The sequence below is a fragment of the Streptomyces sp. DH12 genome, from assembly GCF_020873895.1.
In the GTDB taxonomy this organism is placed as follows: domain Bacteria; phylum Actinomycetota; class Actinomycetes; order Streptomycetales; family Streptomycetaceae; genus Streptomyces.
Window position 1 is genome coordinate 1 of the sequence record NZ_JAHWGT010000047.1, and the last position, 47,729, is coordinate 47,729.

At 74.8% G+C, this 47,729-nt stretch carries 42 protein-coding genes; 26 read left to right on the forward strand and 16 right to left on the reverse strand.

Annotation, left to right across the window (positions count from 1 at the left end; all coding sequences use genetic code 11):
* Together LPA54_RS29800 and LPA54_RS29805 are read left to right on the forward strand one after the other, a co-directional pair.
* The coding region (locus LPA54_RS29800; protein WP_306806554.1) for a transketolase C-terminal domain-containing protein at window positions 1-760 on the forward strand (760 nt) is incomplete at its 5' end.
* Between the two features lie 192 nt (window positions 761-952).
* Window positions 953-2,509, forward strand: a complete 1,557-nt coding sequence (locus tag LPA54_RS29805) for an amino acid permease (protein WP_228983599.1) — start codon at window positions 953-955, stop codon at window positions 2,507-2,509.
* A gap of 81 nt (window positions 2,510-2,590) precedes the next feature.
* On the opposite strand, the gene LPA54_RS29810 is transcribed toward LPA54_RS29805, so the two are convergent.
* Complete coding sequence (locus LPA54_RS29810) at window positions 2,591-2,968, reverse strand: NTP pyrophosphohydrolase (RefSeq protein WP_228983601.1); 378 nt, start codon at window positions 2,966-2,968, stop codon at window positions 2,591-2,593.
* A 69-nt stretch (window positions 2,969-3,037) separates the two neighbouring features.
* On the opposite strand from LPA54_RS29810, the gene recQ reads away from it, so the two are divergent.
* Window positions 3,038-4,885 carry a DNA helicase RecQ gene (gene recQ / locus LPA54_RS29815; RefSeq protein ID WP_228983603.1) on the forward strand — a complete coding sequence of 616 codons (1,848 nt, stop codon included), beginning with the start codon at window positions 3,038-3,040 and terminating at the stop codon, window positions 4,883-4,885.
* Between the two features lie 482 nt (window positions 4,886-5,367).
* On the opposite strand, the gene LPA54_RS29820 is transcribed toward recQ, so the two are convergent.
* The 3 genes from LPA54_RS29820 to LPA54_RS29830 form a co-directional block, all read right to left on the reverse strand.
* Entirely contained in the window at window positions 5,368-5,517 is a 150-nt protein-coding gene (locus LPA54_RS29820) for a hypothetical protein (RefSeq protein ID WP_228983616.1), read from the reverse strand.
* A gap of 223 nt (window positions 5,518-5,740) precedes the next feature.
* Window positions 5,741-7,870: a 3-hydroxyacyl-CoA dehydrogenase NAD-binding domain-containing protein gene (locus LPA54_RS29825; RefSeq protein ID WP_228983623.1), complete on the reverse strand. Its 2,130-nt coding sequence runs from the start codon at window positions 7,868-7,870 to the stop codon at window positions 5,741-5,743.
* On the reverse strand, window positions 7,867-9,093 hold the full coding sequence (locus LPA54_RS29830) for an acetyl-CoA C-acyltransferase (protein ID WP_228983625.1): 1,227 nt from the start codon (window positions 9,091-9,093) through the stop codon (window positions 7,867-7,869). Before LPA54_RS29830 ends, LPA54_RS29825 begins: the two co-directional genes overlap by 4 nt.
* Before the next feature lie 317 nt (window positions 9,094-9,410).
* On the opposite strand from LPA54_RS29830, the gene LPA54_RS29835 reads away from it, so the two are divergent.
* Entirely contained in the window at window positions 9,411-11,624 is a 2,214-nt protein-coding gene (locus LPA54_RS29835; RefSeq protein WP_228983627.1) for a catalase, read from the forward strand.
* A gap of 100 nt (window positions 11,625-11,724) precedes the next feature.
* On the opposite strand, the gene LPA54_RS29840 is transcribed toward LPA54_RS29835, so the two are convergent.
* The 3 genes from LPA54_RS29840 to LPA54_RS29850 form a co-directional block, all read right to left on the reverse strand.
* Window positions 11,725-13,023: a ribonuclease D gene (locus tag LPA54_RS29840; RefSeq protein WP_228983629.1), complete on the reverse strand. Its 1,299-nt coding sequence runs from the start codon at window positions 13,021-13,023 to the stop codon at window positions 11,725-11,727.
* A gap of 47 nt (window positions 13,024-13,070) precedes the next feature.
* Window positions 13,071-13,733 (reverse strand): response regulator transcription factor, encoded by a 663-nt coding sequence (locus LPA54_RS29845; protein WP_031131797.1) that lies wholly within the window; start codon window positions 13,731-13,733, stop codon window positions 13,071-13,073.
* Window positions 13,734-14,143: 410 nt separating this feature from the next.
* Complete coding sequence (locus tag LPA54_RS29850) at window positions 14,144-14,818, reverse strand: DUF3000 domain-containing protein (protein WP_228983631.1); 675 nt, start codon at window positions 14,816-14,818, stop codon at window positions 14,144-14,146.
* Between the two features lie 105 nt (window positions 14,819-14,923).
* On the opposite strand from LPA54_RS29850, the gene hemE reads away from it, so the two are divergent.
* A complete protein-coding gene (gene hemE, locus LPA54_RS29855; protein WP_228983633.1) occupies window positions 14,924-15,988 on the forward strand; it encodes a uroporphyrinogen decarboxylase in 1,065 nt (354 codons plus the stop codon).
* Between the two features lie 226 nt (window positions 15,989-16,214).
* Here the strand turns inward: hemE and LPA54_RS29860 are convergent, their stop codons facing one another.
* Window positions 16,215-16,625 carry a RidA family protein gene (locus LPA54_RS29860; RefSeq protein ID WP_228983635.1) on the reverse strand — a complete coding sequence of 137 codons (411 nt, stop codon included), beginning with the start codon at window positions 16,623-16,625 and terminating at the stop codon, window positions 16,215-16,217.
* 148 nt (window positions 16,626-16,773) lie between these two features.
* Entirely contained in the window at window positions 16,774-16,992 is a 219-nt protein-coding gene (locus tag LPA54_RS29865; RefSeq protein ID WP_228983637.1) for a hypothetical protein, read from the reverse strand.
* Window positions 16,993-17,081: 89 nt separating this feature from the next.
* Here LPA54_RS29865 and LPA54_RS29870 point away from each other — a divergent pair, with 89 nt between their 5' ends.
* The 3 genes from LPA54_RS29870 to LPA54_RS29880 all read left to right on the forward strand — a co-directional run bounded on the left by LPA54_RS29870 (window position 17,082) and on the right by LPA54_RS29880 (window position 20,169).
* The gene (locus tag LPA54_RS29870) at window positions 17,082-17,801 is read left to right on the forward strand and encodes a peptidyl-tRNA hydrolase (protein ID WP_228983640.1); all 720 of its coding nucleotides are present in this window, start codon (window positions 17,082-17,084) and stop codon (window positions 17,799-17,801) included.
* 101 nt (window positions 17,802-17,902) lie between these two features.
* Window positions 17,903-18,664: a DUF4142 domain-containing protein gene (locus LPA54_RS29875; protein WP_228983692.1), complete on the forward strand. Its 762-nt coding sequence runs from the start codon at window positions 17,903-17,905 to the stop codon at window positions 18,662-18,664.
* Window positions 18,665-18,807: 143 nt separating this feature from the next.
* On the forward strand, window positions 18,808-20,169 hold the full coding sequence (locus tag LPA54_RS29880) for a DUF692 domain-containing protein (RefSeq protein ID WP_228983642.1): 1,362 nt from the start codon (window positions 18,808-18,810) through the stop codon (window positions 20,167-20,169).
* 304 nt (window positions 20,170-20,473) lie between these two features.
* Here LPA54_RS29880 and hemQ read toward each other — a convergent pair whose 3' ends face one another.
* Together hemQ and hemG are read right to left on the reverse strand one after the other, a co-directional pair.
* Window positions 20,474-21,187 (reverse strand): hydrogen peroxide-dependent heme synthase, encoded by a 714-nt coding sequence (gene hemQ / locus LPA54_RS29885; protein ID WP_058942559.1) that lies wholly within the window; start codon window positions 21,185-21,187, stop codon window positions 20,474-20,476.
* A 10-nt stretch (window positions 21,188-21,197) separates the two neighbouring features.
* A complete protein-coding gene (gene hemG / locus LPA54_RS29890) occupies window positions 21,198-22,643 on the reverse strand; it encodes a protoporphyrinogen oxidase (RefSeq protein ID WP_228983645.1) in 1,446 nt (481 codons plus the stop codon).
* 135 nt (window positions 22,644-22,778) lie between these two features.
* Between hemG and LPA54_RS42515 the strand changes: the two genes are divergently transcribed.
* Together LPA54_RS42515 and LPA54_RS29900 are read left to right on the forward strand one after the other, a co-directional pair.
* Window positions 22,779-24,020, forward strand: coding sequence for a DUF4349 domain-containing protein (locus tag LPA54_RS42515; protein ID WP_267487789.1), 1,242 nt, complete (start codon window positions 22,779-22,781; stop codon window positions 24,018-24,020).
* 28 nt (window positions 24,021-24,048) lie between these two features.
* Entirely contained in the window at window positions 24,049-25,437 is a 1,389-nt protein-coding gene (locus tag LPA54_RS29900; RefSeq protein ID WP_228983647.1) for an FAD-dependent oxidoreductase, read from the forward strand.
* A 95-nt stretch (window positions 25,438-25,532) separates the two neighbouring features.
* Here LPA54_RS29900 and LPA54_RS29905 read toward each other — a convergent pair whose 3' ends face one another.
* The 4 genes from LPA54_RS29905 to zapE form a co-directional block, all read right to left on the reverse strand.
* Complete coding sequence (locus LPA54_RS29905; protein ID WP_228983648.1) at window positions 25,533-26,456, reverse strand: polysaccharide deacetylase family protein; 924 nt, start codon at window positions 26,454-26,456, stop codon at window positions 25,533-25,535.
* Window positions 26,457-26,624: 168 nt separating this feature from the next.
* Window positions 26,625-27,992, reverse strand: coding sequence for an alkaline phosphatase PhoX (locus LPA54_RS29910; RefSeq protein ID WP_228983649.1), 1,368 nt, complete (start codon window positions 27,990-27,992; stop codon window positions 26,625-26,627).
* A gap of 252 nt (window positions 27,993-28,244) precedes the next feature.
* Window positions 28,245-28,673 (reverse strand): OsmC family protein, encoded by a 429-nt coding sequence (locus tag LPA54_RS29915; protein ID WP_228983651.1) that lies wholly within the window; start codon window positions 28,671-28,673, stop codon window positions 28,245-28,247.
* A 59-nt stretch (window positions 28,674-28,732) separates the two neighbouring features.
* On the reverse strand, window positions 28,733-29,803 hold the full coding sequence (gene zapE / locus LPA54_RS29920) for a cell division protein ZapE (RefSeq protein ID WP_228983653.1): 1,071 nt from the start codon (window positions 29,801-29,803) through the stop codon (window positions 28,733-28,735).
* A gap of 36 nt (window positions 29,804-29,839) precedes the next feature.
* On the opposite strand from zapE, the gene LPA54_RS29925 reads away from it, so the two are divergent.
* The 4 genes from LPA54_RS29925 (at window position 29,840) to msrB (ending at window position 33,228) form a co-directional block, all read left to right on the forward strand.
* Window positions 29,840-30,688, forward strand: coding sequence for a pyrimidine reductase family protein (locus LPA54_RS29925; protein ID WP_228983655.1), 849 nt, complete (start codon window positions 29,840-29,842; stop codon window positions 30,686-30,688).
* A 112-nt stretch (window positions 30,689-30,800) separates the two neighbouring features.
* Window positions 30,801-31,271, forward strand: a complete 471-nt coding sequence (locus LPA54_RS29930) for an indole-3-glycerol phosphate synthase (protein ID WP_228983657.1) — start codon at window positions 30,801-30,803, stop codon at window positions 31,269-31,271.
* Window positions 31,272-31,313: 42 nt separating this feature from the next.
* Entirely contained in the window at window positions 31,314-32,708 is a 1,395-nt protein-coding gene (gene murC, locus LPA54_RS29935) for a UDP-N-acetylmuramate--L-alanine ligase (protein ID WP_228983658.1), read from the forward strand.
* A gap of 112 nt (window positions 32,709-32,820) precedes the next feature.
* Window positions 32,821-33,228: a peptide-methionine (R)-S-oxide reductase MsrB gene (gene msrB, locus LPA54_RS29940; protein ID WP_228983660.1), complete on the forward strand. Its 408-nt coding sequence runs from the start codon at window positions 32,821-32,823 to the stop codon at window positions 33,226-33,228.
* A 58-nt stretch (window positions 33,229-33,286) separates the two neighbouring features.
* Here msrB and LPA54_RS42730 read toward each other — a convergent pair whose 3' ends face one another.
* A complete protein-coding gene (locus tag LPA54_RS42730; protein WP_228983662.1) occupies window positions 33,287-34,279 on the reverse strand; it encodes an NUDIX hydrolase in 993 nt (330 codons plus the stop codon).
* Window positions 34,280-34,727: 448 nt separating this feature from the next.
* Between LPA54_RS42730 and LPA54_RS29950 the strand changes: the two genes are divergently transcribed.
* The 12 genes from LPA54_RS29950 to LPA54_RS30005 all read left to right on the forward strand — a co-directional run.
* The gene (locus LPA54_RS29950; RefSeq protein ID WP_228983663.1) at window positions 34,728-34,880 is read left to right on the forward strand and encodes a hypothetical protein; all 153 of its coding nucleotides are present in this window, start codon (window positions 34,728-34,730) and stop codon (window positions 34,878-34,880) included.
* A 23-nt stretch (window positions 34,881-34,903) separates the two neighbouring features.
* A complete protein-coding gene (locus tag LPA54_RS29955; protein WP_228983665.1) occupies window positions 34,904-35,611 on the forward strand; it encodes a hypothetical protein in 708 nt (235 codons plus the stop codon).
* Window positions 35,612-35,877: 266 nt separating this feature from the next.
* On the forward strand, window positions 35,878-37,119 hold the full coding sequence (locus LPA54_RS29960; protein WP_228983666.1) for an AMP-binding protein: 1,242 nt from the start codon (window positions 35,878-35,880) through the stop codon (window positions 37,117-37,119).
* Between the two features lie 70 nt (window positions 37,120-37,189).
* Window positions 37,190-38,215: a histidinol-phosphate transaminase gene (locus tag LPA54_RS29965; protein WP_228983668.1), complete on the forward strand. Its 1,026-nt coding sequence runs from the start codon at window positions 37,190-37,192 to the stop codon at window positions 38,213-38,215.
* Window positions 38,212-40,257 carry an alpha/beta fold hydrolase gene (locus LPA54_RS42950; RefSeq protein ID WP_228983669.1) on the forward strand — a complete coding sequence of 682 codons (2,046 nt, stop codon included), beginning with the start codon at window positions 38,212-38,214 and terminating at the stop codon, window positions 40,255-40,257. The genes LPA54_RS29965 and LPA54_RS42950 overlap by 4 nt, the downstream gene beginning before the upstream one ends.
* Window positions 40,232-41,482, forward strand: a complete 1,251-nt coding sequence (locus LPA54_RS29975; RefSeq protein ID WP_228983675.1) for a hypothetical protein — start codon at window positions 40,232-40,234, stop codon at window positions 41,480-41,482. Before LPA54_RS42950 ends, LPA54_RS29975 begins: the two co-directional genes overlap by 26 nt.
* A 32-nt stretch (window positions 41,483-41,514) precedes the next feature.
* Window positions 41,515-42,390: a TauD/TfdA family dioxygenase gene (locus LPA54_RS29980; protein ID WP_228983677.1), complete on the forward strand. Its 876-nt coding sequence runs from the start codon at window positions 41,515-41,517 to the stop codon at window positions 42,388-42,390.
* A 37-nt stretch (window positions 42,391-42,427) separates the two neighbouring features.
* Complete coding sequence (locus LPA54_RS29985; RefSeq protein ID WP_228983679.1) at window positions 42,428-42,709, forward strand: hypothetical protein; 282 nt, start codon at window positions 42,428-42,430, stop codon at window positions 42,707-42,709.
* Between the two features lie 200 nt (window positions 42,710-42,909).
* Window positions 42,910-43,968, forward strand: coding sequence for an aspartate carbamoyltransferase (pyrB, locus tag LPA54_RS29990; protein ID WP_228983681.1), 1,059 nt, complete (start codon window positions 42,910-42,912; stop codon window positions 43,966-43,968).
* Window positions 43,969-44,099: 131 nt separating this feature from the next.
* A complete protein-coding gene (locus LPA54_RS29995; RefSeq protein WP_228983682.1) occupies window positions 44,100-45,404 on the forward strand; it encodes an MFS transporter in 1,305 nt (434 codons plus the stop codon).
* Window positions 45,370-47,400 (forward strand): inositol monophosphatase family protein, encoded by a 2,031-nt coding sequence (locus LPA54_RS30000; protein ID WP_228983684.1) that lies wholly within the window; start codon window positions 45,370-45,372, stop codon window positions 47,398-47,400. The genes LPA54_RS29995 and LPA54_RS30000 overlap by 35 nt, the downstream gene beginning before the upstream one ends.
* 46 nt (window positions 47,401-47,446) lie before the next feature.
* Window positions 47,447-47,729: adenylyl-sulfate kinase (locus LPA54_RS30005; RefSeq protein ID WP_228983686.1), on the forward strand; the 283-nt coding region annotated here is incomplete at its 3' end.

Genomic DNA, 47,729 nt, shown 5'->3' on the forward strand with positions numbered 1-47,729 from the left:
GGTCCTCATGGACGTCGCCCTGCACGACTGCGGCGTGACGTTCGTCCTGGACCGCGCCGGCGTCACCGGCACCGACGGCGCCTCCCACAACGGCATGTGGGACATGTCCATCCTCCAGGTCGTCCCCAACCTCCGCATCGCCGCCCCCCGCGACGCCGACCAGGTCCGCGCCCAGCTGCGCGAGGCCGTCGCCGTCACCGACGCCCCCACCGTCGTCCGGTACTCCAAGGGCGCCGTCGGCCCCGCCGTCGAGGCCGTCGGCCGCGTCGGCGGCATGGACGTGCTGCGCGAGCCGGGCACCGACCGCCCGGACGTCCTGCTGGTCTCCGTCGGCGCGCTCGCCCCGATGTGCCTGGAGATCGCCGACCTCCTCGACAAGCAGGGCATCTCCACGACGGTCGTCGACCCGCGCTGGGTCAAGCCCGTCGACGAGGCCCTGGCGCCGCTCGCCGACCGGCACCGCGTCGTCGTCACCGTCGAGGACAACGGCCGTGTGGGCGGTGTCGGCAGCGCCGTCGCCCAGGCGCTGCGCGACGCGGGCGTCGACGTGCCGCTGCGCGACTTCGGCATCCCGCCGCGGTTCCTCGACCACGCCACCCGCAAGGAGGTCCTCGCCGAGATCGGCCTGACCGCCCCGGACGTCGCCCGCCAGGTGACGGGCCTCGTCTCCAAGCTGGACGGCCGCTACGAGGCCCCGGCGGAGGGCCCCGAGGCCGTCGAGACCGCCGAGGAGGCCGCCGCGGAGCCCGTCCGCGACTGACCCCGCGCCGCCGCCCGGCCGGCCCGCGCCCGTCCGGCCGGGCCCGCGCCGGGCCGCGGGACGCCGCCGTGGGCCGTGTTGGGCCGTGTGGGCCGGTGGGAGCACCCTGTTCGGGTGGTCCCACCGGCCCATTCGCGTGAAAGGCGCCCGCACGGCCGCGCCCCGCCCGCCCCGCCTCCGGATCATGACCGCGTGACGACACAGACGGACCCGGCCCCGCGCCGGAACAGCGGCCTGCTCCGCACCAAGACGGTCGAGCAGTCCATCCAGGACACCGAGGAGCCCGAGCACGGGCTGCGCAGATCCCTCTCCGCACTGGACCTCACGGTCTTCGGCGTCGGCGTGATCATCGGCACGGGCATCTTCGTCCTGACGGGCAAGGTCGCCAAGGAGACCGCCGGCCCCGCGACGGCCCTGGCCTTCGTCGTGGCCGGCGTGGTCTGCGCGCTGGCGGCCCTCTGCTACGCCGAGTTCGCCTCGACGGTGCCGGTCGCGGGCTCCGCCTACACCTTCGCCTACGCGTCGCTCGGCGAGCTGCCCGCCTGGATCATCGGCTGGGACCTGGTCCTGGAGTTCGCGCTGGGCACCGCCGTCGTCGCCGTCGGCTGGTCCGGGTACGTCCGCTCGCTCCTCGACAACGTCGGCTGGCACCTGCCGCAGGCCCTCTCCGGGACGGACGAGGTCCACGGCTTCGGCTTCGACCTGCTCGCCTTCCTGCTGGTGCTCGCGCTGACCGGCGTCCTCGTGCTCGGCATGAAGCTCTCCGCACGGCTCACCGCGCTCGTGGTCGTCATCAAGGTCACCGTCGTCCTCGTCGTCATCGTGGCCGGCGCCTTCTTCGTCAAGGCGGCGAACTACCGGCCGTTCATCCCCGATGCCGAGCCGCAGACCGGGGGCAGCGGCCTCGACGCGCCGCTCCTGCAGGTCCTCTTCGGTTACGAGCCGACGAACTTCGGCGTGATGGGCATCTTCACCGCCGCGTCGATCGTCTTCTTCGCCTTCATCGGCTTCGACGTGGTCGCCACGGCCGCCGAGGAGACCCGCCTGCCCCAGCGGGACATGCCGCGCGGCATCCTCGGCTCCCTCCTCATCTGCACCGCCCTGTACGTCGCCGTGTCGATCGTGGTCACCGGCATGCAGCACTACAGCCGGCTCTCGGTGGACGCGCCCCTCGCGGACGCCTTCAAGGCCACCGGGCACCCCTGGTACGCCGGGTTCATCAGCTTCGGCGCCGCCGTGGGCCTCATCACCGTGTGCATGATCCTGCTGCTCGGGCAGACCCGGGTGTTCTTCGCGATGAGCCGCGACGGCCTGCTCCCGCGCTTCTTCTCCCGGACCCACCCCGTGTACCAGACGCCCTACCGCGCGACGGTGCTGCTCGGCGTGGTCATCGCCGTCATCGCCGGGCTGACCAGCATCGAGGAACTGGCGACGCTGGTGAACATCGGCACGCTCTTCGCGTTCGTCGTCGTCGCCCTGGGCGTGGTGATCCTCCGCCGCACCCGGCCCGACCTGCCGCGCGCCTTCCGCACGCCGCTCGTGCCGTGGCTCCCGGCGGCCTCGGTCGCCGCCTCCCTGTGGCTGATGCTGAACCTGCCCGCCGAGACCTGGGTCCGCTTCGCCGTCTGGATGGCGCTGGGTGTCGCCGTCTACTTCCTGTACGGCCGCTCGCACAGCCGCATGACCGGCGGCCCCGGGCCCGGCCGCGCCCGCACCGGAACCGGCACCGGCGGGCCCGGCCGCGGCTGACCGGTACCGGTGCCTGGGCCGAGGACCGGCGCCGACGGCACGGCGCGGGCCGGGGCACCGGGCCGGCGGGTCCGGCCGCGGCTACAGCGGCCGGACCGTGCGCGGGCCGGCGCAGCGGGCGCCGTACGCGGTGACGCGGTGGCGGAGCTCCCGGTCGGCGGTGACGACGACGCACGGGCGGCCCGCCGCAGCGCGGGCCAGCTCCGCGATGGCGGCGTCGCCGTCCGCCGGGGCCGCCACGACCCGTACGCCCTCGACCGGCTCGACGCCGCGCGCCCGCCCCTCCACGACCAGCACGATGTCGACCGGCCCCGTCAGCAGGCCGGGCACGCCCCCGGCCGCGTACCCGGCGAGGTGGTCGCGCAGCCGTTCGGCGGCGGCCCGGCGGTCGCGCCACCAGCCGTCCGGTACGGAGCCGACGACGTTCGCCGCGTCGACGATCAGGAGGGGGGAGGTCATGGCCCCACGTTATCCACAGGCGGCGGCCGGAGGTCCCCGGGCCCCGCGCGGCGCTCGTAGTATTGCCGAATGACTTCCCCGCACGCATCCGACGCGGACGAGGCCCTGCGGGTCCTCGGCCGGGTCTTCGGCTACGACTCGTTCCGCGGAGAGCAGCGGGAGATCATCGACCACGTCGTGGGCGGTGGGGACGCGCTCGTCCTCATGCCGACCGGCGGCGGCAAGTCCCTCTGCTACCAGATCCCCGCGCTGGTCCGCCCCGGCGTCGGCGTCGTCGTCTCCCCGCTCATCGCGCTCATGCAGGACCAGGTCGACGCCCTGCGCGCGGTCGGCGTCCGGGCCGGTTTCCTCAACTCGACACAGGACCTCGACGAGCGGCGGCTGGTCGAGGCGGAGTTCGCCGCCGGTGAGCTGGACCTGCTCTACCTGGCGCCCGAGCGGCTGCGCGTCGAGTCGACGCTGCGGCTGCTGGAGCGCGGCAAGATCGCCCTGTTCGCCATCGACGAGGCGCACTGCGTCGCCCAGTGGGGCCACGACTTCCGCCCCGACTACCTCCAGCTGTCGCAGCTCCACGAGCGCTGGCCGGACGTGCCGCGCATCGCCCTGACGGCGACCGCGACCCGCGCGACGCACGCGGAGATCGCCTCCCGGCTGAAGCTCCAGGACGCCCGCCACTTCGTCGCGAGCTTCGACCGGCCCAACATCCAGTACCGGATCGCCCCGAAGAACGAGCCGCGCAAGCAGCTCCTCGCCCTCCTGCGCGGCGAGCACCAGGGCGACGCCGGCATCGTGTACTGCCTGTCCCGCGCCTCGGTGGAGAAGACCGCCGCGTACCTCGTCGAGCACGGCATCGACGCCGTCCCGTACCACGCGGGGCTCGACGCCCGCACCCGCGCCGAGAACCAGTCCCGGTTCCTCCGGGAGGACGGGCTGGTCGTCGTCGCCACGATCGCCTTCGGCATGGGCATCGACAAGCCGGACGTCCGGTTCGTCGCCCACCTCGACCTGCCGAAGTCCGTCGAGGGCTACTACCAGGAGACGGGCCGCGCCGGCCGCGACGGCCTGCCCTCCACGGCCTGGCTGGCCTACGGGCTCAACGACGTCGTCCAGCAGCGCCGCATGATCGACACCAGCGAGGGCGACGAGGAGCACCGCCGCCGTCTCGCCGCCCACCTCGACGCCATGCTCGCCCTCTGCGAGACCGTGGAGTGCCGCCGGGTCCAGCTGCTCGCCTACTTCGGGCAGGAGAGCGGCCCCTGCGGCAACTGCGACACGTGCCTGACGCCGCCCAGTACCTGGGACGGCACGGTCGCGGCGCAGAAGGCCCTGTCGACGGTCGTCCGGCTCAAGCGCGAGCGCAACCAGAGCTTCGGGGTCGGCCAGATCGTCGACATCCTCCTCGGCCGGAAGACCGACAAGGTCATCCGCTTCGACCACGACGCGCTGAGCGTCTTCGGCATCGGCACGGAGCTGACGGAGGCGCAGTGGCGCGGCGTCATCCGCCAGCTCCTCGCGCAGCGGCTGCTGGCGGTGCACGGCGAGTACAACACCCTCGTCCTGACCGACGAGTCCGCCGAGGTGCTCGCCGGCCGCCGCAAGGTCCTGCTGCGCAGCGAGCCGGAGAAGCCCGCGCGCGCCGCGGGCCGGGGCGGTGCGGCGGGCAAGCGGAAGGCGGCGCCCGTCGACCTGCCGGAGGAGGCACTGCTCGTCTTCGAGCGCCTGCGCGCCTGGCGCGCGGCCACCGCCAAGGAGCAGGGCGTCCCGGCGTACGTCGTCTTCCACGACGCGACGCTGCGGGAGATCGCCGCGGCGCCGCCCGCGTCCCTCGCCGAACTCGGCGCGGTCAGCGGCGTCGGCGAGAACAAGCTCGCCAAGTACGGCGAGCAGATCATCGAAGCGCTGGCCGCGACCGACTGAACCCCGCCGGCCGCCCCGGTCAGGTCCGCGGCGTGACCGGCGGCCACCGCCCAACGGGCCCCGGCTCGGGCCCCGAGCGCTGCGGCCGCCGGCCCGGTGGCGGATCCCCGGCCGCCGCGTTCGCCCGGCCGGCCACAGGGCCGCCTCGCCGTCCCGTCGTCGGCCGGCCGTGGGTTTCCCGCTGCGGCCCTGCCTGCGGCCCTGCCTGCGGCGCGCCCGCGCCCCGACGCCGGGGTGCGGCGGAAAGGGCCCTCGCGGTGGCCGTTGGGGATGGAGTCTCGCCGCCCCGCTCACCTCGGTCACCAGCCCTGCTCGCCTGGACTCGCCGGGCGGCGCCACTCGGGAGGGGCCGCCCGGCGAAGGCCGGAAGGGTGCCGCCAACGAACTGACGGGACCTCACGAGAAACCGAGGTTCGCGTGTGAGCCAGGCGTGCAGGTCGACACGGGATCGATCTGGTTCGCACAACTCCACGCGGCGACGGTCAGGATCGGCCAGGCGGCGGCCAGTTCCTCCGGAACTCTTCTTCCGCTTGGCGTTCGACTTCCTTCTCGCAGGGCTTGCACAGGTTGTAGTAGCGGCTCTTCACCGGAGTCCCGCACTTGTTGCAGGCGCCTTCATTGCGTTCTGCCATCTTCGGATGGTCGCATGCCTGCGCAGCTCCTTGGAAGGAGCCGTTGCGAGGCCGCGGTTACCTGGGACGCATGCTCACGCATCTCCGAACCGCGTCACTGGGTCCTGTCTTTCACGGCAGGCCGGATCAGGACGGGATCCGGCGGTCACCCCGCCCGGGCCGCGACGGCGGACGGGCCGCGCGGGAGGTCTCCCGTGCGGCCCGTCCGGTGGTGCGGTGTGCGTTACGCGGGGACGCTGGCGACGCCCTGCGGCAGGAACGGCTTGCCGTTCACGCGCTCCGACACGCCCTCGCGGTCCAGGTACGGCGTGATGCCGCCCAGGTGGAAGGGCCAGCCGGCGCCGGTGATCAGGCAGAGGTCGATGTCCTGCGCCTCGGCGACGACGCCCTCCTCCAGCATCAGCCCGATCTCCTGCGCGACCGCGTCGAGCACCCGGTCGCGGACCTGCTCCTCGGTGAGGACGGTGTCGCCCTGCTTCAGCAGCGCGGCGACCTCCGGGTCCAGCTCCGGCTTGCCCGAGTCGTAGACGTAGAAGCCGCGCTTGCCGGCCTCGACGACCGCCTTCAGGTTCGGGGACACGGTGAACCGGTCCGGGAAGGAGCGGTTGAGCGTCTCCGAGACGTGCAGGCCGATCGCGGGGCCGACCAGCTCCAGCAGGACCAGCGGCGACATCGGCAGGCCGAGCGGCTCGACGGCCTTCTCGGCCGTGGCGACCGGGGTGCCCTCGTCGATGACGTTCTGGATCTCGCCCATGAAGCGGGTGAGGATGCGGTTGACGACGAACGCCGGGGCGTCCTTCACCAGCACCGCGGTCTTCTTCAGCTTCTTCGCCACGGCGAACGCGGTGGCGAGGGAGGCGTCGTCCGTCTGCTCGCCGCGGACGATCTCCAGCAGCGGCAGGATCGCGACGGGGTTGAAGAAGTGGAAGCCCACGACACGCTCCGGGTGGCGGAGCTTCGAGGCCATCTCCGACACCGACAGCGACGAGGTGTTGGTCGCGAGGACCGCGTGCGCGGGGGCGACGGCCTCCACCTCGGCGAACACCTTCTGCTTGACCGACATCTCCTCGAAGACGGCCTCGATGATGAAGTCCGCGTCGGCGAAGCCCTCGGCCTTGTCCAGGACGCCGGTGACGAGCGCCTTGAGGCGGTTGGCCTTGTCCTGGTGGATGCGGCCCTTGCCGAGCAGCTTGTCGATCTCGGCGTGGACGTAGCCCACGCCCTTGTCGACGCGCTCCTGGTCGATGTCGGTGAGGACGACCGGGACCTCCAGGCGGCGCAGGAAGAGCAGCGCCAGCTGCGAGGCCATGAGACCGGCGCCCACCACGCCGACCTTGGTGACCGGGCGGGCCAGGCTCTTGTCCGGGGCGCCGACCGGGCGCTTGGCGCGCTTCTGCACCAGGTTGAAGGCGTAGATGCCGGAGCGCAGCTCGCCACCCATGATCAGGTCGGCGAGGGCGGCGTCCTCGGCGTCGAAGCCCTTCTGGAGGTCCCCGTCCTTCGCCGCGGCGATGATGTCGAGGGCCCGGTAGGCGGCCGGGGCCGCGCCGTGCACCTTGGAGTCCGCGATGGACCGGCCGCGGGCCACGGCGGTGTCCCAGCCCTCGCCGCGGTCGACGTCCGGGCGCTCGACCGCGATCTCGCCCTTGAGGACGGACGCGGTCCACAGCAGGGACTGCTCCAGGAAGTCCGCGCCCTCGAAAAGGGCGTCGGCGATGCCGAGCTCGTAGACCTGCTTGCCCTTGAGCTGGCGGTTCTGGTTGAGCGAGTTCTCGATGATCACCGAGACCGCGCGGTCCGCGCCGATCAGGTTCGGCAGGATGGCGCAGCCGCCCCAGCCGGGGACCAGGCCGAGGAAGACCTCGGGCAGCGAGAACGCCGGCAGGGCGGCGGAGACGGTGCGGTAGGTGCAGTGCAGACCGGCCTCGACACCGCCGCCCATCGCCGCGCCGTTGTAGTACGCGAAGGTGGGGACGGCGAGCGCGGACAGGCGCTTGAAGACCTCGTGGCCGCCCTTGCCGATGGCGAGCGCGTCCTCGTGGCGCTTCAGCAGCTCCACGCCCTTGAGGTCGGCGCCGACCGCGAAGATGAACGGCTTGCCGGTGAGGCCGACGCCGACGATCTCGCCGTCGGCGGCCTCCTTCTCGACCTGGTCGAGCGCGGCGTCGAGGTTCGCCAGCGACTGCGGGCCGAAGGTGGTCGGCTTGGTGTGGTCGAAGCCGTTGTCCAGCGTGATCAGCGCGAACCGGCCCGCGCCGAGGGGCAGGTCGAAGTGGCGTACGTGCGCCCGGGTGACGACCTCGTCCGGGAACAGCTCGGCCGCACCCTTCAAAAGCTCAGCGGTGGTGCTCACTTGCTGCCTCCGGCGTCCTTGTGGTTCGGGTTCTCCCAGATGACCGTGGCGCCCATGCCGAAGCCGACGCACATGGTGGTGAGGCCGTAGCGGACCTCCGGCTGCTCCTCGAACTGCCGGGCCAGCTGGGTCATGAGGCGCACACCGGAGGAGGCCAGGGGGTGGCCGTAGGCGATGGCGCCGCCGTACTGGTTGACGCGCGCGTCGTCGTCGGCGATGCCGTAGTGGTCGAGGAAGGCGAGGACCTGGACGGCGAACGCCTCGTTGATCTCGAACAGGCCGATGTCGCCGATGGACAGGCCGGCCTTGGCGAGGGCCTTCTCGGTCGCCGGGATCGGGCCGTAGCCCATGACCTCCGGCTCGACGCCCGCGAAGGCGTACGACACGAGGCGCATCTTGACGGGGAGGCCGTTCTCGCGGGCGAACTCCTCGGAGGCGACGATGGACGCGGTGGCGCCGTCGTTCAGGCCCGCCGCGTTGCCCGCGGTGACCCGGCCGTGGACGCGGAACGGCGTCTTCAGGTTGGCCAGGCTCTCCAGCGTGGTGCCCGGGCGCATCGGCTCGTCGGCGGTGACCAGGCCCCAGCCCGTCTCGCCCGCCTCGGCGTTGGTGCGGCGCACCGAGATCGGCACCAGGTCCTGCTGGATCTTGCCGTTGGCGTACGCCTTGGCGGCCTTCTCCTGGGAGCGCACGGCGTACTCGTCGGCGCGCAGCTTGGTGATGTGCGGGTACCGGTCGTGCAGGTTCTCCGCGGTCATGCCCATGAAGAGGGCCGACTCGTCGACCAGCTTCTCCGACACGAAGCGCGGGTTCGGGTCGGCGCCCTCGCCCATCGGGTGGCGGCCCATGTGCTCGACACCGCCCGCGATGGCGACGTCGTACGCGCCGAAGGCGATGGAGCCGGCGGCCGTGGTCACCGCGGTCAGGGCGCCGGCGCACATGCGGTCGATGGCGTAGCCGGGTACCGACTGCGGCAGACCGGCGAGGATGCCGGCCATGCGGCCGATGGTGAGGCCCTGGTCGCCGATCTGCGTGGTGGCGGCCACGGCGACCTCGTCGACCTTCGCGGGGTCCAGGCCGGGGTTGCGGCGCAGCAGCTCCCGGATGGCCTTCACGACGAGATCGTCGGCGCGGGTCTCGTGGTAGATGCCCTTCGGGCCCGCCTTGCCGAACGGGGTGCGGACGCCGTCGACGAAGACGACGTCCCTGACGGTACGAGGCACGATGGCTCTCCTCCAGGGTGCGGGGTGGCACTGCTGCGGCGACGCGCCTAAGCGCGCGCTTGCTGCCCCCATGCTACTTACGGGTAACCAGGCTGCACAGCCCCCCGGCCCGGAGCGTCGAAGGTCACACCGGGTGGCGTAGGGGCCGGTGCGACCCGGCGTGGCGCGAAAGGTCCGTTCGAAAGCGCCGTCCCGGGGCAGGCGGGCGACCACCGCGCCCCCGCGTGTGCCGATGGACGGACGTACGCCTACCCAGCGTTACCCCCGGGGCCGCGGCGGTCAAGGCTCATGCGATCCCGACGCACCCAGGAGGCCCCGTGCACCACCCGCCCGTCCCCGGCGCGCCCACCCCCGAGCCCGCGAAGGTGGACGAACCGACCGAACCGCGTGAGCCCCTGCCGCCCAAGCCCGACCAGAGCGGTCCGCAGACCGTCAGCCCCACCGGGCAGCCGACCGGCGCGGACCCGGCCCGGATGGCGCAGAGCGGCCCGTACCTGACCACGGCGCAGGGCGCGCGGCTGTACGACACCGACCACTCGCTGAAGGCGGGGGCGCGCGGTCCCGTGCTCCTCCAGGACCACCACCTGCGCGAGAAGATCACCCACTTCGACCACGAGCGCATCCCGGAGCGGGTGGTCCACGCCCGCGGCGCCGCCGCCCACGGCGTCTTCCAGGGGTACGGCACGGCCTCCGGCGTCTGCCGGGCCGCGTTCCTCGGCAAGGGCGTGGAGACGCCCGTCTTCGTCCGCTTCTCCACGGTCCTCGGTTCGCGCGGTTCGGCGGACACCGTCCGCGACACCCGCGGCTTCGCCACGAAGTTCTACACCAGCGAGGGCACCTTCGACCTGGTCGGCAACAACATCCCGGTCTTCTTCATCCAGGACGCGATCAAGTTCCCCGACGTCATCCACGCCGGCAAGCCGCACCCCGACCGGGAGATCCCGCAGGCGCAGAGCGCCCACGACACCTTCTGGGACTTCGTCACCCTGCACACCGAGGCCACGCACCACACCCTGTGGAACATGTCCGACCGGGGGATCCCGCGCTCCTACCGGATGATGGAGGGCTTCGGCGTCCACACCTTCCGCCTGGTCGACGCGGAGGGCCGCACCACGCTGGCCAAGTTCCACTGGAAGCCGAAGCTGGGCGTCCACTCGCTGGTCTGGGAGGAGGCCCAGATCATCAACGGCGTCGACCCCGACTTCCACCGCCGCGACCTGGCCGACGCCATCGAGGCCGGCGCGTACCCGCAGTGGGAGCTGGGCGTCCAGACCTTCCCCGACACCCCGGACCAGACGTTCGAGGGCATCGACCTGCTCGACCCCACCAACATCGTCCCCGAGGAACTGGCGCCTGTGCAGCCGATCGGCCTGCTCACCCTCAACGCCAACCCCTCGAACTACTTCGCCGAGACCGAGCAGGTCGCCTTCCACCCCGGCCACCTCGTCCCGGGCATCGACATCACCGACGACCCGCTGCTCGCCGGGCGGCTCTTCTCGTACCTCGACACGCAGATCAGCCGGCTCGGCGGGCCGAACTTCGGCCAGCTCCCGATCAACCGCCCGCACGCCCCGGTCAACGACATGCTCCGCGACGGCATGCACCAGACGGCGGTCCACCGCGGCGTCGCCCCGTACCGCCCGAACTCGCTCGACGGCGGCTGCCCCTTCCTGGCCGGGGCGGACACCGGCGCGTACGTGGAGACGCCCGTCGAGGTCCCGGCGGCCCGCAAGGTCCGTGAGGCGCCCGAGTCGTTCGCCGACCACTTCAGCCAGCCGCGCCGCTTCTGGCTCAGCATGACCCCCGCCGAGCGCGAGCACATCATCGGCGCCTACACCTTCGAGCTGGGCAAGTGCCACGAGCAGGCGATCAAGGAGCGCGGCCTGCGGGTCCTCGCCGGCATCGACGCCGAGCTGTGCCGGCGGGTCGCCCAGGGCCTCGGCCTCCCGGCGCCCGAGCCGACCGTGGCGCCGACCGACGTCGAACCGAGCCCCGCCCTGTCTCAGCTGGGCCGGACCTGGCCGGTCGAGGGCCGCGTCGTCGGCATCGTCACGGGGCCCGACGGCGACCTGGACGGGGTGCGGGCGGTACGCCGGGCCGCGCTGGAGGCGGGTCTCGTCCCGCTGGTCGTCGCCCCGGCGGGCGGCGTGCTCGACGCGGACGGCGACGAGCCGGTGACCGTCCAGCGGACGTTCGCCACGGCCCGCTCCACGGAGTTCGACGCGCTGCTCCTGGCGGGCGTGCCGGGGCCGGGGGCCGACGCCTACGGCGCCCGCGACGCCAAGGCCGGCGGTGCCCCGGCGGGCGCGACGGCCAGTGACCCGCGGGTGCTGCTGATGGCCGCCGAGGCGTTCCGGCACGCGAAGCCCCTCGCCGCCTGGGCGGGCGGCGACGCGGTCCTGCGGGCGGCCGGGGTGCCGGCGGACGCGCCCGGCGTGCTCGTGGCGGAGGACGGCGAGCGCGCGCTGGGCGACGTCCTGGGCCTGCTCGCCCGGCACCGCGTCTGGGAGCGCTTCCCCGCGGAGGTCTGACCGCCCACCCGGGCCGGGACGGGGCGCACCCCGTCCCGGCCCCGGGCGGCCGATGGCGGGGTGCGTGCCGTCCCGGCCCCGGAAGGACGGCGGCGCGGGCTCAGGCCTGCGTGACGCGCAGGGCCTTCACCAGGACGGGGGTGACCTGCTCCACCTGCCAGGGGCGGGCGCCGTACTGGTCGAGGACCTCGGCCACCGTCTCCGGCGTCGGGTCCTGCGGGGGCTCCCAGCAGACGCGGCGCACCGTGTCCGGGGTGATCAGGTTCTCCTGCGGCAGGTTGAGCGACTCGGCCAGCGCCGAGATCGCCGTGCGTGCCGCGGACAGGCGGGCCGCGGCCACCGGGTCCTTGTCCGCCCAGGCGCGCGGCGGCGGCGGGCCGGTGACGGCCTGGCCGGGCTGGGGCAGCTGCGCCTCGGGCAGCGCCCTGGCCCGGTCGACGGCGGCCTGCCACTGCTCCAGCTGCCGGCGCCCCGTGCGCGAGCCGAAGCCCGGCAGGGCGGTCAGCGTCTGCACGTTCACCGGGAGGGCGAGCGCGGCCTCGACGATCGCGGCGTCGCTGAGGACCTTGCCGGGCGACACGTCGCGGCGCTGCGCGATCCGGTCACGGGCGGTCCACAGCTCCCGGACCACCGCCATCTGCCGGCGGCGGCGCACCTTGTGCATGCCGGAGGTGCGGCGCCAGGGGTCCTTGCGGGGCGGCGGGGGAGGGGCGGAGGCGATGGCGTCGAACTCCTGGCGGGCCCATTCGAGCTTCCCCTGCCGGTCGAGCTCCTTCTCCAGCGCGTCGCGCAGGTCGACGAGGAGTTCGACGTCGAGCGCGGCGTACCGCAGCCAGGGCTCGGGCAGGGGGCGGGTCGACCAGTCCACGGCCGAGTGGCCCTTCTCCAGGACGTACCCGAGGACGGACTCGACCATCGCGCCGAGGCCGACCCGGGGGAAGCCCGCGAGGCGGCCGGCCAGCTCCGTGTCGAACAGCTCGGTGGGGACCATGCCTATGTCCCGCAGGCACGGCAGGTCCTGGGTGGCCGCGTGGAGGATCCACTCCGTGTCGGCGAGCGCGTCGCCGAGGGCGGACAGGTCGGGGCAGCCCACCGGGTCGACGAGCGCGGTGCCGGCTCCCTCACGGCGCAGCTGCACCAGGTAGGCGCGCTGTCCGTAGCGGTAGCCGGAGGCCCGCTCGGCGTCGACGGCGACCGGTCCGGTACCGGCGGCGAAGGCTTCGATCACCCGCGCCAGTGCCTCGGCGTCGGCGACCACCGGGGGGACCCCCTCGCGGGGCTCCAGCAGGGGGATCGGGTCCGGGCCGGGGCCTCCGTCGGCTGCGACGCCGTCGTCCGGAGGGCCGCCCCCGGGGGTTCGCAGTGGTGTGTCTGCTGCGGTGTCTTGGGCGTCGGTCACCTGTCAAGGGTATCCGTGAACGGCGGGCGGGGGAGGGGGTGGCGGGTTCAGTGGATGATGCCGGTGCGCAGCGCGACCGCGACCATGCCGGCCCGGTCGCCGGTGCCCAGCTTGCGGGCGATGCGGGCGAGGTGGCTCTTCACCGTGAGCGCGGACAGGCCCATGGAGACGCCGATGGCCTTGTTCGACTGGCCCTCCGCCACCAGTCTCAGGACCTCGACCTCGCGGCCGGAGAGCTCGCGGTAGCCGCCCGGGTGGCTCGGGGCACCCGGGGGGCGGCGGTGGAGGCGGGCGGCCGCGGCGCCGATGGGGGCGGCGCCGGGGCGGGTGGGGTGGCCGATGTTGGTGCGGGTGCCGGTGACGACGTATCCCTTGACGCCGCCGGCGAGGGCGTTGCGGACGGCGCCGATGTCGTCGGCGGCGGACAGGGCCAGGCCGTTGGGCCAGCCGGCGGCACGGGTCTCGGACAGGAGGGTGAGTCCGGAACCGTCGGGCAGGTGGACGTCGGCGACGCAGATGTCGCGCGGGTTTCCGATACGGGGGCGGGCCTCCGCGATGGACGACGCCTCGATCACGTCACGCACTCCGAGGGCCCACAGGTGGCGGGTCACGGTGGAGCGGACGCGCGGGTCGGCCACGACGACCATGGCCGTCGGCTTGTTCGGGCGGTAGGCGACCAGGCTTGCGGGCTGCTCGAGGAGAACGGACACCAGGCCTCCTGGGAAGGTGCGGACACTGCCGGCCCGGGGGTGGCCGGGGCGAGCCGTGTGGATAGGGTCACAGACCTCTTCGGCAGCAATCGCGTCCGCCTTTAGAGGAAGATCACGATTTGGTGAGTAACAATTGGGGCAATTCGGACGGGTGATCGATCATCCTACGAATGAGCCGCCCCCCGTACCCCCGCCGTCCCCCACTCCCCAGCAGACGCCCGATTCCCCTTCCCGCCGAGGGGTGCCGCCGCGTGGTCGGGTCATCGACGGGTTGACGTGACGTGACGTGGCGGCCCCAGCTCCGCGCGGCGACCACATGCTCGGGACCGACCGCAGTCGAAGCCGCCCGCGACCAGACCCGGCCCGGCCCGAACCCGGGCCGTCCCACGCCGCGGCCGGCGGTCGCGGGCCTACGGGTGGTGCGGGCCGCGGCGCTGGGGGAGGGAGACCACCCCGGCCGTGCCCTCCGCCGGGCCGCCCGGCCCCGACGGCGGCAGCCCCGCCACCTGGCACAGCAGGTCGCCCCACGCCGCGAGGTGCGCCGCCGTGTCCGGCACCCCGCTCCGGCCCTCCTGCGGCGTCCAGGACGCCCGGATCTCGATCTGCGTCGCCGGGCGGCGCTCCGCCAGCCCGCCGAAGTAGTGCGAACCGGCCCGCGTGACCGTCCCGCTCGCCTCCGCGTACGACAGGCCGCGCGCCTGGAGCGCCCCCGTCAGCCACGACCAGCACACCTCCGGCAGCAGCGGGTCCGCCGCCATCTCCGGCTCCAGCTCGGCCCGTACCAGCGTCACCAGGCGGAACGCCCCGTGCCACGCCTCGTGCCCCGCCGGGTCGTGCAGCAGCACCAGCCGGCCGTCCGCGAGGTCCTGGCCGTCCAGGACCGCCGTCGCCTCCAGTGCGTAGGCGTACGGCGCGAGCCGCCGGGGCGGCGGCGACGGCTCCACCTCCAGCTCCGGGCGGAGCCGCGCCACCCGGAGCGCGTCGACCGCGAGCCGGAAAACGGGCGGCACCGCGTCACCGTCCCCGCCGCCCGTGCCCTCGGTGCCGTCGGAGTGATCGGAGAACTGTTCCTGAGCCGCAGCCATGCGGGGAAGAGTAGGCGGAACGGGGCCCGCGCGCAGGGAGGGACACCCGCACCCGCGCGGGCCGCCGGGCACGGCCGCGCGCCCGCCCGTGCGAAGATTCTGGGCGTGAGTGCCAACACCCGCCCCTCGGGCCCCCCGACGCAGACGTACGACTCCGCCTTCCTCCGGGCGTGCCGGCGCGAGCCGGTGCCGCACACGCCGGTCTGGTTCATGCGCCAGGCGGGGCGCTCGCTCCCCGAGTACCTCAAGGTGCGCGAGGGCATCCCCATGCTGGAGTCCTGCATGCGGCCCGAGCTGGTCACGGAGATCACGCTCCAGCCCGTGCGCCGCCACCGGGTGGACGCGGCGATCTTCTTCAGCGACATCGTCGTACCGCTCAAGGCGATCGGCGTCGACCTCGACATCAAGCCCGGGGTAGGCCCCGTCGTCGCCGAGCCGATCCGCCGCCGCGCGGACCTGGAGCGGCTGCGCGCGCTCACCCCGGACGACGTCGCCTACGTCACCGAGGCGATCGGCATGCTCACCGGCGAGCTCGGCGCCACCCCGCTGATCGGCTTCGCGGGCGCGCCTTTCACCCTCGCGAGCTACCTCGTCGAGGGCGGGCCCTCCCGCAACCACGAGAACACCAAGGCCCTCATGTACGGCGACCCGGAGCTGTGGGCCGACCTGCTCGACCGGCTCGCCGACATCACCGCCGCCTTCCTCAAGGTCCAGATCGAGGCCGGCGCCTCCGCCGTGCAGCTCTTCGACTCCTGGGTCGGCGCCCTCTCCCCGGCCGACTACCGCCGCGCGGTCATGCCCGCCTCGGCGAAGGTCTTCGACGCGGTCGCCGGGTACGGCGTGCCCCGCATCCACTTCGGCGTCGGCACCGGCGAGCTGCTGGGCCTCATGGGCGAGGCGGGCGCCGACGTGGTCGGCGTCGACTGGCGCGTCCCGATGGACGAGGCCGCCCGCCGCGTCGGCCCCGGCAAGGCGCTCCAGGGCAACCTCGACCCGGCCGTCCTCTTCGCCCCGCGCGAGGCCGTCGAGGAGCAGGCCGACCGGGTGCTCCGGGCGGCGTCCGACCTGGAGGGCCACGTCTTCAACCTCGGCCACGGCGTCCTGCCCACGACCGACCCCGACGCGCTGACGCGGCTCGTGGAGTACGTCCACACCCACACCGCGCGGTAGCCGTCCGGCCGGGCTCCCGGCGCCGGTCTTCCGGGCCGGGGGCCCTGGGGGGCTCTCGTCGATCGGGTGATCCGTCGCCCTGAGCGTGCTCAGCAGGGGGATTCGACCGACGGCCTCTCGGCTCCGTCACCGCCACCGCTGCCGCGCTCCTCGTCCGGCTCCGACCGTGACCGGAGCCGAAACCCGGGCGGAGCGATGGGTCCCTCGGCAGGGACGGCCCGTCGGCTCAGGAATCAAGCACGGCGGCGACGGCTTCGATCTCCACGAGCTGGCCGTCATAGCCGAGCACGGTGACACCCAGCAATGTGCTGGGCACGTCGTGGTCACCGAACGCGTCCCGGACGACCTCCCACGCCGTCACCAGGTCCTCCCGCCGGTGAGAGGCGACGAGGACACGGGTGCTGATGACGTCGCGCAGTGACGCGCCCGAGTCCGTCAGAGCGGTCCGCATGTTCTCCACGGCTTTGGCCGCCTGCCCCGCGAAGTCCCCGATCGCCGCAGTGGAGCCGTCCTCATTCAGAGGGCATGCCCCGGCCAGGAAGACCAGCCGCGACTCGGCCGGGGCCGTGGCCGCGTAGGCGTACTCCGCGACATCGGACAGGGAGGCGGAGCGGATCAATGTGACGGCACGCGGCACGGGCTTCCTTTCGCAGCGGTTCCGGGACACCCACGACCTTCTCAAAGGCCGACTCCGCGTTCGACGCATTTTCCTGGCCCGTCGACTCCCGTGACGGGGCACTGCCGCCAGCCGCCCAACGGGTCTTTCATGATCGAAGAGGCACCCCCTAGCCCGAGCAGGCGGTGCGCTGGGCCTCCTGCCACTCGCAGACGGGGCACAGCGTGGCGCCCCTGGTCGACTCGGGGTACTCGGTCGGCTCGCCGCAGAGCACGCAGTCGGCGAACGGCGGCCCGCCCTGGGTGCCCGCCGACGACGCGCCCGGTGTGCCCGACGCGTCGGGCGTTCCGCAGTACGCGCCCTCGTGGCCGTCTCGGATCTCGTCCATGGGTACGACTGTAGTCCTGCCGCCTCCCGTCGGAGCGGGTCGCCGGAGGCGCCCCCGAAAGGCCCGCGGCCGGCTGGCAGACTGGGGCCGTGACCAGCAACGACACCGAGACGCCCGGGAGCGAAGCCCGGGACGCCGCACCCCAGTTCGTCCTGCCCCTGGTGGTGCGGGTGGAGAAGACCGACCCGCCGGCCCGTACCGACGCGCTGGAGACGGCCGCGCGGGCCGTGCCGGTGCTGCTGACGGACGAGCGCGCCACCGGCGACGGCCCGTGGGCGCGGGCGGTCAGCGACTGGCAGGACGCCCGCATCCGCAAGGTGGTCCGGCGGGCCAGGGGCGCGGAGTGGCGCCGCGCCGAGCGGCTGCCCGGCATCACGGTCACCGGGGAGGCGGCCGAGGTGCGGGTCTTCCCGCCCGTCCCCCTCGACGGCTGGCCGAAGGACCTGGCCCGCCTCCAGGTCTCCGGTACCGAACTCGACGACCCCGCAGGACCGCCCGCGCCCCCTCCCGCGCCGGGCGCCGGGCCGGGGCGTGCCGCGCTGTGGCTCAACCCGGGGCTGCGCATGTCGACCGGCAAGGAGATGGCGCAGGTCGGGCACGGCGCGCAGCTCCTGTGGTGGGCCATGGACGATGCGACCCGCGCCGCCTGGCGGGAGGCCGGCTTCCCGCTCGCCGTCCGTACGGCGCCGCCCGCGCGGTGGGCCGCCCTGGTGGACAGCGGCCGTCCCGTCGTCCGCGACGCGGGGTTCACGGAGATCGCGCCGGGCTCGGTGACCGTGGTCTGCGACTTCCCGCTCGGCGCGGTCTGACGGTGCGCGCCCCGTCCGGGGCGTGACGTTGAACGCCCCGCCCGTCCCGTACGTACCTCCCAGCGCCGTGAGGCAGGTCGAACGGGTCGGGAGGCACAGTGCTGCGGCACATCAACGGAACGGCACTCATCGTCGCGGCGCTCGTCGCCACGGTCGCGGCGCTCGCGTTCCCCGTCTGGTCGTACGCCGACCGGTCGGGCACCGGGCAGGCCAACCTGAACGCGTCGTCCGTGGCCACCCAGTGGGGGCCGCTGTCGGCCACGGACCGGGACTTCCTCGTGAAGGTGCGGCTCGCCGGGCTGTGGGAGCTGCCCGCCGGGCAGCAGGCCGTCGAGCGGGCGCCGACGCAGGCCGTCAGGGACGCGGGCGACCACCTCGTGGTCGGCCACACCGACCTCGACGAGCGCGCCCGCGACGTCGCGGCGAAGCTCGGCGTGGAGCTGCCGAACCAGCCCACCGAGGAGCAGCAGGGCTGGCTGCGGGAGCTGTCCGCGGCGAGCGGCGTCGAGTACGAGATCAAGTTCGCCAACCTGCTGCGCAACGCGCACGGCAAGGTCTTCGGCCTGGTCGCGCAGGTGCGGCACACCACCCGCAACAGTCTCATCCGCCAGCTCGCCTCGGACGCCAACCAGACCGTCCTGGACCACATCACGATGCTGGAGGCGACCGGCAGGGTCGACTTCGACGCGATCGCCAACGAGGCCGCGGGCCAGGCCACCGCCAGTCCCACCGGCCCGCCCCCGCCCAACGGCAACCTGCCGCCCGCTCCGGTCCCCGCCGTGCCCGCGCCCGGCCAGTCGTTCACGTCCGTGCCGTCGGCCCGACCGGGCCCGCCGACCTCGATCGAGACCTCCCGCCCGTGAGACCGGGGCCGGTCCGGACCGCCGGCCCCGCCCCCGGGGAGCGCCCGCCGAAGCTCAAATGAAGCTCTGAAAGCGGCGGGGCGCGGTTGGCGGCCCCCGCGGCGGGGCCAAGACCCCTCCAGCGGCACGGAGAGGGGGAGAGGATGACGGGGCTCGGCATCGGCATCGGGTGGCGCCCGGAGATCGCGGACGCGGTGGAGCGGCTGCCCGGGGTGGAGTGGGTGGAGGCCGTCGCGGAGAACCTCTGCGCCGGCCACCTCCCCGCCTCCCTGGTACGGCTGCGGGAGCGGGGCGTCACGGTCGTCCCGCACGGCGTGTCGCTCGGGCTGGGCGGCGCCGCGCGGCCCGATCCGGGACGGTTGGCGCGGCTCGCGGAGACGGCCACCGCGCTGGGCGCGCCGCTGGTGACCGAGCACGTCGCGTTCGTGCGGGCCGGTGGGCCGCTGACCGCGTCGCCGACGCTGGAGGCCGGCCACCTGCTGCCGGTGCCGCGGACCCGGGAGGCGCTGGACGTGCTCTGCGAGAACGTCCGCATCGCCCAGGACGCGCTGCCCGTGCCGCTCGCGCTGGAGAACGTGGCGGCGCTCTTCTCCTGGCCCGGCGACGAACTGACCGAGGGCCGGTTCCTCGCGGAGCTGGTCGACCGCACCGGCGTCCGCCTCCTCGTCGACGTGGCGAACCTGCACACGAACGCGGTCAACCGGGGCGACGACCCGTACGAGGCGCTCGCCGCGCTGCCGACCGGCTCCCTGGCGTACGCGCACGTGGCGGGAGGTGTGGAGCGCGACGGCGTCTGGCACGACACGCACGCGCACCCCGTACCGCCGGCGGTCCTGGACCTGCTGGCGGAGCTGGCCTCGCGGGGGGCGCCGCCCGGGGTGCTGCTGGAGCGCGACGACGACTTCCCGCCGCAGGACGAACTGGCGGCGGAGCTGGCCGCGATCCGCACCACGGTGGCCGCGGCGGGTGCGGGCTCGGCGGCCGGTGGCGCGGCGCCGGGAGAGCGCCCGGGGCCGGGAGAGCGCCCGGGGCCGGGGGAGCGCCCGGGGCCGGGGGAGCGCCAGGGGATGCGGCGGGCGGCTGCGGCAGGCGTACGGGACGGGGCCAGGGAGAGGCTGGGGCTCGCCCAGGCGGCGCTGCTGTCGGCGCTCGTGGCGGGTACGCCGGCACCGGAGGGGTTCGACGGGGCGCGGCTGCGGGTGCAGGCGAGGGCCCTGGTGCGCAAGCGGGCGGGGGTGGTGGCGAAGGTCGCGCCGGAGCTGCCCGGACTGCTCGGCGACGGCTACCGGGAGGCGTTCACGGCGTACGCGGGCTCCCGCCCCGTGCCGGGCGGCTACCGGCAGGACGCCCTGGCCTTCGCCCGGTACCTGCTCGACGCGGGCCTGCCCGGGGACGCGGCCGGGCGGCGCCGGCTGTACCGGTGGTGGGCGGAGCGGTCGGCCCCGCGCCCGCCGGGCCGGGCGGCGCGGCTGGTGCACGCGGCGCGCGCGGCCCTCGTGCGCTGACTCCGCAGCGCCACAGCCTTCACAACGCCACAGCGCCACTAAGGCACGCGGGAAGCGGGTGGTGGCGGTCGCGCGGCCGGTGGGGAAGCGCTCGGCGGGACTTCGGCGCGCGGTGGCGGGGTGGGCCGTGCGGAGCCCGTGAGAGAGGGGGGACGCCGGTGCGGCGCGCAGGGAACTGCGCGCCGCACCGGGAGCCGGACCCGGTGTCGCTGGAGCGGCGGACGGTTCGCGCCCGCCGTCTGATCTTCCGGGTCGAGGGGCGGCGGCCGGCTGGATGCCCGGCCGCCACCGTGCTGTCGGGCCGTCAGGCCAGGCCCGCCACCAGGTCCGCGACCGCCTTGCGGCGACCGGTGTAGAACGGGACCTCCTCGCGGACGTGCATCCGCGCCTCGCTGGCCCGCAGGTGGCGCATGAGGTCGACGATGCGGTACAGCTCGTCCGCCTCGAACGCCAGGATCCACTCGTAGTCGCCGAGGGAGAACGAGGCGACCGTGTTGGCACGGACGTCGGGGAAGCCGCGGGCCATCTTGCCGTGGTCGGCGAGCATGCGGCGCCGGTCCTCGTCGGGCAGCAGGTACCAGTCGTACGAGCGCACGAACGGGTAGACGCTGACGTAGTCGCGGGGCGTCTCGTCGGCGAGGAACGCCGGGATGTGCGACTTGTTGAACTCGGCCGGGCGGTGCAGCGCCATGTTCGACCACACGGGCTCCAGCGCGCGGCCGAGGCGGGTGCGGCGGAAGAGGTTGTACGCCTCCTGGAGTTCGTCCGAGGTCTCCGCGTGCCACCAGATCATCAGGTCGGCGTCGGCGCGCAGTCCGGAGAGGTCGTAGGTGCCGCGGACGGTGACGTCCTTGGCCGCGAGCTGGTCGAACAGGTCCTGGACCTCGTCGGCGTAGCCGCTCCGGTCCTCGGGCAGAGCCTCGCGCAGTCGGAAGACGGACCACAGGGTGTAGCGGATGACCTCGTTGAGGTCCTTCGCCTTCTTACCGGCGTTCGGGATCTTTTCGGGCGCACTCATACGGCTATTCTCACTCGTCACTCTCGGTGCTCCGCGCCAGGGTCGGCGTGGCGAGGATCTCGTCCGCGGCCCGCCACGCGTCCGCGACGACCGCGGGGACGCCCACGCCGTCGTACGCCGCCCCGCACACCCGCAGCGCCGGGAGCGCGGCGACCGCGGCGCGGATCCGGGCGACCCGGTCCAGGTGGCCGACGGGGTACTGCGGCAGGCCGCCGACCCAGCGGGTGACCTCGGCGGCCACCGGCCGGGCGGTGAGCCCGACGGCGTCCCCCAGGTCCCGCAGGGACGCCGCGACCAGGTCGGCGTCGTCCCGCTCCAGGTGTTCCTCCTCGCCGTACCGGCCGACGGAGGTGCGCAGGACGAAGAGGTCGCCGGCCCCCTCGTCGACCCACTTCCACTTGTGCCCGGAGAACGTGGACGCCTTGATCGTGCGGCCGTCGACCGGCGGCACGAGGAAGCCGGAGCCCTCGGGCAGCCCGGCGACGTCCGCACGCCGGAAGGCGAGGGTGACCAGCGCCATCGAGGCGTACTCGATCGCGCCCAGCTCCGCGGCGGCGGCCGGGGACAGCGCGGCGAGGAGCCGGGAGGCGGCCGGGGCGGGCGTCGCGAGGACCACCGCGTCGGCGTGGAGCAGCTCCCTGCCCGTACGGACCTCCCACGCGTCGGCTCCGCCGTCCCGGCCGGCGCGGCGGACCAGGGCGTCGACGGGGGCGGCGGTGCGGATCTCGCCGCCGAGGGCGGTGACCGCGTCGGCGACGGCGAGCGGCAGCCGTCCCACGCCGCCCTCGACGCCCATGAAGACCGGGCCTGCGGGCGCCTGGGCCGCCGCGCCCTGCACGGCGTGCACGGCGTCGGTCAGGGTGGCGTGGCGGCGGGCGGCCTCGAAGAGCTTCGGTACGGCGGCCCGCATCGAGAGCCGGTACGAGTCGCCCGCGTACACCCCGCCGAGGAGGGGTTCGACGAGCCGGTCGACGATCTCGCGGCCCATCCGCTCCGCGACGAACGCGCCGATGGCGACGTCGTCGCCGAGCTCGGCGGGCGGCAGCGCCCGGTCGCCCTCCAGCGCGCGCAGTCCCGTCGCGGACAGCAGGTCACCGAGGCCCCGGGCGTCGCCGGGGACGCCCATCACGTGCCCCTGGGGCATCGGGTGCAGCGCGCCCCGGCTCCAGACGGAGGCCCGGGTCGTGGCGGGCGGCTGGAGGTGGCCGCCGAGGCCGACGGCGCGGGCCAGTTCCACCCCTTCGGGACGCCGGGCGAGGATCGACTCGGCCCCCAGGTCGACGGGGGCGCCCTCGATCCGCCCGGCGTGGAGCTTGCCGCCGAGCCGACCGCCGGCCTCCAGCAGCGTCACGCGCCGCCCGGCGAGCAGGAGGCGGTGGGCGGCGGCGAGTCCGGCGATGCCGCCGCCGACGACGACGACGCGTCCGTGGGATGTGTCCACGTTGTCCACGTTCATGGGTCCACCCTCTCAAACGCCGTGACGCGGCCCGACCGTGACCCTTTCGGAACCCGGGAAGGGCAACCGCGCGGCCCGGCCCGCACGTCGAACCGGCAGCACGGCTCACGTCGCGACACACCTGGGGGATCATCCATGCCGAACCGAACCCGACCCCGCCACGCCTGCGCGGCCGTCCTGATCGGCGCCGCGCTGGCCCTCGCCGGGTGCTCCGCCGGCGAGGACGGCGGTACGTCCGCGAGCGCCGACCGGGCGGCCGCGCCCGAGGCGGCCCGGGGCGACGCGGGCACCGGGCCCGGGTCGGCCCCCGGCGGCGCCGGCGGCGCGAAGGCGGCCAGGGCGGCCGCGGGGCAGCAGCACGTCATCAGGACCGCGGAGCTGTCGGTCGAGGTGGCGGACGCGGACCGGGCCCTGGCCCGCGCCCGGGACGCCGCGGCGAAGGCGGGCGGGCACGTCGCGGACGAGTCGACGCAGCGCCGGCAGGGCCCCGACGGGGCCGACGGGCTGAGGTCGAGGATCGTGCTGCGCGTCCCGCAGGCGGCGTACGAGCAGGTGCTGGGCGAGCTGAGCGGCACCGGCCGGCTGCTGTCCCGCAAGGCGGAGGCGAAGGACGTCACCGACCAGGTGGTGGACGTGGGGAGCCGCGTCGCCACGCAGCGGGCCAGCGTCGAGCGGGTCCGCGAGCTGATGGACCAGGCCACGCGGTTGAGCGACGTGGTGACGCTGGAGCAGGAGTTGAGCACCCGCCAGGCGGCGTTGGAGTCGCTCCTCGCCCAGCAGGCGGCCCTCGAGGACCGTACGGCGCTGGCCACGATCACTCTGGAGCTCTCGGAGCGGCAGGCCGCCGAGAAGCCGGCGGAGAAGGACGACCCGGGTCCGCTGGACGCCCTGGAGGGCGGTTGGGGCGCGCTGGCCGCGACGGCGAAGTGGGTGGTGATCGTCCTGGCGGCGCTGGCCCCGTGGCTGGCGGTCGCGGCCCTGCTGTACGCCCTGTGGCGGGTGTCCGGCCGTCCGTGGCGGGCCCGCGGGGCGGCCCGGCGACCCGCCCCCGCTGTGTGGCCCGCCCCGGGGCACGGGCCCCGGCCGGCGTACGCCCCCGCGCAGGCCCCGGTGCCGGCCCAGGGCCCGACGCCGGCCGCCGCTCCCGCTCCGGCGTCCGGCGCGGACAGGGCGGACCGCACGGACCGCACTGACCGCACGGCCTCCGGCCCGGCCGCGGCCCCCGGTGCGGGCCCGGCCCCCGGCACCGGCACCGGCCCGTCCGGCCGCCCCGCCGCGGGTACGGACGCCGCCGCGGGTACGGACCCCGCCGCGGGTATGGACCCCGCCACCGGTACGGACGCCGGTCGGCCGGGAGCGGGCCGCGGCGGGGACTGAACGGCCCCGAACCCGTAGCGTGTTCCGCATGGGACCCATGGGACGACGGCAGCGGTTGGTGGTGGTCGGGGGCGACGCGGCGGGGATGTCCGCAGCTTCGCAGGCCCGGCGGTCGAAGGGGGTCGACGACCTGGAGATCGTCGCGTTCGAGCGCGGCGGCTTCTCGTCGTACTCGGCCTGCGGCATCCCGTACTGGGTCGGCGGCGACGTGGACGGGCCGGACCGGCTCGTCGCCCGCACCCCGCAGGAGCACCGCGCCCGCGACATCGACCTGCGGATGCGGACCGAGGTCGTCGGACTCGACCTCGACGGGCGGTGCGTACGGGCCCGGGACCTCGGCTCCGGGGAGGAGTACTGGACCGCCTACGACCGGCTGGTGCTCGCCACCGGCGCGCGACCGGTGCGCCCGCCGCTGCCGGGCATCGACGCGCCGGGCGTGCACGGCGTGCAGACCCTCGGCGACGGCCAGGCCCTGCTGGACACCCTGGCCGCGACGCCCGGGCGGCGCGCGGTCGTGGTGGGCGCCGGGTACATCGGCGTGGAGATGGCCGAGGCGCTGCTCAAGCGGGGCTACGAGGTGACCGTCCTCAACCGGGGCGAGCAGCCCATGGCGACCCTGGACCCGGACATGGGCCGGCTGGTGCACGAGGCCATGCGGGGCATGGGCATCGACGTCGTCGCCGGCGCCGAGGTCACCGCCGTCCGCACCGGGCCGGACGGGCGGGTGCGGGCGGTGGAGGTCGGGGACGCCGCGTACCCGGCCGACGTCGTCGTGCTCGGCATCGGCGTCGAGCCGGAGACGTCCCTGGCCCGCGCGGCGGGACTGCCGCTCGGCGCGTACGGCGGGCTGCTGACCGACCTGTCGATGCGGGTGCGCGGCCGCGAGGACGTGTGGGCGGGCGGCGACTGCGTGGAGGTGCTGGACCTGGTCTCCGGCCGGGAGCGGCACATCCCGCTCGGCACGCACGCCAACAAGCAGGGCCAGGTGATCGGGTCGAACGTGGGCGGCGGCTACGGCACCTTCCCCGGCGTGGTCGGCACGGCGGTGAGCAAGGTCTGCTCCCTGGAGATCGCCCGCACGGGCCTGCGCGAACGCGACGCCGACGAGGTGGGGCTGCGGTACGTGGCGGTGACGGTCGAGTCCACGAGCCGCGCGGGCTACTACCCGGACGCGGCGCCGATGACGGTGAAGATGCTGGCCGAACTGCGCACGGGACGGCTGCTGGGCACCCAGATCGTCGGCCGGGAGGGCGCGGGCAAGCGCGTGGACATCGCGGCGGTCGCGCTCACGGCGGGGATGACCGTGGAACAGGTCGCGGCTCTCGACCTGGGGTACGCGCCGCCGTTCTCCCCCGTGTGGGACCCCGTCCAGGTCGCCGCCCGCAAGGCCGTCGCCGCGGTCCGGGAGGCCGGCTGAGGCCGCCGGCGTCCGCGGTCGCCCGGGGGTGACCCGTGCGCGGGAGGCCGGCCCGCGCGGGGAGGCCCGTACGCGGGTCGGCCCCGTGCGGGAGGTCAGCGGGTGGCCTCGCCCGCCACCAGTTCCGAGACCTTCACGAAGCGGTAGCCCTTCGCGCGGAGTTCGGGGACGATCCGCCGGATCGCCGCCTCCGTGACCGGGGCCGCGCTGCGGGTGCAGTGGAGCACCACGACCGAGCCCGGACGTACGCCGGCCAGCACCTGGTCGGCCACCGCGTCCGCGTCGGAGGCGAACGCGTCGCCGCCCACCACGTCCCACTGGACGGCGGTGACCTTCGTCGGCGCCAGCGCCCGCAGCGCGGCCTCGTCGTGGCAGCCGCCCGGGAAGCGGAAGTACGGCACGACGTTGCGGGCGCCCGCCGCGCGGAACGCCGCGAACGCCTTCCGCACGTCCGCCGCCATCTCCTCGGCCGGCAGCCGGGGCAGGCCGTAGCAGGGGGAGCGGAAGGCGTGGTGGCTGTAGGAGTGGTTGGCGATCTCGAAGCGCGGGTCGGTGCCGATCGACCGCGCCTGGTCCGGGTACTCCTCCGCCCAGCGGCCCGTCATGAAGACCGTGGCGTCCACCCCCAGGCGGCGCAGGGTGGCGATGAGGGCCGGGTTGTCGAACCGCTCGCCGCGCGCCGCACGCGGGCCCTGGTCGGCGGTCATGTCGGCGTCGAAGGTGAGGGCGACGGTCCGGTCCGCGGCCCGGCCGCCGGCCCCCGAGCCGCCGCGCCCGGCGCCCGCGCCGCCCGCGCCGTCGGTCCGGCGCTCGAACACCGGGGTCAGGCCGCCGGGTCCCGGCGCCAGGGTGGGCGGTGTGCGGGGAGCCGGGGCGGTCGCCGGGCGCGGGGGCGCGGAGGGGGAGGAGCCGCCGGCCGCGGCCGGCCGGTCGGCCGGGCCGGCCGCGGGCGGCGTCCCGCAGCCGGCCGCCAGGGCGCACAGCACCGCCAGTACGGACGTGTGCCGCGTGCGCCGCACCACCGGAGTACGCCGATCACGCCGCAGACGCGCAATACGCCGAGCAGAAAATGTCACTATCGGAAAGTAACCGATCTTTTGCGCGACACCGGACACGTGCCCCTCTGTGTCGGCGTGCGGCGCCACCGGGCGGCGGAACGATTCGGCACCCGGCGGTCGGCGAACGGCTCAGCGCCAGGGGCCGGTCACGGCGAAGGTCGTGCCGGGCGCGTAGCAGTTCACGTACATCGTCCGGCCGTCCGGCGAGAAGGTGACGCCGGCGAACTCCCCGTACGCCGGGTCGTCGGCCGTGCCGGTGTTCTGGGCGTTGCGGGCCATCGCGTAGAGCTCGCCCCGCCGCGTCAGCCCGTACACGTGCTGGGCCCCGTCGCCGTCCTCGCAGACCATCAGGCCGCCGCCCGGCGCGAGGCAGATGTTGTCGGGCGACTCGCCCGGCAGCTCCGCGCCGGTGCCCGGCCCGAAGGCCACGACGAGCGTGAGGCGCCCGAGGTCCGGGTCGTACCGCCACACCTGGCCGTGGTGGTCGGCCGCCGAACCCTGCGCGGCGCGCGCGAAGCTGGAGACGAAGTAGACCGACCGACCGCCCCAGTAGCACCCCTCCAGCTTCTGGGCGTGCGTGATGCCGCGCGGCCCGAAGTCCTGCAGCCGGATGGGCGTCCGCCGGGCCTGGGAGTCGGGCACGGGCACCCACTCCACGCCGTCGAAGCGGGTGCCCGGCTCGCGCACCGCGGACAGGTCCGGCACGTCCGGCACGCGCATGGCCTGGAGGGTCCCGCCCGCGCGCAGCGAACCGGGGCCGCCCAGCGGCCGGTGCGGCAGGAACCGGTAGAAGAGCCCGAACGGCCGGTCGAAGGCGTCCTCCGTCTCGTAGACGGCGCCGTCGCGCGGGTCGACGGCGACCGCCTCGTGCGCGAAGCGCCCCATCGCGGTGAGGGGGACCGCCCCGGAGCGGCGCGGGTCGGCGGGGTCGACCTCGAAGACGAAGCCGTGGTCCTTGCCGTACCCGCCGGTGCCGGCCCGGGCCTCGGTCTCCTCGCAGGTGAGCCAGGTGCGCCAGGGCGTCGGGCCGCCGGCGCAGTTGACGGCCGTGCCGGCGAGGGCGACGCGCTCGCCCGCGACGGAGCCGCGCCGGTCGAGGGTGAGGGCCGTGCAGCCGCCCCGGGCCGCCGGGTCGTACGTCAACCCGGCGACGGCCGGGACGCCGAGGGCGGCCGACGCGCCGTTCTCGTGGTTGCGGACCAGGTGGACGCGGCCCTGGCGGCCCGCGAAGGCGCCCATGCCGTCGTGCCGGCCGGGGACCGCGCCCTCCCCGGAGCGCAGCGGCCGGCCCTCCACGGAGAGCACCCGGTAGCGGAAGCCGCGCGGGAGGTCGAGGAGCCCGGCGGGGTCGCGGACCAGCGGCCCGTACCCGTGGTGCCCGGTGTGGGCGGTGGCGGCGGCCGTGCCGGCGAAGAGTTCGGCGAGCGCGCCGCTGAAGGCGATGCCGGCGAGCGCGGTACCGGTGCGGGCGAGGAGGTGACGTCGTGTTGCGGACATGGCGACTCCCTGCTGGCGGACAGGAACACGGACGTGACGGATCCGCACACGTGTATCACGCAGTGTGGTGGGAGGTGAACCGTGTGGACGGTGTGGCTTCGTCACGGGGCCGCCGGGCCGGACCCGCCACGGGAACCGCCGCCGCGGGGCGGCCCCGTCCGTCCCCGGCCGCCGCGCCGGGGTCCGACCGTAGTACGGCTGCGGCCACCACCCCGCCGGGGTGGTGGCCGCAGCCGTACTACGGTCGTCGCCTCAGCCGGCGAGCGCCGCCGACAGGGTGATCGTCGTGCCCGCGAGCGCCTGGCTGACGGGGCAGCCCGCCTTGGCGTCCTCCGCGGCCTTGGTGAACGCGGCCTCGTCCATGCCGGGCACCTCGCCCTCGACGGTGAGGTGCACGCCCGTGATGCCCTTGCCGGGCTGGAACGTGACGTCGGCCTTCGTGGTCAGCCGGGTCGGCGGCGTGCCGGCCTTGGTGAGGGCGCCGGACAGAGCCATGGAGAAGCAGCTGGAGTGCGCGGCGGCGATGAGCTCCTCGGGGCTCGTCATGCCGTTCGGCTCCTCGGAGCGCGCCGGCCAGGAGACCGGGTAGGAGCCGATGCCGGAGGAGTCGAGGGTCACGGTGCCCGTGCCCTCGGCGAGGTCGCCCTCCCAGACGGTGTGCGCGTGACGCGTGGTGGCCATGCCGGGTTCCCTTCCGGCGCCGTACGGCACCAGGACGGTGGAGGCTTACGGCCCCCAACCTACTGCGTGGTCAGCCCCTTGGCGTCCCTGGCCAACGCGGTGAGCCGCGAGATCGCCCGGAAGTACTTCTTCCGGTACCCGCCGTTCAACATCTCGTCGCTGAACAGCCGGTCGAAGGGCAGGCCGGACGCGAGGACCGGTATCTCCCGGTCGTACAGCCGGTCCGCGAGGACCACCAGGCGCAGGGCGGTCGACTGGTCGGGCACGGCCGTCACCCCGGTGAGGCAGACCGCCGCCACGTCCTCCGTGAGCGCCCCGTACCGGCTGGGGTGGACCCGCGCCAGGTGCTCCAGCAGCGCGGGGAAGCGGTCCAGGGAGGCGCCGGGCGTCGTGCGCGCGACCCGGGTGACCTCCTCGTCCGCGTACGGCGCAGGCGCCTCGGGCAGCCCGCGGTGGCGGTAGTCCTCGCCGTCGATGCGCAGCGGGCGGAAGTGCGCCGACAGCCCCTGGATCTCACGGAGGAAGTCGGCGGAGGCGAACCGGCCCTCGCCGAGCTTGCCGGGCAGGGTGTTGGAGGTGGCGGCGAGCGCCACGCCCGCCTCGACGAGCCTGCCGAGCAGCGTCGAGACCAGCACCGTGTCACCCGGGTCGTCCAGCTCGAACTCGTCGATGCACAGGAGCCGGTGGCCGCTGAGCGTGCGCACCGTCTGCTGGAAGCCGAGCGCGCCGACGAGGTTCGTCAGCTCCACGAACGTGCCGAACGCCTTCAGGGCGGGCTCGGCGGGGGTGGCGTGCCACAGCGAGGCCAGCAGGTGCGTCTTCCCGACGCCGTACCCGCCGTCGAGGTACACGCCGCGCGGGCCGGCGGGCGCGGCCGGCCTGCGGGAGAACCAGCGGCGCCGGCCCGTGCCGGTCGCGTGCGCCCCGCCGAGCCCCTCGGCGAAGGCGGCGAGCACCTCGACCGCCTGGGTCTGGCTCGGCTGGTTCGGGTCCGGGATGTAGGTGTCGAAGCGCACCCCGTCGAAGCGCGGCGGCGGCACCATCTCCGCGACCAGGCGGTCGGCGGGGACGTGCGGCTCGCGCGCGCACAGGGACAGCGGGACCGCTTCGGTCAGGGCACTCGTCGACACGCTCCCCACTGTAAGCGCCGTGCCAGACTGCTCCGCATGCGACGCCTCTTCCCTGTGACCGACCAGACACCACCCGTCCCCGCCGGACCCGCCGCAGGGTCCGCCGTCGCCGCCGGACCCACCGGGCCCGTCGCCGCCGGGTCCCCGGTCGAGGAGCGCGAGTGGTCCCTGGACGAGCTGGCGGAGGCGTACGCCCACCCGTCCGCCGCCGCGGGCGGCACCGCCTGGCTGCGGGCGAACATGGTCTCCTCCCTGGACGGCGCCGCCCAGCACGACGGGCGCTCGCAGCCGATCTCCTCCGCCGCCGACATGCGGATCTTCGGTACCCTGCGCGGGCTCGCCGACGTCGTCGTGGTGGGCGCCGAGACCGTGCGCCTGGAGGGGTACCGGCCGGCCCGCGCACGGGACGCCTTCGCCGCCCGGCGCGCCGCCGCCGGGCAGGGGCCCGCCCCGGCCGTCGCCGTGGTGAGCGCCTCCCTCGACCTGGACTTCACGCTGCCGCTGTTCACCGCGCCGCTCGTGCCGACGCTGCTGCTGACGGGCGCCGCCGCCCCCGCCGACCGGATGGCGCGGGCCCGGGAGGCCGGCGTGGAGGTGGTCGTCGCGGGCGACGGGGCGGGGGCGGAGCCCGCCCGGATCGTGGCGGAGCTGGCCGCGCGGGGACTGACGCGGCAGCTCACCGAGGGCGGTCCGCGGCTGCTGGGGCAGTTCGTCGCCGCCGGGGTACTCGACGAGCTGTGCCTCACCGTCTCGCCGACCCTCACCGCGGGGGACGCCCAGCGGATCGCGGGCGGGCCGTCCCTGGCCGTGCCCGCGCGGTTCGCGCTGGCGTCCCTGCTGGAGGAGGAGGGTTTCCTCTTCACCCGCTACCGGCGGCGGGGCTGATCCGACCATGGTTGTGAATTAACCGTTCCGGTTACCTCCCGCTGGGCACACTTAACATCTCAGGCCCCGTGAGGGCACGGGGAAGGATGGTTTCCGCAGAAGGGCTCCGAAGGTGTTCACAAGCGTTCTGATGATCGAGAAACCGCTGTCCGCCACGGACGTGGACTTCGTCACGACCCTGCACGGGGACGAGGACGTCTCGTTCATCGTGCTCATGCAGCCCCGCGGCGACCAGGCCGACGCCCTGCTGCGCGCCATCGACGACGTCGCCGTCGGCGCCATCGGGGACGCCGCCAAGGAGGGCGAGGAACCCTCCGGCGCGGAGGCCCGGGGGCCCGCGGAGACGGCCCTGGAACTGTCGGTGCAGGCCCTGCGCACCGCCGGCTGCGAGGCCGTGGGCCAGGTCGTCGCGGACCACCCCCTGGACAAGATGAAGGCCGTCGTGGAGGAGGCGCACGCCGACGAGGTGATCGTGCTGACCGCGCCCCACTACGTGGAGGAGTTCTTCCACCGGGACTGGGCCTCCCGGGCGCGCCACAAGGTCGGCGTACCGGTGCTCAAGCTGTTCGCGCACAACGAATAGGCTGGGCCCCCACGTACGACACACCCCCGGGGAGAGATCCGCATGGCACCCGCCATCCCTGCCGCAATGGAACGGCCGCACTTCATCGGCATCGGCGGCGCCGGAATGTCGGGCATCGCGAAGATCCTCGCCCAGCGCGGGGCCAAGGTCGCCGGCAGCGACGCGCGCGAGTCCGAGACCGCCGCGTCGCTGCGCGCCCTCGGCGCGACCGTCCACATCGGCCACGCCGCGCACCACCTGGCCGACGACGCCAGCTGCGTCGTCGTCTCCAGCGCCATCCGCGCCGACAACCCGGAGCTGGCCCGCGCGCGGCAGCTGGCCGTCCCGGTCGTCCACCGCTCGGACGCCCTCGCCGCGCTCATGCGGGACCTGCGCCCGATCGCCGTCGCCGGCACCCACGGCAAGACGACCACGACCTCGATGCTGGCCGTCGCCCTGACGGAGCTGGGCCTCGACCCGTCGTACGCCATCGGCGGCGACCTCGCCGGCCCCGGCACCAACGCCCGGCACGGCGAGGGCGAGCTGTTCGTCGCCGAGGCCGACGAGAGCGACCGCAGCTTCCAGAAGTACGACCCCGAGGTCGCCCTCGTCCTCAACGTGGAGCTCGACCACCACGCGAACTACGCCTCCCTCGAGGAGATCCACGAGTCCTTCGAGGCGTTCGTCGCCCGCGTCCGCCCCGGCGGCACCCTGGTGGTCGGCGAGCACCCGGGCGCCCGGCAGCTGGCCGAGCGCGTCGCGGGCCGCCCGGAGCTGGAGGTCCTGCGGGTCGGCGAGGACGAGGGCGCCGACGCGTGGATCCGGCGCGTCACCCCCCACGGCATGACGAGCGAGGTGACCGTCGTCCTCGACGGCGCCGAGCACACCTTCACGGTCTCCGTCCCCGGCCGGCACTACGCCCACAACGCCGCCGCCGCCCTCGCCGCCGGCGCCCGCGCGGGCATCGACCCGGCGGAGCTGGCGCAGGCCCTCACCGCCTACACCGGCGTCGGCCGCCGCCTCCAGCTCAAGGGCGAGGCCGCGGGCGTGCAGGTCGTCGACTCCTACGCCCACCACCCCACCGAGATGACCGCCGACCTGGAGGCGATGCGCGCGGCGGCCGGCACCGGGCGGCGCCTCCTGGTGGTCTTCCAGCCGCACCTGTTCTCCCGCACCCAGGAGCTCGGCACGGAGATGGGCCGGGCCCTCGCCCTCGCGGACGCCTCCCTCGTCCTGGACATCTACCCGGCCCGCGAGGACCCGGTCCCCGGGGTGACCAGCGCCCTGATCACCGACGCGGCCACCGCGGCGGGCGCCGCCGTCACGCCGGTCCACGACATGGCGGCCGTGCCCGACCTGGTCGCGGGAATGGCGCGCCCCGGCGACCTCGTTCTCACCATGGGCGCCGGCGACGTCACGGACCTCGGCCCGAGGATCCTGGACCGCCTGGCCGAGTGACGCGGGCCGAGTGACGCGGGCCGGGCGGCGCGGGCCGAGTGATCCGAGCCGCCGAGTGGTCCGAGCCGAGTGACCTGAGCCGAGTGACCCGAGCCGAGGGAGCTGAGACACCATGCCGTACGAGGTCGACAAGCCGGACGAGCAGTGGCGCGCCGAGCTGAGCCCGCAGGAGTACCACGTCCTGCGCGAGGCCGGCACGGAACCCGCCTTCACCGGCGAGTACACCGACACGAAGACCAAGGGCGTCTACTCCTGCCGCGCCTGCGGGGCGGAGCTGTTCACCTCGGAGACCAAGTTCGCGTCCCACTGCGGCTGGCCGTCCTTCTACGACCCGAAGGACGGCGCCGCCGTCGAACTCGTGGAGGACCGCGCGTACGGCATGGTCCGCACCGAGGTGCGCTGCGCCCGGTGCGGCTCGCACCTGGGGCACGTCTTCGAGGGCGAGGGCTACCCGACCCCGACCGACCAGCGGTACTGCATCAACTCCGTCTCGCTGCGGCTGGAGTCGGACGAGGACTGACACCCGCCCTCACGGGGCCCGGCGCGGGGGCGCGCGCCTCCCGCCGCCGGCGGTCGGGTCAGCCGTGCGCCGCCGCGCCCGGCCGGGCCGGGAGGCCGCCCGCCGCCGGCACCTCCTCCACGGGCCCCGCCTCCGCCCGCCCCACGCCCCACGCCTCCGCCGCTCGGACCGCCGCGGCGGCCTGCGCCCGCCCCATCGCCCCCCAGCCCAGCAGGTCCACCGCCTGGTGCGGCGTGACGAGCAGACGGGCGTAGCGGATGTCCAGCGCCGGGTCGATGCCCGAGGGGCCCATCGAGGTCAGCGGGGCGGCGAAGCGGGTCCTGGCCACCGGGCGGCCGTCGTGGGCGTCCGGCAGGTACCCCAGGTACACCGGTTCGCCGGTGGTCACCGTCGCCTCCTCCCCGGCCTCCCGCACCAGCGCCGCCGCCGGTGACGCGTCCCGCGGCTCGATCGTCCCGCCCGGCAGCTCCGCGTGGCCGTCGCGCGGGTCGACGAGCACCAGCACCCGCCCGTCGGGCGAGAAGAGCCACCCCCACGCCTGACGCGGCGTCAACTCGTCCGGTACGGGCTCCTCCTCGTGCCAGGGCAGCTCCTGGGCCGTCCGCGGCCGCCCGAAGAGCCCCAGCCGGTCCAGGACCGGGACCTGCCCGGCGGGCCGGCCCTCCTCCAGCACCACCGGGCCCGTGCCGGCCACCCGCGCCCGCAGCGCGGCCAGCATCCGCCGCCCCTCGGCCGCCGGCAGCAGCCCGGCGGCCACGGCGGGCTCGACGCACGTGAACGGCGCCTTCACCGCGGCGACTCCGGCCGCGTCGAGGCTGCCGCCGTCGACGACGAGCCGCCCCTCGCACCCGGCCGCCACCCGGTCGAAGGCGAGGACCGGCCGCGCGGGCACGGTGCCGCAGGGCAGGGACAGGGCGCAGCCGCAGGACGGCAGCCCCCACGGGCCGCCCCCGCCCGCGGGCCGCACCAGCAGCGGCCGGGCGCGTTCGTCGGTGACCAGCACACCGACGGTCGACCGCAGGACGGACGGGGGATGGGGGGTCTGGGACACGGGCCGGCTCCAGGGTCTCGTCGTGGCACCCGGCCGCCGGACCGGCGGCCGGACGCGCCCCCCTGCGGTACGAGCGCGGCGGGTGCGGCGCGGTGCGGTGCGGCGGGGGCGCGGTGGGATGGCGTGTGGTGTGGTGCGGCGGGGGCGCGGTGGGATGGCGTGCGGTGTGGTGCGGCGGGGGTGCGGTGCGGCCAAGATCGTAACGCCGCAGGGGAGTTGACGGAACGGCCCCCGACACCTCCCGGGCCCGCCCGCACACCCCCGGACCCTGGCATCTTGATGCAGTGGCACCTTACGGCCACAAGAGCGCTCTGGAGAGTCGCCGCGTGGCCGTGCCATTTTGAACGGGCGGCTGCCGGGTGAATTCCCGGGGGACGGCACACGAAGTCCCGTCGCCGCCGAACGCACCCACTGTCGCGCCAATGTCTTGGACGAACGAGGACCATCCATGTCGACCAGATTCATCGCTGCTCTCGCCTGCTCCACGGCCGCGTGCGTCGCCGTGCTGATCGTCGACCCGCTTAAGCGGACCGATGAGTTCCAGGCGTCTTCCGTCGCGAATGTCGTGGAGAACTCAGAGGACAGCTGGGGCTGGGACTGAAACACCGAACGGGGGAACGCCTGATGGAAGACCGGGAACGACTGGCCGCGGACCTCGCGGAGCTGCCCCGGCTGTACGCCGAGATGGAGTACCTCATGGGGCCGGTCGCCACCGGCCCCACGCAGCGGGTCAGCGGCACCCGGAGCACCGACCGAGTCTTCGACGAGGCCGCCGCGGCGGCGCGCTCCGCCGTCGTCGGCGTGCTCGCCTCCTGGGCCGGGGTGGCGGTCGAGACCTACGGGTCGCCCTTGCCCGAGCGCCGGGTGCCCGAACTCGCCGCGTTCCTCGCCCGTCACCTGGACCTGCTCGCGGGTCACCCGGCCGCCGCCGACATGGCCGGGGAGATCGCGCAGGTCACCGACGGGGCGAGGCGGATCGTCCGACCGGACGGGGTCCGCCGGGTCCGGGTCGGCGCCTGCGTGCGGGACGGGTGCGGGAGCGAGGTCGTCGTCACCACCGGCGGCTCCGACGGGCGGGCCCGGGAGGTCCGCTGCCGCGCCGGCCACGTGTGGCAGCCGCACGAGTGGTTGGACCTGCGCGGCCGGATGGCCGCCGGACAGCCCGCGCGAGACGCCCGCCGGACGCTGCCGACCCGGCTCGCCGCCGTCGCCGTCGGGGTCTCCGAGGCGACCGTGCGCAAGTGGGCCAGCCGCGGCAAGCTCACCCGCCACGGCACCGCGACCCGCGCCGAATACGACCTCGAAGAATTGACCCTGCTCGCCGCCGGATAACGTACGGCGGTATTCCGCACAGCCGAATTCGCGCATGAACCGACGACTGTTCATGCGCGAATTCGGCATGCCCGCATTCGCATGGAAAGCGATTGTGGATCATGTTTGACAAGGGCGTGGACGGGTGTCACGCTGGGTCCAGCGGAAGAAGTGTCGGAATTTACGGACCGGCCCGCCTCGAACTCCTCATATCGGCACCGCCGGTGCGGTCGACCGCCGAGGCGCATTTCTCCGGATCAGCATCGGATCGCCGATTGGGTACGGTCATGGCTCTGGACTCGGACGACGCCACCCTGAAATCCCTGGAGGAAATCGACCGGGCGCGGGCCGCCTGGGAGGACCGCCCCCGCCACGCCTCGCAGGACGCCGCCTACCGCGCGTTCGTCGAGGAACTCCGCAGGGACGTCCCGTTCTACCGGGACGCGGGCGCGGAACTGCCCCTGACGGACCGGGCGGTGCACCAGGAGAACGGCGAGCGGTTCCGCTCGCCGCACGTCCCGGCGGCGTACCGCCTCTCTTCCAGCGGGACCACCGGGAAGCCGCTCGAAGTGACGCTCGACGACGCCGCCTGGTACACCGTCAATTACCGCTTCTTCGCACAGGTCCTGGAGGTCGCCGGGCTCTCCGCCGACATCTTCCGGCGCGGAGAGCCCGCCGTCGTCTTCGTCAGCAACAAACCCGGCCGGAGCAGTTTCGTCCGCCCGCTGCCACCGCTCGGCAACGGGCTGTATGTACGCCTCCAACTCGGCGGCGCCGACGTCCTGCGGCTGTTCTCCCGGCTCCGCGCGCCGGTGCTCTACGGGAAGCCGACGTACCTGCTGGACCTGCGCGCCGCCCTCCTGGGGCAGGGCGCCGCCGCACCGCCCTGGACGCCCCGGCTGCTGCTCGTCAGCGGCGAGCCCCTGCACGCCGACGACCGGCGGCGCCTCACCGACTACTTCCGGGCGCCCGTCGTGGACGCCCTGGCGTCCACCGAGGGCGGCCTCGTCGCCGCCACCGAGCCCGACGCGTCCACGTACCGCGTCATCGGCGAGAACGTGCGCCTGGAGGTCCGGGACGAGCACGGCGCGGTGCGCCCCGACGGCGCGGGCGAGCTGGTGCTGACCAACCTCGTCAACCGCGGCACCTTCGTCGCCCGCTACCTCACCGGCGACCACGCCGAACTGGCCACCGCGGCCGACGGCACCCAGCGGCTGCTGCGACTGCGCGGGCGCGAGCCGGGGACCCTCCGGTTCCGCACAGCGCGGCTGCCCGCCGAGGCGGTGACCGCGGCCGTCGGCCACCTGCCCGGCCTCGGCGACTTCCAGGTCGACCTGCGCGACCCGGACCGGACCGTGCTGCGCTGGGCCCCCGACCCGGGCTGCCCCGACGAGGACGCCCTGCGCGTGGAGCTGCGCGCCGCCGTGGACCGGCTGCTCCCGGGCGAGGAGCCGGTGCTGGAGCGCCACGAGCGGATCACCCCGCCCGGCGGCAAGAAGCGGCGCTTCCTGACCGCCGCGCCCGCGTGATCCCGCCCGTCCCCGGACCGGGCACCGACGCCACCGACCCCACCCACACCCGGCGGAAGCGACCGACCCCATGACGCGAGACCTGACCTGGACGGGCAACCACTTCCTGGACCCCGCCGCCCACACCGGCCGGCTGCTCCGCGCGGCCGAGTCCATCGACATCACCAACAAGGACGAGGTGTGGAGCCGGCAGGTGGCCGCGGCCGCCGCCGCCCACTTCGGCGTTCCCGCCGACTTCGTGCGGGTCGGCGCCGGCGCCACCCAGCTCATCGACACCCTGCTGCGCAGCGCCTACCGCGGGCTGGTGGTGGACGTGACCCCCAACTTCCACCTCACCGCGACCGTCGCCCGCCAGCAGGGCTGGGAGTACCAGGCCGTCCCGGTGCGCGAACCCGGGGAGCTGCTCCCCGCGCTGGAGCCCCACCTCGGGCGCGACGACGCGATCACCGTGCTGTGCTCGCCGCGCAACCCGCTCGGCTACCAGTTCCCGGTGGAGGACGTCGCCGCGCTGCTCCAGCGGGCGCGGGGCCTGGTCGTCCTCGACGAGGTGTACGCGGACTTCGCCCCGGCGACCGTGCTGCCCCTGGTCGAGCGCTTTCCGAACCTGGTCGTCATGCGCACCTTCTCCAAGGCGTGGGGCCTGGCGAACCTGCGCATCGGGTTCGCCGTCTCCGCCTCCTTCGCCCGTGAGGACTTCCCGTTCTGGCTCATGCCGAACAGCGTCTCCGGCGTCGCCCAGCGCACCGCGCTCGGCCTGCTCGCCGACCCGGAGCCGGTGCGCGAGAGCGTCCGCCGCATGCACGCGTGCCGCGAGCGGCTCGTCGCCGGGCTGAGCGGGGTCGAGGGGATGCGCGTGTGGCCGTCGGACGCCAACTACGTCTGCGTGGAGACCCCCCGGGCCGCCGAGGTCGTCGAGGAGCTGGGCCACGCCGGGTACCGGACGCGGCTCGTCCACGACCTGCGCGGCTACCCGGCGGACTGGCCCGCCGGCGTGCGGATCGTCGTCCCGCCGGAGCCCGACGTGGAACGCGTCGTCAAGGGCGTCCTCCACGCCCACCAGGGGCCCGGGGCCGCGCCGGCGCCGGCGGACCGGTGAGCGCCGCCGACGGACCGGCGGACCGCGCCGCCGGCCCGGCCGTCGGGGGCCCGGCCCCCGGCAACCGCGCAGCCGCCGGTCCGGCCACCGACAATCCGGCGGCCGGCGGCGCGGGGCGGACCGACGGGCCGCCCTCGCTCAGCGCCGACGGCCGCCACGCGGCCTGGCTCTCCGCCGGCGACGGCGCCACCCGCCTCGTACTCCACGACCTCGCCGCCCGGCGGGAGCACGGCCGCTCGGACGTCGGCGCCGCCCGCTGCCGCGCCTTCACCTGGTCGCACCTGCCCGGCGTCGGCCTCGCCCTCTCCGACCCGGACGGTTCCGAGAACTGGACGCTCTTCCGCGTCGACGTCGCGGACGGCACCTGGACGCCGCTCGGCACGCCGGGGCAGCGCACCCGCCTGGCCGGGCTCAGCCCGCAGCGCCCCGAGGACGTGCTGCTCGCCGCGGAGGGGCGCGAACCCGGCCGCTTCGACCACCACCTGGTCTCGCTGCGCACCGGCGCCCGGACGGAGGTGCTCCGCGACCGCGGCTACGCGGCCGTCTACGCCGACGGCTCCCTGCGCCCCCGGCTGACCGAGACCGTCGGCGACGACGGCTCACGCGACCTGTGGCACGGCGAGCCCGCCGAGGGCCGGCCGTTCCTGCACGTCCCGCACGAGTCGGCGCTGACGGTGCGGTTCCTCGCCTTCTCGCCCGACGGGGACACCGCGTACTTCGTCCTGCCCGACGGCCCCGACGGCGTCCGCCTCACCGCCCTCGCCTGCCGGGACGGGGCCCCCGCGCGCGAGCTGCGCACCGAACACCGGGTGCGCGGCGGGGACATCCCGGACGTCCTGTTCGAGCCCGGCACCGGCCGCCCGGGGATCGTGCAGACCGAACGCGAGCGCCGCACCTGCGTCGCCCTGGACCCCCGATGGGCCCCCGTACTCGACGGCCTGCGCACGCGCCTGGGCACCGAGCCCGTCGTCACCGAACGCCGCGGCGGACGGTGGCTGGTGGCCGTGCACCGCCCCGAGCACGACACGCACTGGTACGTCCACGAGCCGGCCGGCGGCGCCACCTGGCGCCTCGGCGCGGCACGGCCCGGCACCCCGCCCTCGCCCGTCACCTGCCGCGCCGTCGGCGTGCCGCTGCGCGGCGGCGGCGAGGCCGTCACCTACGTCACCCGCGGCCCGGCACGCGGAGACGGGGAGGGCGACGGGCCGGGCCCCGCCGTACTGCTCGTGCACGGCGGGCCCTGGCGGCGCAGCCGCTGGGAGTACGCCGAGCGGCGCACCTGGCTCGCCGAGCAGGGCTGCACCGTGATCGAGCCGAACTTCCGCGGCTCCACCGGCTTCGGCCCGGCCTGGACCAACGCCGCCGACCGGCAGTGGGGCCTGGCCATGCAGGACGACCTGGAGGACGCCCTCGACTGGGCGGTCGCCGAGGGCGTCGCCGACCCCGACCGGCTCGCCCTGGTCGGCGGCAGCTACGGCGGGTACGCGGTGCTCCAGATGGCGGCCACGACCCGCCGGGAGCTGCGCTGCGTGGTGGCGACCTCGCCCCTCACCGACCTGGTGCGCTTCCTGGAGGAACCTCCCGCCTTCTGGCGGACCGCCGCGCCCATGCTGCACCGCCGCGTCGGGGACCCCGCCGACCCCGCCCAGCGGGCGGCGCTGCGGGCCGTGTCGCCGGTGGAGAACGCGGCCGGGGTGCGCTGCCCCGTCCTGCTCGTCCACGGCGCCAACGACAGCCGCGTCCCGGCCGAGATGGCCACCCGGATGTTCATGGCGCTGGCCCGCGCGGGCAAGGACGCGACCCTCGCGCTCTTCCCCGACGAGGGGCACGAGGTCGTCACCACCGGCAACCGGGCCGCGCTCCACGCCGTGACCGCCGCCCACCTCGCCACGCACCTGTTCGACCGCCCGCCCACCGCCGACGCCGGCCCGCCCGACGACACCACCCTCAAGCTCTTCGACACACCCCACGCGGCGCGCCGCAAGGCGGCGTCCGCGCCCGATCCTGGAGACGTCCATGGCACTGCACTTCACGCGCAGTAACGCGCTGCTGCTCCTGACCCCGAAGACGGGCAGCACGTGGATCCGCAGGAAGGTCAGGGAACTCGGCCTGGAGGTCGCCGAGGTCGGCGACCCGGCGATGCGCGAGCACGACCTCCTCGCCGACTTCGACCGCTCCCGCTACGGCCTCGTCGGCGCCTTCGTCCGCGACCCGCTGGAGTGGTACCGCTCCTACTGGTCCTACCGGATGGAGAAGGGCTGGCGGCCCCAGTATCCGCTCGACGAGCACTGCGAGAGCGACGACTTCGAGACGTTCGTGCGGCGGGCCGTGACCGTCCTGCCGGGCGCCCTCGGGAACATCTACGCCTCCTACGTCGGCACCCCGCAGGACGAGGTGGACTTCGTCGGCCGGCAGGAGGACCTGGCCGCCGACTTCGCGCGTTTCCTGAAGCTCGCCGGCGAGGAGTTCGACGCCTCCGTCCTCGCCGAGGGCGACCGGATCAACGCCACCAGCATCCGCCCCGACTACCCGGAGGAGCTCAAGGAGCTCATCACCCTCTCCGAGTGGGAGACGATGGAGCGCTTCGGCTACCTCGACGCCCGGCCCGATCCGATCGGCCTCGCCGAGATGCGCGCCCGCTACCCCGAGGACGCCGGCGACCTGCGGCTGCTGTCGCTGTGGACCGAGAAGATCCACTGGGCGCCGGACGACGTCAAGCGCGCCGCGGGCCGCCCGGTGCGCCCCGAGACCCGCCACGCCCGCGTCCACAGCAACTTCGCGCTCTTCGCGCAGCACAAGAAGCAGGACCCGCGGTACGCCGGGACCCGCTACCGCGAGGCGCTGCGCCTCGACCCGGCCCACCCGCGCACGCTGTGCAACTACGCCCTGTACGTCGCGGAGCACGAGGGCGACACGGCCGGCGCCCGCGCGCTGATGCTGCGGGCGCTGTCGGGCCGCCCCAACCACCCGTACACCCTCGGCAAGCTGGCGAAGCTGACCGCCGAGCGGCTCGACGACCCCGCCCTCGCGGAGGTCCTCTACCGGCAGAGCCTCGCCGCCAACGCCGACCAGCGGGAGCTGCGCGCCGAGTTCGCCCGGTTCCTCGCGGGCCTCGGCAAGACCGACGAGGCGGTGGCCCTGCTCGCGGAGGAGGCCGAGAGCCCCCGGGCCGACCGGCTCACCCTGCTCACCCACGCCTCGGTCCTGGCCCGCGCGGGCCGGATCACCGAGGCGCGCCGCTTCCAGCAGCTCGCCGCCACCGCCTGAGCCCCGCCCGAGCACCGAAAAGGAGAACGACGATGACGATCACGGAGGACCGGCTGGCCCGGACCGTCCAGGACGAGTCCGTGTCCGCCGCCGGCCGGACGGTCGAGCAGACCGTCGCCGAGGCCCGCGAGGTCGTCGGGCGGAACAGGATCTGCCTGGTCCGCGACTTCCCGCTGGACCCCGACCGCTACCTGGAGTTCCTCGGCGCCTTCGGCGAGCCGCTGCGCAACTACTCCTCGCTCAGCGAGCTGGCGAAGACCGACCCGCACCCGCAGATCAACCGGGTCAAGTACAAGAAGAAGCCCGAGGGCGCCCAGTCCGTCCACTACGTCGCCGGCGGGCTGCGGCCGCACTCGGCCCGCTCCTGGTGCACGCCCCGCCCGGCGTTCTTCGCCATGCTCATGGTGGAGCCCGGCTGGCGGGAGGTCCCGGCGGGGGAGCGCGGCGAGTCGGTCGTCGTCTCCTGGTACGACCTGTTCACACGGCTCGCCGAGCGCGACGGCGCCGTGTTCGAGGAGCACTTCGAGCGGCTGGCGGGCACGCCGATCACCTTCCGGGCCAACAACGTGCGGGAGGAGCTGAGCGACCTGCCGCTGCTCTACCCGCTGGACGACTCCCGCGGGCGGTACGACGTGGGCGTCCGGCTCAAGCAGGACCTGCGCGACAAGATCGCGGGCATCGAGGACCAGCTCCCCGACGCCGGCGCCTACCGGAAGTCCCTGGACTACCTGCTGGACGCCAGCGTCGAGGACGGGCTGTTCTCGTGCTTCCCGATGGAGCGCGGCGACCTGCTGCTGCTGGACAACCACCGGTTCGCGCACGGCCGCCAGAAGATCGTCGGCGAGTACGAGGTCGACGGCGAGGCGCGGACCAACAACCGCGAGCTGTGGAGCGTCACGGTCCGCTGACCGGGGCGAACACCGTCACACGCAGAAGGAGAAGCACATGGACAACCCCGTCCCCACCACCCCGGACGAGGGCACGGCCGCCCGGCCCGAGCAGGCCGCCCAGCCGGCACAGCCCGCACAGCCCGCACAGCCCGAGCAGTCCGAGCAGGCCGACCTGGCGGCCGTCTGCGCCGAGCTGCAGGGCGAGCTCGACGCGCTGATGGCCGGCCCCGGGACGAACGCGGCGGCGCAGTCGCTCGACACGGCCGTCTCGTCGCTGAAGGAGGTCGAGCAGCGCAACGTCTCCTCGGTGCAGCTCGTGGCGCTCGCCGACCTCTAGGCCCTGTCCCGGGTCCGGTCCTGGGCCTGCCTGGGTCCTGTCCGAGGACCTGTCCCACCGCCCCGCGCCGGGGCGGTGGCGACGCCTTCCCGCCGGGCCCCGCGGCCCGGCGGGAAGGCGGGGTCCGGCGCCGCCCCCGGCCCGTAGAATGGCGCGGGCCGAGGGTTGTACCTGGTGTTTCAGAGAAAGTCAGAGTCGTCATGTCATTGACCGGAAAGCACATTCTCTCCAGCGACCTCTTCACCCGGGACGACCTGGAGCGGCTCTTCGAACTGGCGGACGTCCTGACGCCGGTGGCCCGCGGCCGGAAGGTCACCCGGGTCCTGGAGGGCGCCGTGATGGCGAGCCTCTTCTTCGAGGCCAGCACCCGTACGCGGCTCAGCTGCGAGTCGGCTTTCCTGCGCCTGGGCGGCGGCGTGACGACGACCACCGGGGTCGAGCTGCTGTCGATCGCCAAGGGCGAGTCGCTGGCCGACACCAGCCGGGTGGTCAGCGGCTACTGCGACCTCGTCGTGATGCGCCACCCCGACGAGGCGGCCGTCCACGAGTTCGCCGACGCCACGCACGTCCCCGTCGTCAACGGCGGCAACGGCGCGGGCGAGCACCCCACGCAGGCGCTGCTCGACATGTTCACCATGCACCGCGAGTTCCACCGCCTCGGCCGCGACATCGACGGCGCCCGGATCGCCATGGTCGGCGACCTCCGCCACGGCCGGACGGTCCACTCGCTGATCAAGCTGCTTTCCCGGTACGACAAGCTGACGCTGGTCTGCGTCTCGCCCGAGGGCCTCGGCATGCCCGCCCCGCTGCTGGAGCTCGCCGCGAGCCGCGGCCACCACGTCGAGGTGAGCGACCGGCCCGAGGCCGGGCTGCGGGACGCCGACCTGGTGTACGCCACGCGCCTGCAGACCGAGCGCTTCGCCGACCTGCCCGTCCCGTACAGCGACGAGTTCCGCATCGACCGCGCGCTGATGGACCGGGTGTGCCGTCCCGACACGGTGATCATGCACCCGCTGCCCCGGGACAGCCGCCCCGCCGCGAACGACCTCGGCACGGACCTGAACACCGACCCCCGGCTGGCGATCTTCCGGCAGACCGACGCGGGCATCCCGATCCGCATGGCGCTCTTCGCCTCGGTGCTGGGCGTCGCCGACGCCGTCCGCCCCTCGCTCCGCCCGGCCACCTGGTACCGGCCGGACTTCACGGGCCCCGACGACGCGCCGTTCTACCGCAACACCGCGGTGGAGGGCATCGCCTAGCCGACGGACCGGCACAGACGGGCACAAACAGGCGCAGACGCGCAGCACGCACCACGCACACGAACGCCGAAGCGGGCCGGACACCTCCGGCCCGCTTCGGCGTTCCCGCGTCCGAGGCCGGAGGAATCCCGATGAGTGGTGAGACGCGCCGCGACAGACGCCGACGGGACTTCGCCGCCTACCGGCACCCGATCGTCGCGGTGACGATGGCGAGCACCTTCTTCCTGAAACTCGTGTCGTACCTCTGCATCCCGTTCATGACGATCTTCCTGAGCAGGAACGCCGACCTGCCGGCCCATGTGATCGGGCTGCTCGTCGGGCTCAACCAGCTCGGTTCGCTGACCGCCGGCTTCTTCAGTGGTGTCCTGGCGGACCGGATCGGGCGACGGCGGATCCTGCTCGTCGGGCTCTTCGGCACCGCGCTGGTCTTCGGGCTGCTCTTCGCGGTGGCGACGTACCTGCGGCAGTCGGCGGCCTTCCCCGTGCTGTTCGGGGTGCTGAACGTCTCGTACGGCGTGATGTCGGCGTTCTTCTGGCCGGTCACCCAGGTGGTGATGGCCGACAGCCTGTCGAAGGAGCAGCGGCCGGTGCTCTTCCGCCACCGGTACGTGCTGACCAACACGGCCGTCGCCGTCGGCCCGCCGACCGGGGCGTTCCTCGGGCTCGCCTCCGACCGGCTCGCCTTCGTCATCGCGGGCGGCTGCTACCTGCTGTTCGCGCTCGCCTACGCGTGGCTCGGCCGGGGCACGCAGTACGGCGCCCCGGTCCCGCCGCCCGCCGCGTCCGCCCCGCCGGCGGGTGCGAAGGCGGGGGACCGGCGCAGCTTCACCGGGGCGCTGCGGGTGCTCGCGGCGGACCGGGCGTTCCGCAGCCTCACCGTGTCGATGATCCTGTTCACCTTGGCGTACTGCCAGATCGAGTCGAACCTCTCGCGGATCGTCAGCACCCAGTTCGCCGACGGCGTCCGCTTCTTCGCGGTGCTGCTCACGGTCAACGCCGTGGCCGTCATCGCGCTCCAGCCGCTGGCCTCCCGGGCCGCCGAGCGGCTGGGCCCCCGGCGCACCCTCCTCGCGGGCAACGCCCTGTTCGCGGTGGTCTGCCTGCTCTTCCCGCTCACCGGCTCCGGCCGGGCGGCCCTCGTGGTGCTGATCGTGCTGATCAGCCTCGCCGAGGTGCTGGTCGTCCCCACGGTGAGCGTCGTGGTGGACGAACTCGCGCCACCCGACCTGCGCGGCACGTACTTCGGTGCGGCCACGCTCCGCAACCTCGGTCTCGGCCTCGGGCCCGCGGCCGGCGGGCTCGTGCTGACGCTGCTCCCCAGGGAGCTGCTCTTCGTCTTCATGGGGCTGTGCGCCGCCGCCGCGTGGGCCGTCATCCACTTCACCCTCAGGGAGAACGCCGGTGCGCATCCTGGTCCTGCACCAGAACCTGTTTGAACGGCTCGCCTACGAGCGGGCCATCGACCACTCCGTCCACGACGTCGTGTACGCCGGGACGCCGCAGTACCTCGCCAACATCCCGCCCCACGTGCGCTGCGGGACGTACGCCCTGGACCCGGACCGGCCCGTCGCCGACCAGCTGCGGCCGTGGCTGGCCCAGCAGCCGCCGTTCCAGCGGATCATCGCCCGGCACGAGAAGCTGATCACCCCGGCCGCCGAGCTGCGCGACGCCTTCGGCATCCCCGGCATGGGCGCCGCGACGGCGCGCAACTTCCGCGACAAGGTCACCATGAAGCGGACCCTGGAGCGGGCCGGCTTCCGCGTGCCCCGCTTCGTCCCCGCCGACGCGCTCGCCGCTCCGGGCGGGTCCGCCGCTCCGGGCGGGGCGGGCACACCCGAGGGGCCCACCGCTCCGGACGGGGCCGCCCCCGGCTGGCGCGGCCGGACCATCGCCAAGCCGCGCGACGAGGGCGGCAGCCAGGGCGTACGCCTCTTCGAGACCCTCGACGAGGCGCTCGCCTTCGTCCGCGGCACCGCCGCCGGACCCTCCGCGCGGACCGCTGACGGAGCGGGCGCGGACGGCGGTCTCGCCACCCGGTACGAGCTGGAGGAGTACGTCGAGGGCCCGATCTGGCACGTGGACGGCTTCCTCTTCAAGGGCGAGGCGGTGGTGGCCCAGGCCTCCCGCTACGTCGGCACGCCGCTGCGCTTCGAGAACGGCTCGCCCATCGGCTCCGTGCAGTTCGACCACCCGGAGCTGACGGAGTGGGCCGTGCGCTGCGTGCGGGCGCTCGGCGGCGAGACCCTCACCTTCCACCTCGAAGCGATCATGACCCCGGACGGCCCGGTCTTCATGGAGGTCGCGGCCCGCTGCGGGGGCGGGTACATCGTCGACGTCACCGAGCGGCGCACCGGCGCCCACCTGCACACCCTGGACATGGCCTCGGACGTGGACGACGCGCTCGCCGACCGCTTCCTCGCCGCGCCGGAACCGGGCCTCACGTACGGCTTCTTCCTCTTCCCCGGCCACGTCCACGGCGGCGCGGCCGTCTCCGTGCGCGGCGCCCTCCCCCTGCTGGACGACCCCGTGGTGGTGCGCCACCGGATCGCCGAGCCGGGCAGGACCACCCCGACCAGCCACTCCTACCGGCCCGAGCACCTGCCGCTGTCCGGCGTGGTCCGCGGCCCCGACCCCGACGCCCTGGTGCGGTACGTCGAACGGGTCCTGGAGCAGGTCACCGTCGAGGACGACCACCGGCTGGCCCACCGGCTGGCCGAGGAGGCCGGCGAGCTGCTGCTGAAGGTGCGGGCGGAGTCCGGCTTCGCCGACCCCGCGGCGCTCAAGGCGGCCGGCGACCGGCTGTCGCACGAGTTCCTCGCCGCGGCCCTCGCCGCGGAGCGCCCCGGCGACGCCGTCCTCTCCGAGGAGGGCAAGGCGGACGCGGCACGGCTGACCGCCGAGCGGGTGTGGATCGTCGACCCGCTGGACGGCACCCGGGAGTTCTCCGAGTCCGGCCGCGAGGACTGGGCCGTCCACGTCGCCCTGTGGGCCGGCGGCCGGCTCGCCGCGGGGGCGGTCGCCCTGCCCGCGCGGGGCGTCACGCTGTCCACCGGCACCCCGCCGCCCCCGCCGGACTCCCCGGTGGACCGGCTGCCCGTCCTCGGCAGCCGCTCCCGGCCGCCCGCCTTCCTCGCGGAGGTCGCCGGGCGGATCGGCGCCGAGCTGGTCGGCATGGGCTCGGCGGGCGCCAAGACCGCCGCCGTGATCCTCGGCGACGCCCGCGCCTACCTCCACGCGGGCGGCCAGTACGAGTGGGACTCCGCCGCCCCGGCGGCCGTCGCGCTCGCTGCCGGGCTGCACGTGTCCCGGCTGGACGGCACCCCGCCGGTCTACAACCGGGCCGACCCCTACCTGCCGGACCTGCTGGTCTGCCGGCCGCGGGACGCGGCCGCCCTCCTCGCGGCCGTCGCGGAGGCCACGACCGGCACCTGACCGGTCGTCACCGACCGGACCACACCCTCACCGAGGTCGAAGGACGATGACGGACACAGACAACAGCACATTCGAGGCGGCGCCCGCACACCCCGCAGGGCCCGCCGGACGCGGCGCGACGGTCTGGCTCACCGGGCTGCCGAGCGCCGGGAAGACCACGATCGCCCACGCGCTGGCCGAGCGCCTGCGCGCCGAGGGCGGCCGGGTCGAGGTCCTGGACGGCGACGAGATCCGCGAGTTCCTGTCGGCGGGCCTCGGCTTCGGGCGGGAGGACCGGGACACCAACGTGCGGCGGATCGGCTTCGTCGCCGAACTGCTCGCGTCGAACG

Bases quoted from the DNA above. Each gene is read 5' to 3' on its own strand.
- LPA54_RS29810 (WP_228983601.1), bottom strand. From the start codon at position 2,968: ATGACCTCCCCCCTCCTGATCGTCGACGCGGCGAACGTCGTCGGCTCC.
- recQ (WP_228983603.1), top strand. From the start codon at position 3,038: ATGACTTCCCCGCACGCATCCGACGCGGACGAGGCCCTGCGGGTCCTC.
- LPA54_RS29820 (WP_228983616.1), bottom strand. From the start codon at position 5,517: ATGGCAGAACGCAATGAAGGCGCCTGCAACAAGTGCGGGACTCCGGTG.
- LPA54_RS29850 (WP_228983631.1), bottom strand. From the start codon at position 14,818: ATGGCTGCGGCTCAGGAACAGTTCTCCGATCACTCCGACGGCACCGAG.
- LPA54_RS29865 (WP_228983637.1), bottom strand. From the start codon at position 16,992: ATGGACGAGATCCGAGACGGCCACGAGGGCGCGTACTGCGGAACGCCC.
- LPA54_RS29880 (WP_228983642.1), top strand. From the start codon at position 18,808: ATGACGGGGCTCGGCATCGGCATCGGGTGGCGCCCGGAGATCGCGGAC.
- hemQ (WP_058942559.1), bottom strand. From the start codon at position 21,187: ATGAGTGCGCCCGAAAAGATCCCGAACGCCGGTAAGAAGGCGAAGGAC.
- hemG (WP_228983645.1), bottom strand. From the start codon at position 22,643: ATGAACGTGGACAACGTGGACACATCCCACGGACGCGTCGTCGTCGTC.
- LPA54_RS42515 (WP_267487789.1), top strand. From the start codon at position 22,779: ATGCCGAACCGAACCCGACCCCGCCACGCCTGCGCGGCCGTCCTGATC.
- LPA54_RS29900 (WP_228983647.1), top strand. From the start codon at position 24,049: ATGGGACCCATGGGACGACGGCAGCGGTTGGTGGTGGTCGGGGGCGAC.
- LPA54_RS29910 (WP_228983649.1), bottom strand. From the start codon at position 27,992: ATGTCCGCAACACGACGTCACCTCCTCGCCCGCACCGGTACCGCGCTC.
- LPA54_RS29915 (WP_228983651.1), bottom strand. From the start codon at position 28,673: ATGGCCACCACGCGTCACGCGCACACCGTCTGGGAGGGCGACCTCGCC.
- LPA54_RS29925 (WP_228983655.1), top strand. From the start codon at position 29,840: ATGCGACGCCTCTTCCCTGTGACCGACCAGACACCACCCGTCCCCGCC.
- murC (WP_228983658.1), top strand. From the start codon at position 31,314: ATGGCACCCGCCATCCCTGCCGCAATGGAACGGCCGCACTTCATCGGC.
- msrB (WP_228983660.1), top strand. From the start codon at position 32,821: ATGCCGTACGAGGTCGACAAGCCGGACGAGCAGTGGCGCGCCGAGCTG.
- LPA54_RS29950 (WP_228983663.1), top strand. From the start codon at position 34,728: ATGTCGACCAGATTCATCGCTGCTCTCGCCTGCTCCACGGCCGCGTGC.
- LPA54_RS29955 (WP_228983665.1), top strand. From the start codon at position 34,904: ATGGAAGACCGGGAACGACTGGCCGCGGACCTCGCGGAGCTGCCCCGG.
- LPA54_RS29960 (WP_228983666.1), top strand. From the start codon at position 35,878: ATGGCTCTGGACTCGGACGACGCCACCCTGAAATCCCTGGAGGAAATC.
- LPA54_RS29965 (WP_228983668.1), top strand. From the start codon at position 37,190: ATGACGCGAGACCTGACCTGGACGGGCAACCACTTCCTGGACCCCGCC.
- LPA54_RS29975 (WP_228983675.1), top strand. From the start codon at position 40,232: ATGGCACTGCACTTCACGCGCAGTAACGCGCTGCTGCTCCTGACCCCG.
- LPA54_RS29980 (WP_228983677.1), top strand. From the start codon at position 41,515: ATGACGATCACGGAGGACCGGCTGGCCCGGACCGTCCAGGACGAGTCC.
- LPA54_RS29985 (WP_228983679.1), top strand. From the start codon at position 42,428: ATGGACAACCCCGTCCCCACCACCCCGGACGAGGGCACGGCCGCCCGG.
- pyrB (WP_228983681.1), top strand. From the start codon at position 42,910: ATGTCATTGACCGGAAAGCACATTCTCTCCAGCGACCTCTTCACCCGG.
- LPA54_RS29995 (WP_228983682.1), top strand. From the start codon at position 44,100: ATGAGTGGTGAGACGCGCCGCGACAGACGCCGACGGGACTTCGCCGCC.